General features: G+C 49.8%; 52 protein-coding genes and 3 tRNA genes (2 of these 55 running past the window's edge). 33 read left to right on the top strand and 22 right to left on the bottom strand.

Annotation, left to right across the window (positions count from 1 at the left end; translation table 11 throughout):
* From malQ to AC4QZR_RS13325, 3 genes are all read left to right on the top strand, one after another.
* A protein-coding gene (gene malQ, locus AC4QZR_RS13315) for a 4-alpha-glucanotransferase (protein WP_494481359.1) crosses the window boundary here: on the top strand, positions 1 to 657 show its end. Its footprint begins 852 nt before the window's first position; 657 of the gene's 1,509 nt are visible here — the last part of the coding sequence; the start codon falls outside the window, past its left edge; it ends in the stop codon at positions 655 to 657.
* A 66-nt stretch (positions 658 to 723) separates the two neighbouring features.
* Positions 724 to 975 (top strand): hypothetical protein, encoded by a 252-nt coding sequence (locus AC4QZR_RS13320; RefSeq protein ID WP_253406238.1) that lies wholly within the window; start codon positions 724 to 726, stop codon positions 973 to 975.
* A gap of 121 nt (positions 976 to 1,096) precedes the next feature.
* Positions 1,097 to 1,669, top strand: a complete 573-nt coding sequence (locus tag AC4QZR_RS13325) for a thioredoxin family protein (RefSeq protein ID WP_494481360.1) — start codon at positions 1,097 to 1,099, stop codon at positions 1,667 to 1,669.
* Here AC4QZR_RS13325 and AC4QZR_RS13330 read toward each other — a convergent pair.
* Entirely contained in the window at positions 1,635 to 2,486 is an 852-nt protein-coding gene (locus AC4QZR_RS13330; RefSeq protein ID WP_494481361.1) for a murein L,D-transpeptidase catalytic domain family protein, read from the bottom strand. The two genes, AC4QZR_RS13325 and AC4QZR_RS13330, sit on opposite strands and share 35 nt — an antisense overlap.
* 176 nt (positions 2,487 to 2,662) lie before the next feature.
* On the opposite strand from AC4QZR_RS13330, the gene AC4QZR_RS13335 reads away from it, so the two are divergent.
* Both AC4QZR_RS13335 and AC4QZR_RS13340 read left to right on the top strand, forming a co-directional pair.
* Entirely contained in the window at positions 2,663 to 4,015 is a 1,353-nt protein-coding gene (locus tag AC4QZR_RS13335; RefSeq protein ID WP_494481362.1) for a peptidoglycan DD-metalloendopeptidase family protein, read from the top strand.
* Between the two features lie 110 nt (positions 4,016 to 4,125).
* Positions 4,126 to 5,028, top strand: a complete 903-nt coding sequence (locus tag AC4QZR_RS13340; RefSeq protein ID WP_253406234.1) for a Ppx/GppA phosphatase family protein — start codon at positions 4,126 to 4,128, stop codon at positions 5,026 to 5,028.
* 518 nt (positions 5,029 to 5,546) lie between these two features.
* On the opposite strand, the gene ppk1 is transcribed toward AC4QZR_RS13340, so the two are convergent.
* Positions 5,547 to 7,652 carry a polyphosphate kinase 1 gene (ppk1, locus tag AC4QZR_RS13345; protein WP_494481363.1) on the bottom strand — a complete coding sequence of 702 codons (2,106 nt, stop codon included), beginning with the start codon at positions 7,650 to 7,652 and terminating at the stop codon, positions 5,547 to 5,549.
* Between the two features lie 746 nt (positions 7,653 to 8,398).
* On the opposite strand from ppk1, the gene AC4QZR_RS13350 reads away from it, so the two are divergent.
* Positions 8,399 to 8,860: a DUF302 domain-containing protein gene (locus AC4QZR_RS13350; RefSeq protein WP_494481364.1), complete on the top strand. Its 462-nt coding sequence runs from the start codon at positions 8,399 to 8,401 to the stop codon at positions 8,858 to 8,860.
* Positions 8,861 to 9,028: 168 nt separating this feature from the next.
* Positions 9,029 to 9,784, top strand: coding sequence for a CPBP family intramembrane glutamic endopeptidase (locus AC4QZR_RS13355; protein ID WP_494481365.1), 756 nt, complete (start codon positions 9,029 to 9,031; stop codon positions 9,782 to 9,784).
* Positions 9,785 to 10,005: 221 nt separating this feature from the next.
* Here AC4QZR_RS13355 and AC4QZR_RS13360 read toward each other — a convergent pair whose 3' ends face one another.
* Both AC4QZR_RS13360 and gyrB read right to left on the bottom strand, forming a co-directional pair.
* Positions 10,006 to 10,524, bottom strand: a complete 519-nt coding sequence (locus tag AC4QZR_RS13360) for a hypothetical protein (RefSeq protein ID WP_494481366.1) — start codon at positions 10,522 to 10,524, stop codon at positions 10,006 to 10,008.
* 205 nt (positions 10,525 to 10,729) lie between these two features.
* Complete coding sequence (gyrB, locus tag AC4QZR_RS13365; RefSeq protein WP_494481647.1) at positions 10,730 to 12,688, bottom strand: DNA topoisomerase (ATP-hydrolyzing) subunit B; 1,959 nt, start codon at positions 12,686 to 12,688, stop codon at positions 10,730 to 10,732.
* Between the two features lie 444 nt (positions 12,689 to 13,132).
* Between gyrB and AC4QZR_RS13370 the strand changes: the two genes are divergently transcribed.
* The 5 genes from AC4QZR_RS13370 (at position 13,133) to AC4QZR_RS13390 (ending at position 15,405) form a co-directional block, all read left to right on the top strand.
* Positions 13,133 to 13,462, top strand: coding sequence for a DMT family protein (locus AC4QZR_RS13370; RefSeq protein ID WP_494481367.1), 330 nt, complete (start codon positions 13,133 to 13,135; stop codon positions 13,460 to 13,462).
* Between the two features lie 143 nt (positions 13,463 to 13,605).
* Positions 13,606 to 13,803, top strand: coding sequence for a hypothetical protein (locus AC4QZR_RS13375; RefSeq protein ID WP_494481368.1), 198 nt, complete (start codon positions 13,606 to 13,608; stop codon positions 13,801 to 13,803).
* A gap of 31 nt (positions 13,804 to 13,834) precedes the next feature.
* Positions 13,835 to 14,323, top strand: a complete 489-nt coding sequence (locus AC4QZR_RS13380) for a hypothetical protein (protein WP_494481369.1) — start codon at positions 13,835 to 13,837, stop codon at positions 14,321 to 14,323.
* The gene (locus AC4QZR_RS13385; protein ID WP_494481370.1) at positions 14,310 to 14,996 is read left to right on the top strand and encodes an SCO family protein; all 687 of its coding nucleotides are present in this window, start codon (positions 14,310 to 14,312) and stop codon (positions 14,994 to 14,996) included. The genes AC4QZR_RS13380 and AC4QZR_RS13385 overlap by 14 nt, the downstream gene beginning before the upstream one ends.
* On the top strand, positions 14,980 to 15,405 hold the full coding sequence (locus AC4QZR_RS13390) for a c-type cytochrome (RefSeq protein WP_494481371.1): 426 nt from the start codon (positions 14,980 to 14,982) through the stop codon (positions 15,403 to 15,405). The genes AC4QZR_RS13385 and AC4QZR_RS13390 overlap by 17 nt, the downstream gene beginning before the upstream one ends.
* A 77-nt stretch (positions 15,406 to 15,482) precedes the next feature.
* Here the strand turns inward: AC4QZR_RS13390 and AC4QZR_RS13395 are convergent, their stop codons facing one another.
* The 8 genes from AC4QZR_RS13395 to AC4QZR_RS13430 all read right to left on the bottom strand — a co-directional run bounded on the left by AC4QZR_RS13395 (position 15,483) and on the right by AC4QZR_RS13430 (position 21,812).
* Positions 15,483 to 15,989 carry a cupin domain-containing protein gene (locus tag AC4QZR_RS13395; RefSeq protein WP_494481372.1) on the bottom strand — a complete coding sequence of 169 codons (507 nt, stop codon included), beginning with the start codon at positions 15,987 to 15,989 and terminating at the stop codon, positions 15,483 to 15,485.
* Positions 15,990 to 16,359: 370 nt separating this feature from the next.
* Positions 16,360 to 16,770: a hypothetical protein gene (locus AC4QZR_RS13400; protein WP_494481373.1), complete on the bottom strand. Its 411-nt coding sequence runs from the start codon at positions 16,768 to 16,770 to the stop codon at positions 16,360 to 16,362.
* A gap of 134 nt (positions 16,771 to 16,904) precedes the next feature.
* Positions 16,905 to 18,722 carry a site-specific DNA-methyltransferase gene (locus tag AC4QZR_RS13405; protein WP_494481374.1) on the bottom strand — a complete coding sequence of 606 codons (1,818 nt, stop codon included), beginning with the start codon at positions 18,720 to 18,722 and terminating at the stop codon, positions 16,905 to 16,907.
* Between the two features lie 296 nt (positions 18,723 to 19,018).
* The gene (gene arr / locus AC4QZR_RS13410) at positions 19,019 to 19,465 is read right to left on the bottom strand and encodes an NAD(+)--rifampin ADP-ribosyltransferase (RefSeq protein ID WP_494481375.1); all 447 of its coding nucleotides are present in this window, start codon (positions 19,463 to 19,465) and stop codon (positions 19,019 to 19,021) included.
* A 20-nt stretch (positions 19,466 to 19,485) separates the two neighbouring features.
* Positions 19,486 to 20,097, bottom strand: coding sequence for a class I SAM-dependent methyltransferase (locus AC4QZR_RS13415; RefSeq protein WP_494481376.1), 612 nt, complete (start codon positions 20,095 to 20,097; stop codon positions 19,486 to 19,488).
* 13 nt (positions 20,098 to 20,110) lie between these two features.
* Positions 20,111 to 20,761, bottom strand: coding sequence for a class I SAM-dependent methyltransferase (locus tag AC4QZR_RS13420; RefSeq protein ID WP_494481648.1), 651 nt, complete (start codon positions 20,759 to 20,761; stop codon positions 20,111 to 20,113).
* A gap of 85 nt (positions 20,762 to 20,846) precedes the next feature.
* Positions 20,847 to 21,332, bottom strand: coding sequence for a hypothetical protein (locus AC4QZR_RS13425; RefSeq protein WP_494481377.1), 486 nt, complete (start codon positions 21,330 to 21,332; stop codon positions 20,847 to 20,849).
* 90 nt (positions 21,333 to 21,422) lie between these two features.
* On the bottom strand, positions 21,423 to 21,812 hold the full coding sequence (locus AC4QZR_RS13430) for a hypothetical protein (protein WP_494481378.1): 390 nt from the start codon (positions 21,810 to 21,812) through the stop codon (positions 21,423 to 21,425).
* A gap of 421 nt (positions 21,813 to 22,233) precedes the next feature.
* Between AC4QZR_RS13430 and AC4QZR_RS13435 the strand changes: the two genes are divergently transcribed.
* Positions 22,234 to 27,669 (top strand): alpha-2-macroglobulin family protein, encoded by a 5,436-nt coding sequence (locus AC4QZR_RS13435; RefSeq protein ID WP_494481379.1) that lies wholly within the window; start codon positions 22,234 to 22,236, stop codon positions 27,667 to 27,669.
* 109 nt (positions 27,670 to 27,778) lie between these two features.
* Here AC4QZR_RS13435 and AC4QZR_RS13440 read toward each other — a convergent pair whose 3' ends face one another.
* Entirely contained in the window at positions 27,779 to 28,105 is a 327-nt protein-coding gene (locus AC4QZR_RS13440) for a GIY-YIG nuclease family protein (RefSeq protein ID WP_494481380.1), read from the bottom strand.
* A 37-nt stretch (positions 28,106 to 28,142) separates the two neighbouring features.
* Here AC4QZR_RS13440 and pbpC point away from each other — a divergent pair, with 37 nt between their 5' ends.
* Positions 28,143 to 30,491, top strand: a complete 2,349-nt coding sequence (pbpC, locus tag AC4QZR_RS13445; RefSeq protein ID WP_494481381.1) for a penicillin-binding protein 1C — start codon at positions 28,143 to 28,145, stop codon at positions 30,489 to 30,491.
* A 245-nt stretch (positions 30,492 to 30,736) separates the two neighbouring features.
* On the opposite strand, the gene AC4QZR_RS13450 is transcribed toward pbpC, so the two are convergent.
* From AC4QZR_RS13450 to AC4QZR_RS13460, 3 genes are all read right to left on the bottom strand, one after another.
* Positions 30,737 to 30,810, bottom strand: a tRNA-Arg gene (locus tag AC4QZR_RS13450).
* A gap of 71 nt (positions 30,811 to 30,881) precedes the next feature.
* Positions 30,882 to 30,955: transfer RNA gene (locus tag AC4QZR_RS13455), tRNA-Pro, on the bottom strand.
* A 114-nt stretch (positions 30,956 to 31,069) separates the two neighbouring features.
* A tRNA-Ser gene (locus AC4QZR_RS13460) sits at positions 31,070 to 31,156 on the bottom strand.
* Between the two features lie 197 nt (positions 31,157 to 31,353).
* Here AC4QZR_RS13460 and AC4QZR_RS13465 point away from each other — a divergent pair.
* The 4 genes from AC4QZR_RS13465 to AC4QZR_RS13480 are packed head-to-tail and all read left to right on the top strand — an operon-like array spanning position 31,354 to position 34,629.
* A complete protein-coding gene (locus AC4QZR_RS13465; RefSeq protein ID WP_494481382.1) occupies positions 31,354 to 32,448 on the top strand; it encodes a vWA domain-containing protein in 1,095 nt (364 codons plus the stop codon).
* A complete protein-coding gene (locus tag AC4QZR_RS13470; protein ID WP_494481383.1) occupies positions 32,445 to 33,410 on the top strand; it encodes an aerotolerance protein in 966 nt (321 codons plus the stop codon). Before AC4QZR_RS13465 ends, AC4QZR_RS13470 begins: the two co-directional genes overlap by 4 nt.
* Before the next feature lie 52 nt (positions 33,411 to 33,462).
* On the top strand, positions 33,463 to 34,071 hold the full coding sequence (locus tag AC4QZR_RS13475; protein WP_494481384.1) for a TetR/AcrR family transcriptional regulator: 609 nt from the start codon (positions 33,463 to 33,465) through the stop codon (positions 34,069 to 34,071).
* 51 nt (positions 34,072 to 34,122) lie between these two features.
* On the top strand, positions 34,123 to 34,629 hold the full coding sequence (locus AC4QZR_RS13480; protein ID WP_494481385.1) for an acyl-CoA thioesterase: 507 nt from the start codon (positions 34,123 to 34,125) through the stop codon (positions 34,627 to 34,629).
* Between the two features lie 169 nt (positions 34,630 to 34,798).
* On the opposite strand, the gene AC4QZR_RS13485 is transcribed toward AC4QZR_RS13480, so the two are convergent.
* From AC4QZR_RS13485 to AC4QZR_RS13495, 3 genes are read right to left on the bottom strand one after another with little or no spacing between them, the layout of a single operon-like run.
* The gene (locus AC4QZR_RS13485; protein WP_494481386.1) at positions 34,799 to 35,188 is read right to left on the bottom strand and encodes a VOC family protein; all 390 of its coding nucleotides are present in this window, start codon (positions 35,186 to 35,188) and stop codon (positions 34,799 to 34,801) included.
* A gap of 31 nt (positions 35,189 to 35,219) precedes the next feature.
* On the bottom strand, positions 35,220 to 35,657 hold the full coding sequence (locus AC4QZR_RS13490; protein WP_494481387.1) for an SRPBCC family protein: 438 nt from the start codon (positions 35,655 to 35,657) through the stop codon (positions 35,220 to 35,222).
* Positions 35,658 to 35,695: 38 nt separating this feature from the next.
* A complete protein-coding gene (locus AC4QZR_RS13495; RefSeq protein ID WP_220624703.1) occupies positions 35,696 to 36,037 on the bottom strand; it encodes a zinc ribbon domain-containing protein YjdM in 342 nt (113 codons plus the stop codon).
* A gap of 207 nt (positions 36,038 to 36,244) precedes the next feature.
* Between AC4QZR_RS13495 and AC4QZR_RS13500 the strand changes: the two genes are divergently transcribed.
* Together AC4QZR_RS13500 and AC4QZR_RS13505 are read left to right on the top strand one after the other, a co-directional pair.
* On the top strand, positions 36,245 to 36,703 hold the full coding sequence (locus AC4QZR_RS13500; protein WP_494481388.1) for a PaaI family thioesterase: 459 nt from the start codon (positions 36,245 to 36,247) through the stop codon (positions 36,701 to 36,703).
* A 324-nt stretch (positions 36,704 to 37,027) separates the two neighbouring features.
* The gene (locus AC4QZR_RS13505) at positions 37,028 to 37,642 is read left to right on the top strand and encodes a hypothetical protein (protein ID WP_494481389.1); all 615 of its coding nucleotides are present in this window, start codon (positions 37,028 to 37,030) and stop codon (positions 37,640 to 37,642) included.
* A gap of 73 nt (positions 37,643 to 37,715) precedes the next feature.
* On the opposite strand, the gene AC4QZR_RS13510 is transcribed toward AC4QZR_RS13505, so the two are convergent.
* On the bottom strand, positions 37,716 to 40,622 hold the full coding sequence (locus AC4QZR_RS13510) for an alpha/beta hydrolase family protein (protein ID WP_494481390.1): 2,907 nt from the start codon (positions 40,620 to 40,622) through the stop codon (positions 37,716 to 37,718).
* Positions 40,623 to 40,903: 281 nt separating this feature from the next.
* Between AC4QZR_RS13510 and AC4QZR_RS13515 the strand changes: the two genes are divergently transcribed.
* From AC4QZR_RS13515 to AC4QZR_RS13540, 6 genes are all read left to right on the top strand, one after another.
* The gene (locus AC4QZR_RS13515) at positions 40,904 to 42,088 is read left to right on the top strand and encodes an acetyl-CoA C-acyltransferase (protein ID WP_253403274.1); all 1,185 of its coding nucleotides are present in this window, start codon (positions 40,904 to 40,906) and stop codon (positions 42,086 to 42,088) included.
* A 123-nt stretch (positions 42,089 to 42,211) separates the two neighbouring features.
* Positions 42,212 to 42,742 (top strand): hypothetical protein, encoded by a 531-nt coding sequence (locus tag AC4QZR_RS13520; protein WP_494481391.1) that lies wholly within the window; start codon positions 42,212 to 42,214, stop codon positions 42,740 to 42,742.
* A 35-nt stretch (positions 42,743 to 42,777) separates the two neighbouring features.
* Positions 42,778 to 44,106, top strand: a complete 1,329-nt coding sequence (locus tag AC4QZR_RS13525; RefSeq protein ID WP_494481392.1) for a toxin-antitoxin system YwqK family antitoxin — start codon at positions 42,778 to 42,780, stop codon at positions 44,104 to 44,106.
* Positions 44,107 to 44,229: 123 nt separating this feature from the next.
* A complete protein-coding gene (locus tag AC4QZR_RS13530) occupies positions 44,230 to 45,504 on the top strand; it encodes an erythromycin esterase family protein (protein WP_494481393.1) in 1,275 nt (424 codons plus the stop codon).
* A gap of 68 nt (positions 45,505 to 45,572) precedes the next feature.
* A complete protein-coding gene (locus tag AC4QZR_RS13535) occupies positions 45,573 to 46,019 on the top strand; it encodes a GNAT family N-acetyltransferase (protein WP_494481394.1) in 447 nt (148 codons plus the stop codon).
* 92 nt (positions 46,020 to 46,111) lie between these two features.
* Positions 46,112 to 47,779 carry an alpha-amylase family protein gene (locus tag AC4QZR_RS13540; protein WP_494481395.1) on the top strand — a complete coding sequence of 556 codons (1,668 nt, stop codon included), beginning with the start codon at positions 46,112 to 46,114 and terminating at the stop codon, positions 47,777 to 47,779.
* 43 nt (positions 47,780 to 47,822) lie between these two features.
* Here AC4QZR_RS13540 and AC4QZR_RS13545 read toward each other — a convergent pair whose 3' ends face one another.
* Entirely contained in the window at positions 47,823 to 48,965 is a 1,143-nt protein-coding gene (locus tag AC4QZR_RS13545; protein WP_494481396.1) for a DEAD/DEAH box helicase, read from the bottom strand.
* Between the two features lie 54 nt (positions 48,966 to 49,019).
* Entirely contained in the window at positions 49,020 to 49,766 is a 747-nt protein-coding gene (locus AC4QZR_RS13550) for a DUF8692 domain-containing protein (RefSeq protein ID WP_494481397.1), read from the bottom strand.
* Between the two features lie 311 nt (positions 49,767 to 50,077).
* Between AC4QZR_RS13550 and bioB the strand changes: the two genes are divergently transcribed.
* The 7 genes from bioB to AC4QZR_RS13585 form a co-directional block, all read left to right on the top strand.
* Complete coding sequence (gene bioB, locus AC4QZR_RS13555; RefSeq protein ID WP_494481398.1) at positions 50,078 to 51,076, top strand: biotin synthase BioB; 999 nt, start codon at positions 50,078 to 50,080, stop codon at positions 51,074 to 51,076.
* Between the two features lie 59 nt (positions 51,077 to 51,135).
* Positions 51,136 to 52,302: an aminotransferase class I/II-fold pyridoxal phosphate-dependent enzyme gene (locus AC4QZR_RS13560; RefSeq protein WP_494481399.1), complete on the top strand. Its 1,167-nt coding sequence runs from the start codon at positions 51,136 to 51,138 to the stop codon at positions 52,300 to 52,302.
* A complete protein-coding gene (gene bioD / locus AC4QZR_RS13565) occupies positions 52,299 to 52,913 on the top strand; it encodes a dethiobiotin synthase (protein WP_494481400.1) in 615 nt (204 codons plus the stop codon). The genes AC4QZR_RS13560 and bioD overlap by 4 nt, the downstream gene beginning before the upstream one ends.
* Before the next feature lie 191 nt (positions 52,914 to 53,104).
* Complete coding sequence (locus AC4QZR_RS13570) at positions 53,105 to 53,674, top strand: HEAT-like fold family protein (protein ID WP_494481401.1); 570 nt, start codon at positions 53,105 to 53,107, stop codon at positions 53,672 to 53,674.
* A gap of 49 nt (positions 53,675 to 53,723) precedes the next feature.
* The gene (bioA, locus tag AC4QZR_RS13575; RefSeq protein ID WP_494481402.1) at positions 53,724 to 55,052 is read left to right on the top strand and encodes an adenosylmethionine--8-amino-7-oxononanoate transaminase; all 1,329 of its coding nucleotides are present in this window, start codon (positions 53,724 to 53,726) and stop codon (positions 55,050 to 55,052) included.
* Between the two features lie 74 nt (positions 55,053 to 55,126).
* Positions 55,127 to 56,326 (top strand): beta-ketoacyl synthase N-terminal-like domain-containing protein, encoded by a 1,200-nt coding sequence (locus AC4QZR_RS13580; protein ID WP_494481403.1) that lies wholly within the window; start codon positions 55,127 to 55,129, stop codon positions 56,324 to 56,326.
* Between the two features lie 457 nt (positions 56,327 to 56,783).
* Positions 56,784 to 57,671 carry the beginning of a T9SS type A sorting domain-containing protein gene (locus AC4QZR_RS13585; protein WP_494481404.1) on the top strand. It continues 3,366 nt past the right edge of the window, so the window shows 888 of its 4,254 coding nt (coding positions 1-888); its start codon is at positions 56,784 to 56,786; its stop codon lies off the right edge, out of view.

Below are 57,671 nucleotides of genomic sequence, written 5' to 3' on the forward strand. Positions count from 1 at the left end.
CAGCGCATTGCCCATAACCTGGAGCTGTTTGGTTTACTTCGACTCGACCATTTCAGAGCGTTTTCGGCCTATTGGGAAGTGCCGGCCGGTGAGGCAACCGCTATCAACGGCAAGTGGGTGAAGACGCCCGGCACCGAGTTGCTCACGGCGGTTAAAAAGAAATTTCCGGCTATGCCCATCATTGCCGAAGATCTGGGCGAGATCGATCAGCCGGTGCGCGACCTGATGGCAGCTTTTGATCTGCCAGGTATGCGTGTGCTGCTTTTTGCCTTCGGCGAAGACCTGCCGCACAGTTTGTATGCGCCCCATCACCATAGCCAAAATTCCATTGTGTACACGGGCACCCACGACAACAGCACTGTGCGGGCCTGGTACGAGCACGACGCCAGCCGCGACGACAAGAAACGCCTGAGCGACTACAGCGCACAGCGTCTGTCGAAGGAAAACGTGAGCGACGTGATGGCCAGACTGGCATATATGTCGGTGGCGCAACTGGTGGTGTTGCCGATACAGGATGTGCTGGGCCTGGGCAAAGAAGCGATCATGAACAAACCCTCCACCGCCAACGGCAACTGGCAATGGCGCCTGCAGCCGAGCCAATTTACTAAGACGGTGGCACACAGGTTGAAGCAGGAAGTGGAATTGTATGGAAGGTAGGTGAATATTCATTTTCCTATGTATATTGTTAGCGCAATATTGCGGATACTAACCTATACACTGAAGATGAACAAGAAACTTACCCTTAGCTTCGTATTTCTATTGATATGTGCCACGCCCTTGCTGGCGCAGATAGGCGATGCAACCGAAGTAACGCAAACAACCGTCATCGAAAAAGGTGTCGGATTGGGTTCAGTGATTGCCGTGGTGGCTTCCTGGTCACGCAACCAGTCCATCCTCTGGGCGATCCTACATGGGATCTTCAGCTGGTTCTATGTGATCTACTTTGCCATCACCAGAAGCTCAAGGGATCGATAAAAAAGAAACTCAACGGGCATCGGACACCTGTTGAGTTTCTTTTTTTATTCCTGCAAAAATCTTACATTGATTCAAATTCAGGTATAGCCTGGAAAATTCTCTCACCTAAATCTACAGCGTTATGCCATTAGCTTCCACAGCATTACCACTGGGCACTGTAGCACCCAACTTCGCCCTGCTCGACACGGTTTCCGATAAGATCGTATCGCTGCAAGATATCGCATCAAACAGAGCCACTGTGATCATGTTCCTCTGCAACCACTGTCCCTATGTGCAGCACATCCTAAGCGAACTGGTGCAGGTAGCCAACGAGTATCAGCAGAAAGGAGTGCGGTTTGTAGGTATCAGTGCAAATGATGCTACCAGTTCCCCACAGGACGGGCCGCATCAGATGCGTGAGCTGGCTAAGGAGAAAAACTTTCCGTTTCCATACCTGTACGACCAGACCCAGCAGGTAGCCCGCACGTACCAGGCCGTTTGTACACCCGAGTTCTATGTGTTTGACCGGAACATGCGCCTGGCCTACCATGGAAAGTTTGATGATGCGCAGCCTAAAAGCAACGTGCCTGTAACAGGACACCACCTGCGACAGGCACTGGATGCCCTGCTGGCCGGTCAGGCGGTAGTCGCTGACCAGAAGCCAGGTATAGGCTGTGGCATTAAATGGAAAACTCCGCAGGAGGCAGTGGATTAGGCTGCGTGCTGGCCATGTAGCCCGCCACGGCGTTGGCATTATCCAGGTAATGGGACGTATACTGCTCGTCTCCTGAGTGGATGTAGAGGGCAGTTTTTCCTGTAATGGCATCAATGATGCTCTCGTGCTCGCCAAGCGGTACCGCCGGGCAACCCAAACTGCGGCCCAGTCTGCCGTATTTATTCATGAAATCCTCAGTGGCGTACTCGGCTCCGTGCATCACCACGGCACGCTCGCGGGCGTTGGTATTGTACCCTTCGTCTAAACCATCAAGCCGCAACGACTTGCCATGTTTGCCGTGGTAGATGTTATCCGTCACATAAAAGCCTACACTGCTCATAAACGACTTGTGCTCGTTGGAGAATTCCTGCCCCCTTACCTCCCCGGAGTTGCGGCCATGCGCTACGTAGGTATTATGCAACACCTCCCGGCTATTGAGGTCGAGTACCCAGAGTCTTTTCTCGTTAGATGGTTTCGTAAAATCTACCACAGTCAGGATGCCTTTGTCGGACAGACGCCCTTCGTTGTACATGCCGTAGTACCCCATCAACGCGTTGTTGAACGCATCATAGCTTAGACCCGCAGCGCTCAGGTTCATCTGGGTATACAGGTCGAAGGAAACCTGCTCAAAGCGGATGACGGAAAGCGCGGTCACGTTCGCTTTTACTTTGTCTACAGAAACGTATTTACCAGCTCCAATGGAAGCCGACGGCGATAGTATAAGCGGGGCAAAGAGAGGCAACAGGCGTTTGCCCATTTTCCTGCTGCGTTTGCGCCACCGTTCTTTGATGCTTTTCTTTCTGACGTTCGTTCTCACAATCCGATCTCATTGGTATATCTGTTTTCTACGTACCTGCTCATGCACAGTTCAGAATTGCTCCAAAGGTCCAACATTGCTCCCAAATCATTCTATATCAAGCAGAAGGAATCAATCCGGGTATCATATTTGTATTGAAAGGGACACATCTCAGTAATCCGGAAACAAAAACAAACATGAACAGAAAGCCAACAAGCTATTCTCCTTACCTATACCTTATCTTGATCACCCTCTTCCTTTCCAGTTGCGGAAGCCGCGAAACGCTGCGTGGCGTATTCAAAAACCAGACACCCTACGAGGCCTATGTCTCCTCCCTGAAAACCGCCAAGCTTGATCAAACCGCTGTGGGGCAGGACTGGCTGGCAGCAGGCGAGGCGGCGCTGCAAAAGCCTACAACGATTACGCTGCCCTTCAAGGAAACCGGCTACTTTCCGGCTGATGAGCCACGCGCATTGGGCTACAAAGTAGAAGCCAGGCGTGGTGAAAAACTGGTGGTGAGCCTGGAGATGAAAGCCCGCCAAACCATGCAGGTGTTCATGGATCTGTTTGAGGCCGGCACGGACTTTACCACTATCCCGAAACGCGTCGCCTCTGCCGATACAGCCGTCACCACCCTGACCTATGTAGTAGACGAAGACATGGCCCACTTGCTACGGATTCAACCAGAGCTGCTGCGGGGCGGCACGTATACCATTACGATTCAGGCACAACCCACGCTGGCTTTTCCTATACCTGGCAAATCAAGTCGCCACATTGCCAGCATCTGGGGCGATCCGCGTGATGCAGGCGCCCGCAGCCACGAAGGCATCGATATCTTTGCACCGCGTGGTACACCTGTTGTCGCCTCCGCAAATGGTTTGGTGTCTCGGGTTGACGAGACGCCCCGCGGTGGAAAGGTGATCTGGCTTTCGGACAGGGATCGCGGGCAGAATCTGTATTATGCGCACCTCGACCAACAGTTGGTTTCGACCGGGCAAAGCGTCAGCGTGGGCGATACGCTGGGGCTAGTGGGCAATACGGGCAATGCCCGGGGTACCGGTCCGCACCTTCATTTTGGCGTCTACCGCTACGGCCATGGCGCCACCAACCCTTACCCGTACGTGCATCAATCGGCTACCCCTATACCTACCGTAAAAGTGGATCCCGCTCTCATCGGCAACTGGGTAAGGGTCTCGTCTAAAATGGCCAATGTCCGGACGCAGCCTTCGGCCAAAGCCGCGCTGCTTACCTCTCTCCCCAAAAACACGCCGCTGCGGGTGACGGGCGCTGCCAATAACTGGTACCGCGTCCGCCTGCCCGACCAGTCCGAAGCGTACATCATCAGTTCACTTGTGGAAGGTATAGCCAAGCCGATTGCCGTAAAAAAACTAAAACAGGAGCGTCCGTTGCTGGATGCTGCGCACCCGGAAGCCGGGCAAATGGACAGTCTGCCAGCGGGAGTCGCTATACCTGTGGTAGCCATTAACGGGCAGTTTGAGCTGGTGCGACAGCCGGATGGCAGACTCGGATGGCTGCAGTCTGCTGAGTAAAATTGTTTGCCGACCATCTTATTTTAGTGGTTCGGAGAATTTCTGCGTACAGCATTTATACCTATATTTGGCTTAAGAAAGCATGTTTTACGCTCTAAAACAGATCATATTTGAAGTTAGCTGCTATTGATATCGGTTCGAATGCTGTGAGATGCCAGATCTCCAGCGTTCTGAATCAGAATGGAAACGTTATTTTTAAACGAATAGAATACATCCGCTACGCCATCCGATTTGGCGAGGATGTTTTTAGCAACGGCTATATCAGCGAGTACAAAATTCAGAAATTCATTAAGCTCCTTCACGCTTTTCAACTGCTCCTCGACGTGCACGACGTGGACCATTACATGGTTTGCGCCACCTCCGCTATGCGTACCTCCGAGAATGCCCCCGAAATTCTGGACCGCGTGCACCAGGCGATCGGCATGAACATCCAGGTGATCGACGGGGAAGCAGAGGCTGACCTGATCAACAAAGTCATTGTGAACTTCCTGGACGAGCGCAATTACCTGCACATCGACGTAGGTGGCGGCAGCACAGAGTTTAACATTTATGTGAACCGCGAAAAGATGGCTTCCCATTCTTTTGAGCAGGGTTCTATTCGCCACATGCACGGGGTAGAGTCGCACGAACTTTGGAACACCATGCGCACCTGGATCGAAGAGAATGCCAGGAAACACCACCTTACCCGCGCTATCGGCACCGGCGGTAACATAAACAAGATTTTCGATATGTCAGGCAAGGCGGTAGGCAAACCCATTTTCCGCAAGCAGATCGAAGAGATCACCCAAGGTATAGCGGCCATGACCATGGAGCAACGCATCACCGAGCTCCTCCTCAACCCCGACCGCGCTGACGTCATTCTCCCCGCCGCTGAGATATACCTCTCTGCCATGAAGTGGGCGAAGCTGGAGAGTATGCTTGTGCCTGCTGTTGGTTTGAAAGACGGGATGATCCATGCTTTGTATGAACAGCATCATCAGGAGCGATTTGTGATTAGTCAGATTAGTCGGTAGTAGGGTGCCGTACGCTATGGCGCGAGCGTCCTCGCTCGTGTCTGCTATCGTTGGGCCTCTGGCCCAGGTATAGGTATAGCAATTAGCTTTGCTTTGTAGCTTCGCCTGTGCGGCGGGCACTCACTTTTTTCCTTGATGAAAAAAGTAATCAAAAAAATCAAGACGTTTTTAAACTCGCTGACCGCTCAAACACAAAATCGTCGTTTGTGCACCTGGCTAATGCTAGTTGTTTCATAGCTGAAGGGACAAGTTACTTTTGCTATACCTGTCAAGGAATATTTCTTGTGCGACAGGGCTTATACCTGAAGAATTGGTAGTAGCAGAAACTCCCCCTTCGAAGGGGGCAGGGGGATGTTAATCGTGCACAGCTCCTTCCCCTGTTTTTAGGGGAAGGCTGGGATGGGGTAAAGTTACACTCTGAGGAACTAGAGGAGGTAATTCATTCCTAAAAATCCTTTCTAATCCTCAAAATCCTGATTCAGAAAAAAAACCCCCTCCTGTTGTCAGGAGGGGCTGAATTATACTAGTTCTACTTCCTGCGCAGCATCTTCAAAAACCTTCTTGTAAAACAGCTTGTGCACGTCAATTATCTCTTCGTTGGCGGCTGGCTTTTTTCGGGAGTAGGTGCCGTCCTCGCGCATGATGTATGAGTTCTGGTTGTCGAGCAGGTTGTAGTACAGGATGTTGATTGCCTCTTTTTTCAGCTCTTCATTCACGATCAGGAAAAGTGCTTCGACGCGGCGGTCAAAGCTGCGCACCATGATGTCGGCACTGCCGCCGTATACCTTGGAGTCTCCGTTATTGTGGAAGTAGAAAATGCGGCTGTGCTCCAGGTACTCCCCTACAATCGACTTCACCGAAATATTCTCGCTCAGGTCTTCACGCCCCGGACGCAGGCAGCAGATGCCGCGCACGATCAGTTTTACCGGGACACCGGCCTTGGAGGCTTTGTAAAACTCATCGATTACCTCCTTGTCTTCCAGCGAGTTAATCTTGATCACGATGCCGCTTTTTAAACCTTTTTTTGCATTGCGGGCTTCATTGCGTATCAGCTCAATCAGTTGCGAGCGCATCGCTTTGGGAGAAGTAAGCAAGTACTTATATTCGTTCGGTCTGGAGTGCCCGGTGATGACATTGAAAAATTCTGACACGTCGTGCGCATACACATCGTTGGTGGTCAGCAGGCTGATGTCAGTATAGAGGCGCGCCGTTTGCTCGTTGTAGTTGCCGCTGCCGATGTGCACGTATCGCGTTACCTTCTCCCCTTCCTTCCGGATGATCATAAGCATTTTGGTGTGCGTCTTGTACTTGCTGATGCCGTAGATCACAAAGCAGCCTGCTTTTTCCAGACGCTCGCCTTCCCGCAGGTTTTTCTCCTCATCAAAACGTGCTTTGACCTCGAACAGCACCGATACGTGCTTGCCATTTTCAGCAGCCTTCAATAGAGCAGCCGTTACCCGTGACTGGTCGGCCAGGCGGTAAATCGTCTGCTTGATACCCAGCACATAAGGGTCTTCGGCGGCACGCTCCAGCAACTGCACTACAGGGTCCATGTTATTGTAAGGGTGATGCAACAGTACGTCATGCGCTTTCAGGTACTCAAACATATCCACCGACTCGGCGGGTAGACTGAGCGGAATAACCGGAGCGGGTTGCTTGAATCCTTTGTCCTTGAACTGCCGGTGGTTGATGATCTGCCACAGGCCGCGCAAATCGATCATGGTCGTGATCGTAAAAACATTGGCATTGTCGATGACCCAGCGCTCTTTCAGCACCTTCATCATAAACTGAGACGGGTTGCGCTCGATCTCCAGTCGCACCACGCGGCCTTTCTTGCGCGTCTTAAGTTTCGACTTGATCTCCTGCACAAAGTCTGCTTCAATGTCGTCCGACTCCTCCAGCGTGAAGTCCCCGTTGCGGGTAATGCGGAATAGATTTGCCGATACGATGTCCACGTTGCGGAACAGCTTTTTGATCTTCCAGCGAATGATTTCCTCGATTGGTACGAAAACAATCTTGTCCTTGCGGTTGATCTCGTAGAAGCGAGCCAGGTTCTGCGGAATCTGCACAAACGTGACGCGGTCCTGCGCCTTCTGCTCCTCGGTGGTGCGGGTAACCACACCAAAGGTCAGCAACTGGTTCATGAGCAGCGGGAAACCGTGGTAGTTATCAAACACCATGGGCGTGAGCAGCGGGTAGATCGTATTTTTGAAGTAGCTGTCTACCTTCTTCTGCTCGATTTCGGTCAGGTCGCCTACTTTCAGTATGTCAAAGCCATTCTTCTCAAACAGTTCGGCCAGTTCGTTATTGAACGTCAGGTACTGGTCGTTTACGAAGCGGTGGGCATAGTCGAGCAGTTTTTTGCGGAAAGGCATTTCGCGCAGGCCGGAATAGTCCAGACGCTCTTTGCCGTAGTCGATGTAATTGTACAAGCTGCCCACCCGGATCATGAAGAACTCATCGAGGTTGGAAGCCGTGATAGCCATAAACTTGAGCCGGTCAAAAATACTGCGGCTGGTGTCGCGGGCCTGATCGAGCACACGGTAGTTGAAGCGCAGCCAGCTCAGGTCGCGGCTAATGTATTTACTTCGTTTTATCTGGTCAGAAACCTTATTGATCAGCATGTTTTCGGATGTTAGGGAAGCCTCGTGTGTACCCGGAGAACAAAGGTTTCCGGACAGACGCAGGTATACGGGCTTTGCAAAAAGAACGCCCGAGTGCTAATATAAATTTTGTAAGTGAATTTGTCATGCCTTTTGCCGAAACCTTGCACAAATGTTTTTCAAAAGCATCTTCCGACACCAAAAACACCCAGCTATACCTTGGTCGCTTCCAAAACATCAAGCCCACTTTACCTGTACCTTCTGTACAAAGACATTAACTTTACGTCGCTAAACCGGGCTCAACTATGCCCTGTAACCTGCCACTTTACCTGAAAGGCAACCGTCAGTAGGTATAGCGTATTGGGTGCCGGCAAACCCAGACACGACGAGCCCTGGAGCAGACTGCTACTGCCAGGTATAACAAACGCCTACGTGAGCCAGCCCATTGGTCCCATTAGAGCGCTTTGGCTGGCGACGACGACTGAATCGCTGACTATACCTTACGGAAATACTTGCAGGACGAAGAAGACGGGCATAATTTTCAGCGCGTTGCTTTGCTGGTGGGGCACGAGTTGCGCATCGGCGTACCCGATTAAATCGGCAGCTAGGTGTACACGTATACTCCCTTACAAAACATATGACCCGATATACGAGCGTTGGGGCCTGGAATACCATACTTACAGAGGTTAGCTCTATGGCATCAACCTGAGCTCATTTCCATGTATCGGATTTCCTTGACGCCCGCGACGGGCTTAAAGTCAAAAAAGATGAAGCACTTTGCATTCGTAATTTTCCTTTTGTTCTGCACCTCTTGTGCAGGTATAGCGCAATCTTCCCAACCGGTGCAACTGGTCACAAAACCGAGCGACTACAGCATGGAAGAAACCCTGACTAAACTTCGAACGGCAATACAAGGTATGGGCATCAACCTGGTGGCAGAAGTAGACCATGCTAAAGCCGCTGCTGAAAAGGGCCTGGAACTCCGGCCAACGCATGTGCTTATCTTTGGCAATCCGCTGGTAGGCACCAACCTCATGCAAGCCGACCAGCGAACCGGCCTGGACCTGCCTTTGCGCCTGCTGGTTTGGGAAGACGAAAATGGCCAGGTATACCTGAGCTACCGACACCCCAACGAACTGAAACAGGATTTTGAATTAAGTGAGCAGCAGGCCGTGCTCAGTAAAATGGGGATGGTGTTTGAGAAGCTGAGTGAGGTCGTAAAGGAGTAATGCATTTCCTCTGAGTTTGCGCTAATGGACGATAAGACATGTTGTCTGTCAGGGTTGTAAAGCGCATACCTTGCCACCTAAAATTTACCCTTCCTCACATATTGTAAGTACCTACAATTTAAATTATTATTGCGGCTTGAGGGCTCCTAATGGCTCTTATCACAAGCGATGCTTAAACGTAGTCTACTCTCATTCCTGCTTGGGTTTCTACTCCTCTTTGCCATCTACCATTTTCCGGAATTTTTCTCTTCTTTTTGGATAATGGCTGTGTTCAAAATCGGGTTTTTAGTGGCTGCTTTTTTCTTGGCTAGGGCCCAGGGGTGGCAAGGGCTCGGGGGCTATGGTTTGGGGCTGAAATCTAAGTGGCTACATCAACTGGCTGCGGGGCTATTACTGGGTCTGGTATTCTTCGTGCTGTCATTCTATACCTCAATTTTCCTTGGGTATGAAAGTATAGTTTCCAGCACATCCATCGCGGCTTTTGCCAGTCAACTACCCATGCTCCTGCTCATGACCGCCGTTCCTTCTATTGCAGAAGACATATTAACGCGCGGATACCTTTACGCCCATCTGGAGAAGTACATGAAGCCGGCTTATTGGGTGTTACTTTCCGCCCTCGTCTATGTCTTCAATCACATTTGGCGGTTAGGTGATGGCGCGGCAGTCCTCTCCTATCTTACGTTACTAGGTCTGGTATTGTCCTATGCGGTCATCATTACCAAATCGCTCTGGCTTGCCTTCGGCATCCACTGGGGTGCTAATATCGCTTTCGAATCAACCAGAACCTTATTTACCACTACTTCGACTTCGGGTGATGCCAGCACCTGGATACTGGCGGGCTGCTGGGGGTTCTTGTTGTTGCTGTTGGTCTTAAGGCAGTCCTACAGGAAGCTTCGTGAAGTTAGGTATAGTCCTAGTGCCTGATATTTTGATAGCGGATATTGGGGCATTAAAACAGCAGCGGCTGCTTACGGAAGAAGGCAGCCGCTGCTGTATAAGCATGTCGAACGGCTTGGCTAGGCGAAGGGCGTGCTATTTGTTAAAAGTATATTCCGATCCAGCAAGACTGAACTATGAGAAAAGAACGACCGCTGAAAAGCTACAAGCACACCTTTTGCTTAGCTTTTGTTAGGTGCTTTCATTTTTTAATTCACTTTTTCTACCTCTTTTACAAAATCTTGATGGATATCAAATGATAAATTTAATATTCTTTCTAAATCCTCCAGATTTGTAAATACAGGCTTTTTAGGATAATCTATAAAAAGTGATTCTCCTATGGATAATTCACTAGTTATTGACTCCCAAACACCCCAACTTAGGTTTAAACGATTTCCATTAAGTTTAACGTCCCAAACAAATTGTATAAAGCCATTATAAGGAATAATGTTAAACTGTATTGCAATGCCTTTTATTGGAGTTAGGATTTTGTAAAAGTTTTCATTTGAGGAATACATTGCATTAAAACCTCTACTTTTTATAAAATCATAGATTTCTTCTTTGCAATTTTTGTTCATACTATTCTCAAAATTCCAGAACTCTTTACATATTGATATGTATCGTTCTACAAAGTCAATTTTTTTCAAAGCTGGAATTAGCTTTTCATCAATATCCATTCCTTGTATTTCTTTCTCTGAATTAGATTCGTTTTCAAGTACTGATTGCACCTAACTACCAGGTAGCAGGAGTACGTACTCCCACTACCTGCACTATGTGTGGAGGACTGCCGCTTGTAACGGAAGCTCCATCCTACACTCATAAACTCATCTTCTAATGTACACAATTCGCCCATACCTTTCCTAAAATACAAAAGAAAAAGCGGCTGCCCTCTTTCGAGAACAGCCGCTTTTAAAATATGATAGTCTAATAAGCTTAGACGTCTACACGGGCGTACTTGGCGTTGCGCTCGATGAAGTCGCGGCGAGGACCTACCTCGTCGCCCATCAGCATCGAGAACAGGTGGTCGGCCTCTGCGGCTGACTCGATCGTTACGCGCTTCAGGCTGCGTGTTTCCGGGTCCATGGTTGTGTTCCAGAGTTGCTCCGGGTTCATCTCACCAAGACCTTTGTAACGCTGAACACCTACGCTATCATCCTTGCCCTTGCCCAGATCGGCGATGGCTTCGATGCGGTCCTGCTCACTCCAGCAGTAGCGCTCCTCTTTGCCTTTCTTCACCAGGTATAGCGGTGGCAGGGCAATGTAAATGTATCCTCTCTCGATCAGCTCTCTCATGTAGCGGAAGAAGAAGGTCAGAATCAGCGTACGGATGTGCGATCCGTCCACGTCAGCATCCGTCATGATGATGATGCGGTGGTAGCGAAGCTTGTCCATGTTCAGCGCTTTCTCGCCTTCTGACGTTCCGAAGCTCACGCCCAGTGCCGTGATCATGTTCTTGATCTCTTCGCTCTCATAAATGCGGTGCTCCTGTGCTTTCTCCACGTTCAGGATCTTACCACGAAGCGGCAGAATAGCCTGGAACATACGGTTACGGCCCTGCTTGGCAGATCCACCCGCTGAGTCACCTTCCACCAGGTATATCTCGCAGTTCTCCGGGTTATTGTCAGAGCAGTCGGCCAGTTTACCTGGCAAACTGGTGCTGGAAAGCACGTTCTTGCGCTGCACCATTTCGCGGGCCTTGCGGGCTGCGTTACGGGCCTGCGCGGCCAGAATCACTTTCTGCACGATGATGCGGGCTTCCTTCGGATTCTCTTCCAGAAACTCGTTCAGCATTTCGCCTACAGCAGTATCTACAGCTCCACCCACGTCGGAGTTGCCGAGTTTGGTTTTGGTCTGTCCTTCAAACTGAGGCTCCTGCACTTTCACCGAAATAACGGCAGTCAGGCCTTCGCGGAAGTCATCACCGGCAATCTCGATCTTCACTTTGTCCAGCATACCTGATTTGTCGGCATAGGCCTTCAGGGTACGGGTAAGGGCGCGGCGGAAACCACCTACGTGCGTACCACCCTCAATGGTATTGATGTTGTTTACATACGAGAAGATGTTCTCAGAATACGACGTGTTGTACTGCAGCGCAATTTCTACTGGCACACCGTTTTTCTCGCTTTCGATGTAGATCGGCTCCGGAATCAGGTTCTCACGCGTCTCGTCCAGGTAAGCTACAAACTCCCTCAAACCGCCTTCTGAGTAGAACGATTCAGAAAGAGGCTGTCCGTCTTCGCCAAGTTCACGCAGGTCCGTTAGGTTAATGCGGATGCCCTTGTTCAGGAAAGAGAGTTCGCGCAGACGGCTGGCAATCGTATCGTACTTGTACTCTGTGGTCGTAAAGATCGAATCATCCGGCTTAAACTGCACGGTGGTACCGGTTTTGTCGGTCGTGCCGATCTCGCGCACCGGGTAGGCAGGAGCGCCAATGTTATAATGCTGCTCGAACACCTTGCCGTTGCGGTGCACGGTTACGTGCATGTCGGTCGAGAGTGCGTTCACACAGGATACACCCACGCCGTGCAGACCACCTGAAACCTTGTAGGTGTCTTTGTCAAACTTGCCACCGGCGTGCAGCACGGTCATTACCACCTCCAGGGCCGAGCGGCCTTCTTTCTGGTGGAAGTCGGTTGGTATACCACGGCCGTTGTCCGAAACCGTAACGGAGTTGTCTGTATTGATGGTCACATTGATGGTATCGCAATGACCGGCCAGGGCCTCGTCAATGGAGTTATCTACAACCTCCCATACCAGGTGGTGCAGGCCTTTGATACCAATGTCGCCGATGTACATGGCAGGACGCTTGCGTACGGCCTCGAGCCCTTCCAGTACCTGAATACTATCTGCTGAATAATTGTTATGCAATTGTTTTTCTTCTACTTCACTCATTTGTGTCATTGGGTAGATTGAATAGGTAAAATTACCAAATTATTTCGTTTTAACTATGCTTTCGGGACAGTATTTACACCGATTGCTGCGCACCCGCGGGGTAGTGTGTTACCCGAGCCGAACGTGCCTTCATTTAAACAAAATAAATACACCATTAGTGCCTGTTGTACAAACACTTATACCATAAAAATACAAAAAGACCACCTCTTGTGGAGGCAGTCTTTCTGCTTAGGTCGAATGCAAATTATATTGGCAAAATAGTGCAGGTACTTCTACCCGCTCAAGTTCTACTTCGCCCTTAGGAGCGGCACGAAGGCCGTCCCGGTTTTTTTCATAGCTCAGTCAGGCATTGCATCGTGTTGTAAACGAACATACTGTTCCGGCATTGCGAAGGTTGCTGAAAATTTTCGTTGCCATCCAGGTGTCTTATGTTAAATTTCGGATATGAAAACGATCATTCTCCTCATTATCTCCAACGTATTCATGACCTTCGCCTGGTACGGTCACCTCAAGTTCAAAGACACCGTGCTTTGGAAGGTTATTCTGGTCAGCTGGTTCATCGCCTTCTTCGAGTATTTGTTCCAGGTTCCGGCCAACCGCATCGGCCACGGACAGTTCACAGCCTTTCAGCTCAAAACAATTCAGGAGGTCATCACGCTCGTGGTGTTTGTGGCTTTCTCGGTGCTATACCTGAAAGAGGAGGTCAAGTGGAACTACATTGTCGGGTTCATCTTCATCCTGCTGGCCGTTTTCTTTGTGTTTAAGAAGTGGTAGTTGAATTGTCGATGGTTGAATTGTTATTTGTTTAAAAAGCTTATGGAAAGGTATAGTTTTCTTGGTCCTGAGTTGTTGCAAGAGGCTTTTCTTGATCCCATGCGGCCGGACGAGATCTGCTGGAAGGTAATAATGCCACCTATTTGCAGTTGTTCGAGGGCCTTAATCTGCAGCAGGAAGTGACCCTATACCTGGTGTATCAGTTGGCAGAACGGTTTGCCCTCCCCATGCCTGACGACTACGACTGGACTAAAGACGAAGCTGGTTATAAAGCAGGTATAGCATCCGAACTCGCCAGGTATGACTTGAGTCAGCTGTACTTCTGTTTACAATTGGACTAGAAGCTATACCTTTGCCGCTATACCTGTATCTTTGCAAAAGCTGCGCAGCACAGAAGTAGGCAGCGCTGATTTTAAGAAACCTATACCTATCATGAAAAAGTGGTTGCTATACCTGAGCCTGCCCTTCACCCTGATCGCGTGCCAAGGAGGCGCCAGTGAAGAAGACCGCCAGCAGACCCTGGAAACAGAGGTAATGGACCTGCACGACGAAGCAATGGCCGATATGAGCAAAATCTACCGCTTACGCCGCAACCTCACCAGCCTCCGCGACACCCTGCAGGCGCAGTCATCCGACACGGCCACCATCAGCCTGCTTACGCGCCGTATACAGGAACTGGAACAGGCCGATGAAGCCATGATGGAATGGATGCGCCAGTACAAAGCACCTGATACGCTGGCCTACCAGCAGGCCATGCTATACCTGCAGCAAGAACACGAGAAAATGGCCCGCGTGAAAACACTCATGGACAGCACCATTGCCAACGCCCAAAAAACCTATACCCAGCATGAACAAAAATAACTTCCGCCTATACCTATCCGCTGCCCTGCTTGGCCTTTCGGCAGTTGCCTGGCAGTCCTGCTCCTCTCCTGCCGAACAAGCCGGCGGCCTGCCCTACCTGGGCGAGCGCCAACTGGTGCAGCGCGAAGTGAATGGCCAGCAGGTAACCGACACCGTTTACCACCGAATACCTGACTTCGCTTTCATCAACCAGGATAGCCAGGTAGTGACCAGCCTCACCGTGCAGGACAAGGTATACGTCACCGATTTTTTCTTTACTACCTGCCCCACCATCTGCCCCAAAATGAAGAGCCAGATGCTGCGCATTTACGAGGCGTTTGAAGATGACCCGCGGGTGATGCTCCTCTCCCATACCATCGACCCGAAACACGACACAGTGGCCGTGCTGCGTGACTACGCCGACCGCCTGCAGGTGAACAGCGATAAGTGGCACTTTGTAACCGGCGAGAAAGACAGCATCTACAGCATTGCGCTGCAGTACATGGTGTCGGCGATGGAAGACGAAGAGGAGCCCGGCGGGTTTGTGCACAGCGGTGCCTTTGTGCTCGTGGACCAGAACCGCCATGTTCGCGGCATCTACGACGGAACCGACCCCGCTCAGGTCGACCGGTTGCTTCGCGATATACCGACTCTGCTGCCTAAAAAGAAAAAGAAGGATGCTGGTAAAAACTAAATTTCTGCTTTATGTGGCAGGTATAGCCGCCTTGCTCACACTGACCCGGTGCTTCTACTCAGATAAGCAAAACGAAGGGGAGCAGCTCTATATCCAGTATTGCGCCAACTGCCACATGGACGACGGTAGCGGCCTCCGCAACCTGATTCCGCCCCTGGCTGGCGCCGATTACCTGGAGAACCACCGCGATGACCTGGCCTGCATCATTCAGCACGGGCAAACGGGCAACATTGTCGTGAATGGTAAGAACTACAACCAGGGCATGCCGGGTTTTGAGCACCTAGATGCTGGGCAGATCACCAACATCCTCAATTACGTGCAAACCAACTTTGGCAACAACAATCCGCGCTTCTCTATACAGGAAGTGGAGAAGCAACTCTTTAAATGCCGGCACTTGTTGGAGCATTAAACTAAAAACCAGATTAACAGAAAAGGCGCTGCAGTTATGCTACAGCGCCTTTTTTATACCTTGAGGGTTGCGTAAGATTATCTTCCGAAGTCGTCCTGTACCCGCACAATATCGTCTTCGTTGGATGGATTGGCGGCATCGGTGTGCTGCCAAATCTCGGCCAGCACCCCCCAGCCGTCGAGGCCTACCAGGCGATGGCGCTCTCCCTGGCGCAGCGTAATCAGGTCGCCGGGGTTAAGTACTTTCAGCTCGCCTTCTTCGTCTGTGTCGCTGGTCACAACACCTACGGTTCCTTTCACCACTTTCCAGATCTCGGCGCGGCGGTGGTGGTACTGCCAGCTCAGTCGCTTGTGCGGTGCCACCAGCAATATTTTCGGGCTCAACTTACCCGATATCTTCAGCTGATCGACCGGCATGCTGTCGAAATAGGCATTGGCAAAGTCCTGTGCCTGCGTTTCGTCAATCACAAAAAATCCGCCCCAGGGACGGGTTTGATCTTGGTTGCTGATGTTAAATTGCTGTTGCTTCAGTTGCTGTTCTACTTCTGAGAAAAGGGCTGCTTTATCAGTTGTCTCGGATGTCATGTTCTGTTCGGTCTTTAAGGGTGATAGCATTATACGTGCAGGTATAGGCTAACGGAAGATTCTTGCCTCCTGTTGAGGCGTAGGGCAAATTTAGTAAAATTCTCCAGATACCAAGGTTGCACTGCGAGTAGGGCCTTTTTATGCTAGTATATCTTCCCTTGAGGGTATGGCCGTTTCATTTTGCTTTTTTTGTCATCCTGAAAGGATCTTCTAGGCCAGGAGCAAAAGTATTATCTCCCTGCCACTAAGTTTCTTTACAGAATGACAGTGATTTCTGTGCAAGTTTTCCTGGAATGAAACGGCCCTGCTTCAGAGGCGGTAACTTATACCTGACCTGGCAGATTTGGTTGGTGTTAAACTTCCTTACTCGCTAAACCACCCTGGAAGAAACACTCGAAATTTTATCCAAGACACCCCACTTTAACTCGTGGTTGGGCGTCCGGTAACCGTGGCCGGCATAGGCGTTTTTCGTGACCACAGGTGGTTTGCGAATTTCCCGGCCAGCGATCCAGCCGTAAAATCCTACCGACTTTAGCGCGAAATCCACCCAGCCCTCAATCACACAATCTTTTGAAGCCGGTTTCTGCTCGTGCGGATAACCGTGGGTCCAGTTGTCATTTGGTAGCCTGTCGGTTGATTTTTTCGCGACTTTTACATCTACTTTGGTGCTGGCTACCAAGAAATCAAACGCATCTGAATTACTATTTTCGTAACCCCCACGATCGACCTGGTAGGTATAGCTCCGCGGCTTGAGCCAATGTTCTAAGGCATATTCGCTCATACACCCCAGTACGCCTTTATCAAGGCACTCTTTCTCTGTACGTACGGGCCGTTGCGGACCATGTCTGCCCCACACTGTCGGGCTATTGCGAGGTTTGTGTCAAAATCGAAATCCTGCACGAGCACTGCTGTTCATCAGATTGATTTAAAATCAATACCGATGTCCTGCAAGGTTAGTCGTAAATTGGTCTTATCGATTTCGTTCAATTGGAACAGCGCGTCCGGACAGATAATGGCCTTGGGCTTCAGTTCGATCGCTTTTCTGAGGACCTCTTCGGAGACTGTATCCAATCCATACAGCAGTCCTTCCTGCACGACTTCATACAGCACCGTGTCTCCCACAGGCACCTCGTTTATACCTGTATCCAAAGGTATACCTGACTTTAGAAGCAGTTCCCAAAGCCTATATGCCCGGTATGCCCGATCCTTTTCTGACCGTGTAAAGCGCGTGAATTGCTTTGCACTTTCATCCCGGTTATCGTCTCCGCGCAATACGCTAAAGTTTGATGAACCGAGTTTAAAATACCTGAAACCTGTATCTAGCGCTGGAGTACCATCCTGTGTTTTCATTTTTTCATGCAGCAGGAGCAGGCGTTTTCGGGTAATTTCAGAAATGGTTCTGTAGCCCTGCTGGTAGGCTTTGGTGGCTGGGGCGATCTGCTCGTCAAGCTGCACGCAGACGTACTTCCGGTTGCCGCCATCCTGTTGGTTCATTTCGAGCACGGCCTGCGCAGTGGCTCCCGAACCGGCAAAAAAGTCCAGAAAGATGCCATCCGGATCGTCGGAGAAGCCCAGCAGGTACTTGATCAGACTAGGCGGCTTCGGAAAGTCAAACACCTTCGCCCCAAAGAGACTTTCGAGTTCGGCACTTGCATTTTCGTTTGTACCTACCCCGACTTTAGAATTGATCAGGTTTGGCGGCACCTCTTTATCGTATACCAGTTTTTCGTACGAAGGGCTCAGCTTGCTCGTAGGTATACTGATTTTGGTGCCCTTGCTTATCTCTTTGTCCAGTTTTGGCTGCGACCACTTGAATTTAGCCTTCAGCACAAAAGGCTTCACAAAAAGTCCGTTTTTCACCTCAGTATCGTTCAGCAGCTCGATGGCATAACTTTCGGTTCCGTAGCTGCCTTTCTGTAGCGGGCCGTCCTTCAAACGGGTAGTGACCACATCAGCCGGAAATGTGAGACTGCCTGGTTTATTCATCTGGTTGAGCAGCCCGTTGGAACTCGTGCTGTTTTTCCTGATTCCCTTAAATTTTTCGGAGTTCTTGTTTTTCTGGTAGCAGAGCACATACTCCACTACTTTTTTGCTCTTTCTAGACAGGTTGGCTGGGGTCTCGGATTTTGCCCACGAGAAGAAGTCAATGAAGTTCTCTTCCCCGAACACCTCGTCCATCACCAATTTCAGATTAGCCAGTTCGTTATCATCGATGCTCACGAAAATAATACCGTCTTCCCGGAGCAGGTTGCTGGCGAGGAACAACCTCGGTAGCATCATGCTGAGCCAATTGGAATGGCCGTTTTGCTTTCGGTTAGCCTGAGAATGGCCTGTTTTTTCTGCAAAGTTGTCGGAGTAAATGAAGCTGTCGGAGCCGGTGTTGTACGGTGGGTCGATGTAGATCCCTTTTACCTTTCCATGATAGGCTTTCTGCAGCACTTTCAGCACCTGGAGGTTGTCCCCTTCAATGAACACATGCTGCGTATGCTGCCAGTTAACGGACGCGCCGGGCACAGGTATAAGCGTGTCGGTAACAGGTATGTGGAGTTGTTTGTAGGCATCCGCTTTGCCAGACCAAGAAAGTTGGTATACCTCCGGACCTGTGTGCACCCGGTCACCCAGCAGTTCCATCAAATGCCCCATGTTCAGCTTGTTTTCGGTAAAGGCAGCCGGTATGATCTCCTTCAGCTTTTGAAGCAGTTTTTCCTGATTGTGTAAGGACTCGCTGTTCATGGTCAAAACTTCTGTTAATCTGTATTTTAAATAAACACACGTTGAAGCCCTACGAACTGTACTCTTTTGTAAGCAGAGTAGCGTCCGGGTTGTACTATGCCGTAGGCCCTATACCTTGTTCCGAGGAAAGTAAACTGAAACAGGATTAAGCCGCTATACCTTGGCGAAAGTTGAAGATAACGAATAAAGGAGATAAGGGAGGAAGAAAATTCTAGATTAAAGTGAAATCATAAAAAGCAAGTCCTGTTGCAATATAATATGACTTAAATAAGGAAGCAGAGGTATAATAAGCCGACTTAGTCCTCGATAGCCTCAATCCCCTGCTCCTTCAATCGTGCCAGGTGGTCTTTCATGGCCTGTAGTTGCTCCGGCGCATGTCCCTGCCATTCAGTCACCTCGCCGGTTACCCGTAGTGCATGTTTGGTCCGGTAAGATTTCGTTGGATTGCCGGGGAATTTCTTGTCTGTCAGATTGGGGTCATCTTCTATCGGACCTGCCGGTTCCACGATGTAAATTCTGCTAGCACCTTCGCCCACGGCCAGTTCAGCACCCCAGACAGCAGCATCCAGCGTAGCGGTCAGATAGACAAAGTTCGCCTTCTTGCGCTTACCATAGTTTGAGCTATAGCCAGGCGCAATCAGGTCGCCTTGTTTTAAATCGGCCTTGGTGCCATGATAGAATGGCTGTGAATTCAGATCGTTCGTGGTCTCAATAGGTTTAACCTCGCTGCTATTCTGTTCCATTGCCCTTATTGTGTATGTGCTCAACTGCTTTTTCTTGCTATAACCGATACGTGATTTAGCGGGTACTGGTCCAATTCCAGGTGTCTGCACTGGCAATTGCACCCGGCCAATATTTTTAGATTCGCGTCTATCCCAATGGAACTGTAACCGAACTTCTCGCCGAGCCAGGTATCTTCATGTGCTCCTTCTGCATCGCCAAAAGTATAAATCAGGATGCCCTGCGGATTTAAGTATCGGCAGAGCTTTTCGACTACGGGCTTCTGAAACTCAAGCGACAAATGAAAAATACTGTCCCAAGCGACAATCAGATCAAACTTGTCTTCTGTTTCCCATTCAGTGATATCGGCTTTTTCAAATCTTACTTCCGGATGATTTTGCCTAGCCAAAGCCAGCATGCCTTCCGAAACATCGATACCGGTCAAGTCGAAACCATTATCCAAAAGCCTTTTTACGATGCGCCCACCGGTACCGCATCCTACATCCAAAGCAGTTCTCTTTGCAGTGCAGTATTGTATAGCCCGCTCGATCATAGAGATGCCATAATCAGATCCCATCATATTGGCATTCCATTGCGCAGCAATTTTGTCGTAGCTTTTGGCTAGTTGTGAGGGGTTCATTCCTGTATAAGCCACGGGCATTTTATTTTTATTGTTTTCTGCAGGTTATTAGCCAGAACTTTTGTGAGCGTCTGTTTCCTATATTTTTGGCAGGTTCATCTATCTCTTTCGCTTCAATTAATCCATACCTGCCAAATTCATTTTCCACAGCATCTGAATCGTAAAAGAATAGCTCCACACCGTGCTTCGTTTCAAATCTATCCTTGCTTACTTCTTTTCCATCCCCATACATAGCATCATTTTTTGATACTGCCACAAAAACCATGTATCCATCAGGCCTCAGTTGGTTGTAACAATTTTGAATCAACTTAATCCGCTCTTCTGTACTTAACAGGTGGATCAAAGCGTAACAGAAAATCCCATCGTATACCTCCTGGTCAAACGGCATCGCACTAACAGAACCATGATGTACTTTCACATCATCTCCGTAGTGCTTTTGTACCAGTTCAATGGCCGTTTCTGAAATCTCTATCCCGGTTACCTTGAATCCGGCATCGATGAAGGGCTTTGCATTTCTACCGTAGCCAAAGCCTGGAATCAAGATTTTTTCAAGATGATGTTCTTTAAATAATTTCAGGGTTGCGAGGGCAGCATCCGCAGGCTCAAATCCCCACATCGTGTTTTTATCTTTAAAGCTAGACTGCCATAATATTTCCTGTAATTCAAAATAAGAGGATATTTTTCTTCAAATAGGATTAACGGATTTGTGCAACTGATAGGCGAAGCGGAGTAAAGTGCCTGTGCAGGGTTAGGTAATGTATTTTTTAATTTCCAGTCTTTATATCTTGAAACTTACCGTTCTTCCAAACTAATTTGAACTGTCCATCGAAAGCGGGGGGCATTTCATTTATATAAACCTTTGCAAAGTCGCCAGCATTGTAATAGATCAAAGACATGCCATTTTCAAATTGAAAACCTATTCCAGCAATAACTATAGATTCTTGCCAACCTTCAGTCGTCCCGAAAAGCAATTCGTCATAGTCCAGTATTTTCATATCTCGTAAATGGATGAATGGCTTTTTATCAGTTAAATCAATTTTGAACCAACCAGACTCTTTTTCTTCTTCTTTTATCTTCCATTTATATTCGACAGATTCTCCATCTGGAACCAAGTCAATTTCAAGAACGGTACCATCCGTGAATATTAGTTGTATGGGGCCAGCATCTTCTTCATTTTCTTTTCCGTCCATTAGAAAGTCAAATCTTAATAGCATTTCTAAAATTTTACTTCTGACTTCTTGAAGATTCATTTTTTTATATTTTGCCTGACGGACGGGTGTATGCAGAGCTTGAGGCGTTAGCGAGGGTTGAGGATGGATTGTGTTGGGCTAAGGTTTTCTTTAGTTACTGCTGATAATAGGTTTTAGCTTCTGTTTTTGAATCAGGTTATTAAGTTCGCCAAAAGTTGGTTGATTTATAAAGCTCTCTGTAATTTCTGGTCTGTAGATGCTGAACTTTACTGGCTGCTGTTCTTGATTTACCCAATTATACAATTCTTTAAGGCAACCATTATCGTCTACATAAATTCTATTTTCAAGTTTTTTTATAAATCCTGCTCTCTTACCATTACCTATAATCAAATCACCTGTTTCGGTTTTATAATAAACGTCCTGTAAGTCTCCATAATGATCTTCTATAGCCATCAATTGTAAGCTGTTATAAATTAAGAAAACAACTATAGACATCACTGCAATAGAAATCATTAATATAATTTTGATGCGTTTTCTCATAATCTAACTTTTGCCAATTACCACGAAAGCGTGAACATACCCTTATAGGCACTATGCGCAAAGGTATATGTTACCATACTTCAGCTCTAGGCTAACCATTTATCAACACTTCCACCCTTTATATTTTCCTCAGCTAATATATACCTTACTCCCTCAATAATCCAGGGGACTTGTGCATTTAATTCCTTCTCAGGCACAATGCCTTTCTCGTGAAGAGCAATAGCAGGTATAGCGCAGGAGCAAGTTGCTGCTCAGGTATAAGTGAGACAGAAAATCATTATATTGTCCGATGGAAAAAGGCACGCTTATACCTGCTTTTCAGGGAAAGATCTATACCTGCTTTAAGGTAAAAAAACCAGCATGCCGTCATCCCACATCGTAAATCATATACGGCGTGTTAACCGCTTTCCCAACCCCTACTATGAATATAAAACAAGTCCACCCCGCTCTGCTTCAACAACACCTCAGAATCAGTTTGCTGCTGTGCATACTTTGCTTTTTCAGCTGCCGCGGCAACAGCGACGAACTGCGCTTGAAAAGCAAGAACTTTGAGCAGGAAATAGCCCGGGAGCAGAACCTGGTGTTCACCTTCGATAAAGATTTAGTCGGTGACTCGCTCCTGAACCAGTGGGACACGATTCCATACCTGAACCTCACGCCAAAGGTGGCCGGAAAGTATAAGTGGACAGCGCCGAACGAACTGGTTTTTTCGCCGGACAAGCCTTTTGCCCCGACAACCAACTACAAAGCAGAACTAACCGAAAACCTTCTCCGCCACGCGGCGGAGAAGTATACTATACCTGCCGGGCAGGGGATCACCTTCCATACCCCCTACCTCAGGCTGCAACAGGTCAAAAGCTATTGGGTGGCAAACGAGAACAGCCCGAACCAACTGGAGGCCAGCCTGCAATTGGATTTTAATTACCCGGTGCTTTTCCAGGAATTGCGGGAGCATTTAAAAGTATACGCCGGCACCAAAGAACTGCCCATCGAATTAACCAGCGGCAACCGCGACAACATCACCATTCGCGTAAAGAATGTAGAGGGGCAGCAGGAGAAGGAGATTCCGCTGCGTTTGCATATTTCCCAAGGCCTGAGCGTGGCCGGCAGCACCAACCAAACCGACCAGACCATCGAGCGTGACATTTTGCTGCCCAGTCGCCAGCGCATGATGGTGACAGAAGTAACTACCGCTTTGGAAGAAGGTCAGGAGCGCATTTATATTCTCACCACACAACCTGTTACCAACAGCAACGTTGGCAACTTAATAGAGGTCAGTCCGCGCCGTGAGTATACCGTGGAGCGCCTGCAGAACGGCCTGGTGCTGAAGGGAAATTTCAACCAGAGCAGCACCTATACACTAACCCTCTCCGGCGACCTGGCAGGTATGGAAGGCAAACCGATGGGCCAGCCTTACCGGCACAGCGTTACTTTTGCCGACACACAGCCCGGCATCAGTTTCGCCAACGCCAAAAGCATTTACATCAGCAGCCAGGGTGCCCGCAACATTGCCCTTAACCTGAACCAGGTGCCGCGCATTAAAGTGAGCATCAGCAAGGTATACGAAAACAACATTCTGCACTACCTACGCGAGGGCAAAATGTACGACGGCTACTACGACGAAGCGACGGAAGAATACTACTCCAGTTCCTACTACGATGTGAACGAGAACAACGGCAACACGCTATTTGAGCGCGAGTACAGCACTGAAAGTCTGCGCAAGCAAGGCAGTTCATACCTGCTCAACCTCAACCTGCACGACCTCGATTTCGATAGTCAGTTTAAAGGTTTGTATGTGATCACCGTGGCCAGCACCGACAAAAACTGGCTGAAGGATTCCAAGATCGTGTCGGTTTCGGATATCGGTTTGATCGCCAAACAGGGCAAGGATGAAGTAGTGGTTTTTGCCAACTCTATCCGCGAGGCGACAACGATGGATGGGGTGGAAATTCACTTCATCAGCACGAACAATCAGGTGGTGCACAAAGCCACTACTGACAAAGATGGCGTAGCCCGTCTCAGCAACACCAGCCAGACAACGCCGGATTTTAAGATCGGGATGATCACGGCCCGCAAAGGAGATGACTTTAATTACATGCCTTACAGCCAGACGCAGGTGAATACTTCCCGTTTTGAGGTGGGCGGCAAACGCCTGAACGAACTCAACTACGATGCCTTTATCTACGGCGACCGCGACCTCTACCGCCCCGGCGACACCATCCATGTCAACACCGTGGTGCGTACACCGGATTGGAAAACAGTGGCCGGACTTCCCATCAAAGTAAAACTGCTGCTGCCCAACGGCAAAGAATACCGAAGCACCAAAGGTAAACTCAACAAGCAGGGCGCCAGCGAAACCAGCTTTATACTGAACGGGGCCGCTGTGACGGGTACCTATACCCTAGAAGTGTACTCGGGAAACGACGTGCTGCTCAACGCAAAGAAAATAGGTGTAGAAGAGTTTATGCCCGACCGCCTGAAAGTGACTGCAGCCCTGAACAAGGAAACTTACAACGCAGGCGAGAAACTTATCTTGAACCTAACTGCGCAAAACCTATTCGGTCCGCCGGCTGCCAACCGCAATTACGAAACACAGCTCAGCCTCAAAAAGAAAATTTTCGAAGCCAAACGCTATCCGGATTTTACCTTCGACATTCATACCTCTGGCTCCATCAACATCCAGACCAGCACTCGCCAGGGCCAGACTGATGCGCAGGGCAAAGGACAAGAGGTGTTTGAGTTGGAGAATTTCCAGGATATCGGCTTGCTGGACGGTTCACTCTATACCACGGTTTTTGATGAGACAGGTCGCCCGGTAAACCGCCTCAACAAATTTGACGTGAGCACGCAGCAGGCCTTTTTCGGTATCAAGAACTTCGATGAATACGTGAGCACCCGCCGCGCCATGAACATTCCGCTGATCGCGCTTAACCGTGCAGGTAGTCCCATTAATACCACAGCCCGCGTGCAACTGGTGCGCTATACCTACGAGTCGGTGATTGAGCGTCGCAGCGACGAATACAACTATAAATCGCAGCGCAAAGAGAACGTCATCGTTAGCCAGAACATCGCTATCCCTGCCACCGGAGCCACGTTCAATTTCACGCCTGTTTCTTCCGGTCAATACGAAATACGCGTAATGCGGCCGGGTGCCCACAACTATGTGGCGCAGGAATTCTATGCCTACGGTTGGGGCGATACTGAAAGCACTTCTTTTGCCGTGAACACGGAAGGCGAGGTAGACATTTCGCTGGATAAAGAAAAATACGAAGTAGGTGACGAGGCAAAAGTGCTGTTCAAATCGCCGTTTGCAGGCAAGATATTGGTGACCGTGGAGCAGAACAAAGTGCTCAGCTACTACTACCTCAAAACCGACAAAAAAGCCGCCTCGCTTACCCTGCCGATCAAGGACGAGCACCTGCCAACGGCCTACATCACGGCCATTGCGCTGCGCCAGGTAAAAGACAACCAAATGCCGCTGACCATTGCCCGAGGGTTTAAACCTTTAGCGGTTACAAAGCAAAGTACGCAGCTGGCTGTTGCTATACTTGCTCCTGAAACTTCCCGCTCCAGTAAGGTGCAGCAGGTTAAGGTGAAAACAGCTCCGAACGCAGAAGTTACGCTGGCCGTGGTAGACGAAGGCATCCTGCAGATAAAGGATTACCAGACACCCGACCCGCACGGATTCTTCTATCAGAAACGTGCACTGGAAGTTGCCAGCTATGACCTATACCCCTACCTGTTCCCGGAACTGGGTGCACGCTCCAGCACCGGTGGCGACGGGTATGATCTGGCAAAACGCATCAATCCGCTCACCAACAAACGGGTAAAACTGGTGTCGCTATGGAGCGGGCAGTTAAAAGCAAATGCCAGCGGCGAAGCGACTGTAAACGTACGTATACCTGAATTTTCGGGCGCAGTCCGCATTATGGCCGTGGCGTATAAGGACAATGCTTTCGGTTCTTCTGAAAAGATGATGCGTGTTTCGGATCCGGTGGTGATCAGCACGGCTCTCCCCCGTTTTGTGAGTCCGCGCGATACAATATTGGTACCGGTAACGCTAAGCAACACCACCACTACCAAAGCCACAGCGGCCAGCACCATTTCGGTGACAGGCCCTTTGCGTATAGTAGGCGAAACCAGGAAATCAGCAGGTATAAATCCGAACGCCGAGGCGCAGGTGACTTACAAACTAGTGGCTACACCTGCCATTGGTCAGGCTACGGTGAAAGTAGCGGTCAATGCCCTAAACGAGCAGTTCTCCAGCAACACCGACATCACGGTTCGCCCCATCGCCCAGCTGACTAAGGTAACTGAGGCCGGCAGTGTAAAAGATGGCGCCACGGCCAACATCAAGCTGGCTAACGATTTTATACCTTCGTCTGTGTCGGCTAAGCTCGTGCTGAGTCGTTCGCCGCTGGCGCAGTTCACCGACGACATTACCTTCCTGCTCCGCTACCCGCACGGTTGCCTGGAGCAGACCACTTCCACGGCTTTCCCGCTTTTATACTACACCGACCTGGCCCGTTCGCTGAACCAGGATCAGAAGAGCCGCACCTTCAACCCGAATTACCTGGTGCAGGAGGCCATCACTAAAATTGAGCTGATGCAGCAGTACGATGGCGGCTTTACCTACTGGCCCGGCGCCACCTACACCGACTGGTGGAGCAGCACTTATGCCACGAACTTCTTGCTGGAAGCCAAAAAAGCCGGGTTCCCGGTGACGCAGGAGGTGTTGGACAAAGCCCTGCGCTATCTGCAGCAGAAGGTCAAAGGCAAGGCCATGGAAGAATACCGCTATTACGATGCCAGTCGCCAGGTGCAGAGCAAGTACATCGCGGCCCGCGAAACCACCTACTCTCTGTACGTTCTAGGTATAGCCGGCAAGGTAGATTGGTCAACGATGAACTACTACAAAGCCAAACCCGAATTGCTGTCGATTGATGCAAGGTATATGCTGGCCAGTACTTACGCCCTGAACGGCAGTCGCGAGAGCTTTAACCAGATCCTACCCCGCTCCTTCTCCGGCGAAACTTCGGTGCGTGCCCTTGGGGGCAGTTTCTACTCCCCGATCCGCGACATGGCGATCTCGCTAAACAGTTTACTGGAAGCTGACCCGGATAATCCGCAGGTTGGAACGATGGCACGGCACTTATCGGATGAACTTCGCTCCAAACGCTGGTACAACACCCAGGAACGTGCTTTTGCGCTAATGGCTTTAGGCAAGCTTTCGAGCAGAAACCAGGGCGACCAGACAGCGCAGGTATACCAGAATGGCAAAGTGATCGGCACTTTCTCAGGCAAGGACCTCACGCTAACGAGCAACATCGGCAGCGGCCCGATCAGCATTCGGGGTAAGGGAACAGGCACTTTATACTATTTCTGGGAGTTGGAAGGCATCAGCCAGAGCGGGGATGTGAAGCGCGAAGACAATTACCTGCAAGTGCGCAAAACGTTTTTCGACCGCAACGGCCGGGAGATCACCAACAACACGTTTAAGCAAAACGACCTGGTGGTGGTGCGTGTGGAACTGCAGTCGCTGGATGGCAGAAGTATGCCGAACATCGCCATCACAGACATGCTACCCGCCGGTTTCGAAATCGAAAACCCACGCCTGATGACCGCCCGCGAGTTTGGCTGGATTGAAGCCCAGAAACCCGCCACCCCGGACCACATCGACATCCGTGACGACCGGATCAACCTTTACGCCACTGCTAAACCGGAGCCGCAGTATTTTTTCTATCAGGTGCGCGCGGTATCAAAGGGTACGTTCCAGTTAGGCCCTATTGGGGCTGATGCCATGTATAATGCGGAGTATCATAGTTATTCGGGGGGAGGGGTTGTTACTGTAAAATAGTATTGTCCTAGCAGTGTTGTCATTTCGAACGCAGAGAGAAATCTGAAATATTTTGAGGTCATGAAATGATCCAGATTTCTCTCTGCGTTCGAAATGACAAAGACGGAGGTTAATACTCCTGGACTTCTGTATTAAGTGGTATCCAATGTGGATTGGTGCTATTAATCAAAGCGTCTTTCTTATCCCGACTCCACTTCTTTAGCTCTTTTTCGCGTGTTATGGCGTGTTCAACTGAGCTGAAGCGTTCGTAATACATCAGGAGATGGCAGAAGTACTTTCCAGCAAATGTTGCAGGATTACCTGCATTTTCACAATGCTCTTCCACTCGACGGGCAATATCATTGGTTACGCCAATGTATAAAGTAGTTTTCTTCGGATTGGTTAAAATGTATACAAAGTAATTGTGAAATATCATCAGTAGTAATTCATTTTTCAAACTACAAAAAGTAATCCGAATAAATTCATAACCCAAAATGCCAACACAACAACCAAAGTATAACCCAAGCCAGCGGCTGCTAAAGTATAGCAAGCCCTTGCCCAGGTATACTTTATACTTTGTGCTGACACTTTGCCTTACCTTAGTTATACTCAACTACCTCTACCCGCTTAAAGTAAACATCTCTTACTCCCCCGTTATCACAGCTTCGGATGGGAGCGTGATCAATGCTTTTCTGAGCCGGGATGATAAGTGGCGGATGCAGCTGGAGCCGGACGAAATAAGCCCGGTGCTGAAACAGGCAGTATTGCTGAAGGAGGACAAATACTTCTATTATCACCCGGGCATTAATCCCTTCGCCATCACGCGGGCGCTTGCCAACAATATTTTTCAAAATAAAAAAACTTCCGGGGCATCTACCATTTCCATGCAGGTGGCCCGTCTGCTATACCCGCAGCGGCGCACTTATGCCAACAAGCTTTACGAGATGTTCAGGGCGCTGCAGCTGGAGTGGTATTACAGCAAAGACGAGATTCTGCAGCTATACCTGAACCTGGTGCCTTTTGGTGGGAACATCGAAGGTGTAAAGGCGGCTTCTGTTTTATACTTTCAACAGTCGCCCAGGCAGCTGAGCCTGGCGCAGGCGGTCACGCTGACGGTTATTCCGAACAAACCTTCCTCGCTGCGGATCGGTGAGCAGAACGAGCGAATTGTGGCCTTCCGGAATAAGTGGCTGCGCTATTACCTGGCACAACAGGCATTTCCCGCTGCAGAAATTGAGGACGCTTTGCTGGAGCCTCTGGAAGCGCGCCGGCAGGAAGCGCCGAAAGTAGCGCCGCACTTTGCTTACCGCATGTTCCGCAGGTATAAGAATCAGGCCATCATTAAAACCACGCTGAACCGGCAGGTACAGGAAAAAGTGGAGCAACTGGCCTACAACTACATGCAGCGGCTTCGCCACCTGAACATCCACAACGCGGCGGTACTGGTCATCAACAACCAAACAAGAGCGGTAGAGGCCTACCTGGGTTCTGCCGATTTTAACGATTTTGCGCACCACGGGCAGGTAGATGGCATTCGGGCAGTTCGCTCGCCGGGAAGTACTTTAAAGCCGTTCCTGTATGCCACCGCTTTCGACAAAGGCACGCTTACGCCTAAAACCGTCATCACCGATGTACCCGTGGACTATGCCGGGTATCGTCCGCAAAACTACTTTGGCAACTACAACGGCAACGTCACCATAGAACATGCCCTGGCCACTTCGCTCAACGTGCCCGCCGTGAAGGTGCTCGACCAGCTCGGCGTTTATACTTTTGTGCAGAAGCTGAAGCAGGCAGAATTTTCGCAGATGAAGCAGATGGGCCACCAGCTCGGACTTTCCCTGATTTTAGGAGGATGTGATGTAAAACTGGAAGAGCTAACCTTGCTTTACGCCGCTTTGGTCAACCAGGGAAAGTATAGCCCTGTCAAGTGGCTGCAACAGGATACCACGCAAGCGGAAACGCAGCTGCTTTCGCCAGCATCGGCTTACATGGTGGGCCAGATTCTGACGCAGCTCACCCGCCCCGATCTACCGCACAATGCTCACAACAGCCCGAACCTGCCTAAGATCGCCTGGAAAACCGGCACCTCTTATGGCCGCAAAGATGCCTGGAGCATTGGCTACAACAAAAAGTACACGGTGGGCGTGTGGGTCGGCAATTTCTCCGGCGAGGGCGTACCCGAACTCAACGGCACCGACTCAGCCACTCCCCTGCTTTTCGACATCTTCAACAGCATCGATTATAACTCCTCCGACGGATGGTTTCAGCAACCAAAGGGCATTGGTTTAAGAGCAGTATGCGCCGAAAGCGGCAATCCGGCCAACAGCTTCTGTCAAAACCAGGTGCTCGACACCTTTATACCTGGCATCTCCTACACGCAAAAGTGCAGTCATCTGAAAAGAATTGCTGTCTCCGCTGATAAAAAGTATAGCTATTGCACCAGTTGCCAGCCGGCGACAGGCTTTGTGCAACAGTTATATCCAAATCATGCTCCGGAGCTACTCACGTTTTACGATGCCGAGCGCATACCCTACCAGCAGATTCCGGCACACAACCCAACGTGTAGCCGCATCTTTAAAGAGCACGCTCCGGTTATCACCTCGCCAGCTGCAGGTATGGAGTACCTGCTAGAGCAGGAAGAGCGCCAGCAACTGATGCTGCACAGCAACACGCACAACGAAGTAAATCAGGTATACTGGTATATCAACGATCAATTCCTCAAGGCCACAGGGGTTAACGAGAAGGTATTTTTTGAGCCGCGAAAGGCCGGAAAGTATAAAATCTCCTGCACTGATGACCAGGGCCGGAATACGGACAGCTATATCACAGTGAGGTTCTTGTAGGTATACCGTTCAGGCGTACTCACAAGTAGAGCAGGCGTTCGCCTTTAATGTAAGCTTTGTTGTGGAGGTAAAAATGGGTTGTGATTATGGCTTTTTTGCGGTGTGTCCTATTTTGGTCCTGTAGTGTGTCCCCGATGCGCATAAAAGGAGTTAACAAACGGTAAAACAGAAAGGGGTAAGTCAAGCGAAAAAGCCCGAAAACAACAACGCCAGACCGTTTTTGACGATCTGGCGTTGTGTGAAAGTGATCCCGTTTGGATTCGAACCAAAGACCTACTGCTTAGAAGGCAGTTGCTCTATCCAGCTGAGCTACGAGACCAGCGTCCTTAGGAGAGCGTTAGCTCTACCCTTAAACAAAAAATTTCGGAATTGCTTCCGAAATTTTTTAAGTCGGGGTGGCAGGATTCGAACCTACGACCTCCACATCCCAAATGTGGCGCGATACCGGGCTACGCTACACCCCGAACTATGCTTCCAACTCCGGTCAGCGATTGTGTCGCTGTTAATGTTGAACGCGGTGCAAAAGTAAGCGAAGAATTTAAATTGTCAAAACATTTTCAATTTATTTTTTCCGCTTGCGGAGGAGGGGGGATTCGAACCCCCGGTACCGTTTCCAGTACGGCAGTTTAGCAAACTGCTGGTTTAAGCCACTCACCCACCCCTCCGGGTCTCACCCTGCTGATGAGATTGCAAACATACTACATTAAATTTGCTCACACAATAGCATACCCCAAAATTTTAGCAAACAAACCCGCCTGGCATACCTCTAAACTCCCTTTTCTAAAACTAACTACCTGATTCTATTCAGCTTTCTGATGCCAGAATTTTTTAAAATAATTTAACCTGACTCCCTCTTTGCACTATGCCACACGGCATCTGCTCCGCCACCTATACCTGTATCTGCTTTCCGCGCCACGCAAAAGCCCTGTACATTGGCATTCCTTTCTTATATTTGTCATCGGGCAATTGCCTGATTCTGCTCAACATGACCTGGTACCAAACGCTAACACTGCTCGAAATCCTATTCGGCATCCTCTTCCTGGGCCTGTACATCGGGTATCTGTGGCGGGTGCAGAAGGTATCGGCTTTTTTTGGGCAGCGCCCCCACGGCGTCTGGGTAAAGTTCGTGCTGCGACATGCCTACGTGGTCCTGCTCATCATTGCTATACTCGGTCCCTCCTTTGGGGCCATGAAAAAAGAGATCAAAACCATCGGCAAGGACATCTACATCGCCGTGGACCTTTCGGCCTCTATGGATGCCAACGATGTGCAACCCTCCCGCCTGGAACGGTCCAAACGTGATATCATAAGACTGATCAGCCGCTTCAACTCTGACCGTATAGGCCTGATCGTATTCGATTCGGAAGCTTATCTGCAAAGTCCCCTTACCTACGACCAGCAAGCCCTCACGCTCTATACCCAAACCTTGCGCACGGGTCTGCTGCCGCATGGTGGAACCAGTTTTATACCTGTACTGGAACTTGTGTCGCAAAAATTCGGACAGGCAGCTTCGCCGGAGGCAAGTGAACAAAAGGCCCGCATCCTGGTGCTCATCAGTGACGGGGAAGATTTCGGAGGCCGTACCTCTGACTGGGCTGACAGGCTACGCGAACAAAATATACGGGTATTTGCTCTGGGCATCGGCACCACAGACGGTACGCAGATTCCGGTTGGTGCTTCTTATAAAAAGGATCCGGAGGGCAATCCTGTCGTTACGCGTCTGCACCCCGAGGGACTGGAGCAACTGGCAGATGCGACTGAAGGCGAGTACTTCGAAGTAAACGGCCGTATCAGCGAAGTCAGCCGCCTCATCAACGCCATCAACAACATAGAAGGGGAGCTGCGCGAAAGCAAAACCATTGATGTAACCGCTAACAAATACATTTACCCACTGGCCCTGGCCCTGGTCCTCATCCTGCTTGATCTACTTATCACCGTTAAACTGATCAGGATATGAAGGCATTCGTGGCGGTTATACTGTTTATCGGGTTTCTGTCGGGGGGGCTGCGCTCTATCTCGCTCATGAACGAACACGCAGACCTGGCTGCGGCGGCTTATAAGCGCGGCGATTACATTGAAGCTGTGGCTTCCTACGAATATCTGCTCGAAGACCTCGATGTACAGGATGACCAGGTACGGCTTAACCTGGGGCATGCTTATTTCCGGATAGGTGAGCTACAGAAAGCGCAGCAGCAGTATACCTTGCTGGCCAACCATGCCACCCGCCACATCAAAGCGGTTTCGCTTCTACAGCTGGGTGCTATTTCCGCGCAAAGCAAAAAGTACAAGCAGGCCCTCTCCTACTTTCGCCAAACGCTGATCGTGGAGCCGGGCAATGAAGCGGCAAGGTATAATTTCGAGCTGATCCAGAAACTACTGGAAGAGCGCCCTGAACTGGCCCGGGCAGAAGAAGACGAAGACTTGCCTGCCGATCAGCAAGCAGCCCAAAACCAACCGAAACCGCAGCAACAGAAACCCGAAGAGGAAGAGCAGGTGGAGCAGCCCCGCAAAAACCCCGACAGCGAAGGCGACCAGGAGGCCGAAGTAGACAAACCCGAGCAAGATGACCAGGGGCAGCAGCAAGAGCAGGGAGGAGCGGGTCAGGAGCAGGATGGAAAGGAAAATGGCAAGTCGGCTGAGAAACCAGAGATCAGCGGTCAGGAACCCGGCGAGACGCAAGGCATGAACCCCGAGAGCAACTTCGACCCGAAACGGCCGGAGCGCAGCCGTAGCGCAGAACCGCTTTCTGATGCAGAACTACGGGCACAGACCAGAAATAACCGGCTGCAACAGCACAACATCAACCCCGAAAAGGCCCGCCTGATGCTGGAAGCCATGCGTAGCGCAGAACAACAGTATATCCAGCAGCTACCCAAAAAAGCGACCCGGAAACCTGACCCTACCAAACCGGATTGGTAAGCACTTATTTGGAAATTAAAAACCGATTGGTATATTTTGCGTATTCACTAGCATGATGGATACAGCCTTATCTAAATCGGAACGCACACGCCAGCTCATTATAGCGCAGTCAGCTCCCCTCTTCAACCAGAAGGGCTTTGCCGGCACGTCTATGCAGGACATTATGGCTGCCACCGGGCTGACGAAAGGAGGAATTTATGGTCACTTTGAGAGCAAAGAGGAAATTGCCCTGGCTGCTTTTGAACATGCTTCCGGCATCATCACCCGTATGATCGGAGAGCGAATAGCAAGTAAAGAAAGCGCTTCGGATAAGCTGCAAGCTATTCTGCAGTTTTATAGAACTTACCTTTTTTCGCCTCCTGTGCAAGGTGGTTGCCCTGTTTTGAACACGTCAGTTGAAGCTGATGATACCAATCCCCTGCTGCGGGCCAGTGTTGTCAAAGTGCTTAACCGGCTTCATAAGGCCGTCGCCAATATTGTACTGCAAGGTATAGCGAGTGGTGAGTTCAGACCGGAAGCGGACGCACAGAGGTTTTCTATTCTGTTTGTGAGCATGATTGAAGGCGGCGTGATGGTTTCAAAAGCCTACGGCGATAACAAATACCTCAACGTTGTCATTTCTCAGTTGGAGCACATGCTTGAGTCTGAATTATTAACCTGATTTTTTTTAACCTTAAATAAACCGATCGGTCTTTTTTAAAAGTCAATTTCTATGAAAAAAGAGTATGCCAAAGTATTGGAAAGTAAGGCCCTGATCCGCTTCGAGGACTGCGACCCATTTGGTCACCTGAACAATGGCCGCTACATCGATTACTACCTGAATGCCAGGGAGGATCAGCTGCGCGACAACTATGATCTGGACATTTATGCACTGGGGAAAACGACTGGCAAGGCCTGGGTGGTTGCCTCTAACCAGCTCGCTTACCTGCGTGAAGTGAAGTTTATGGAAACGGTGACGATCAGGACCTGTCTGCGTTGGTATAGCAGCTCTGATCTGATGATGGAAGGCCAGATGGTTGACCCGAAAACAGGTGCGATCATCTCGGTGATCTGGACGCGCTTTACTTACGTCGACATACGCAAAGGTCAGAAAGCAGAGCACAGTGAAGAGCTCACAACCCTGTTTAGCAGCGTGGCAATATTGGGGGAAGGAAAACCTGCAGAGTACTTCGAGGACCGCGTAAAAGAACTGCGAATGGCGCCTGTGCTACAGCCGTAAAACAAGGTATGCCGGCCAGGCAAAAAAGCTCGTCAACAATAATTCGTGACCTCGTCAAAACATAGTTTTGGAATAGGAGTATAAGGAACTCATAGCACAAAATATAACTATGAAAACGGGCAGCTAGTAATAGCTGCCTTTGTTTTTTTAGACTGCTGACGAGCCTGCTTTAAAGCCTGGCATTGGGGGTATGCGCTACCTCCAGCACAAAGCCATTCGGGTCAAGAAAATCGACGGTATAGTAACCTGCGCTGTAGTGCGGCATCTCTAGTGGACCCCGGATAATGTCAGCGTTTTGCAGGTGCAACCACGCTCCCACCGCATCTACCACCTCCGGGCTAATGGCATGGAAACAGATATGCCGCACACCCAGACTTTCATGAAGGGCGATTGGCATTTCTTTGAAATAGATTTCGTGCTGCCCGCTGCTAAAAGAAGTTTGGTTGAGAGCATACCAGCCAATCAAAGGGAATAATTCGCTATAGAACCGCACCGATTCCTCCAGGTTTTTCACCCAGAATTCGATATGGCTGATGCCGGGGCCGTAGTGGTTATTCATCTTTAGAGCTGCTTTGCTCAAGGTATAAGATCTAGCTGTTTTCCAGAATTTCCTTTAGCTTTTTCAAATCCTTGCCATTGGCTTTACGCATCATGGATGCCATAAAAGGAGCGAACGCTTTCGAGATCCCGGACGGCTGACCTGCATTGCGCAGGGTCATGTGTGTGCTGTCAGAATCGATCGCCTCCCAGGTATAGGTGGTTTCAATCGGGAATGGTCCTTCGGCCGTTCGCATCACCATTTTTTGCCCTGGAACATAGCTTACAATTTCGTAGGTATAGGCGAGTCTTCGACCCAGAAAGTGAGCGACGAAAGCGACCTGCGAACCAACTACCAGGGGCTTCGACTTCTTCCATTCCACCGACTTGATATTATCATACCACACCGGCGCATTATCCGGATCTGCAGCATAAGATGACACTTCGAAAAGTGGCTTGTTAATATCTATTTCGGTGAAGATCTCTACCATATAATTCTTACGCCTGCCCGCTTATTTTCGCCTACTGATTAAGCTTTTCTTACAAACTCAGACTTGAGCCCCATAGACCCGAAGCCATCTATTTTACAGTCGATGTTATGATCACCGTCAGTCAGGCGAATGTTCTTTACTTTTGTTCCCGCTTTCACTGGTTTAGGTGCTCCTTTTACCGGCAAATCTTTTATCACCACAACCGTGTCGCCGTCCTGGAGTTGGTTACCGTTTGCATCCACTACTTTCAAGCCTGCTTCTTGTTCCTCTTCAGCCGGATTCCATTCGTTGCCGCATTCCGGACAAGCGTAAAGTTCTTCGCCCATCGCATAGCCGTAAGGTGAACTACATTTAGGGCACTGTTTCAATTCTTCTGACATAATAGTATTTTTTTATTCCTGTTTTGCTTTCGTAAAATTGAGAGGGGAATGCCTGTTCCGTTTCACTGTTTTCACAATGCATTCACACAGCTATACCTCACCTAAAGCGAAGATACAAACATTCCATCACTCCTTGCCTTTTCTTTCTTCCATAAAAGGGCAATCGCCTGAACTGCATTGCGTATACTTGCGCAAATAGAACGCAGCATGTCTACTAAACCAGAAGCACATTACCGGAAATTGGAAAAACTATACCTGAGCGCCAATGTACAGCAGTTGTTTAGTGGCAGCGATATCGGGGTGGCGTATGGCAAGGCCGAGATTACGCTTCCGGTAGATCCAAAATACTTTCATGGGGCTCAGGCTATCCACGGGGCAACCTACTTCAAACTGCTCGATGACGCCGCCTACTTTGCTGTAGCCTCACTCGTAACGGATGTGTTTATCGTGACATCTTCGTTCCAGATCAATTTGCTGCGCCCGGTAAATTCCGGCACCCTGAGAGCCGTGGGCACGGTGCGATCTGTGGGCAAAAGTCTGTTTGTAGCAGAGGCTACCTTGTATAATGAACGCGGTAAGGAAGTAGCTTTCGGGACCGGACAGTTTATGCGGACTGCTCAGCCATGGGAGAACCTGGAACATTATGTATTGGTAACCGATAAGTAGAAACTACATCAACACCTTTTTTGATCGTTGCGGTCACCTCTCTTTCATTCACTCTCGTAGTGGCATCGGATCTCCATTCCCGCACGGTACACATGCCGGAATTCCTCTCTGCATTTCGCACTAATGAACTTTGCAATATAAATTTCATAATATATTCATAGTCTCACTTTGTAAGCTATTCCAATACACTGGATTTTCCATTCACGAGTTATTTATAGCCGTTCACATTAAATATCAGTGCTTTACCACCCTGTTTATAAACAATTTTGCAGTTCAGCAATTGTATACCGTATATATCTCACTTATAAAAAAACTAATAAAATTATGAAAAAATCTATCCAGAAAACCTCAGCCTTTGCAGCAATTGCTGCCATTCTTTTTTCTTTCAACTCCTGTGAGCAGGCTGATGTGGCACCAGATGCGGGATTGGCTGCCCAGGGTGTGGACGAAGCACATCAGACAAACTCTATGAACCTGAATAAAACGTACACGGTGCATCTAATGGAGCTGAACAATTCAGGCGTTAGTGGTACGGCGACAATAGATTTAAACGGAGATGTGATCGATGTGAATTTGGAGGCCTCCGGTCTGACACCTAGCATGGAGCACATGCAGCACATACACGGCTTTATGGACAACAATAAAAATGCGGTTTGTCCTCCTATGTCTGCTGATAAGGACGGCGATGGATTGATCAGCCTGGTGGAAGGTGTACCTTTTTACGGGCCGGTGCTGGTTGCCTTAACTCCTTACCCAACAGCTGACGCAGCTGGTATGGTCAACTTCATGAATGACTATGGTATTTCAAGAGTAGTTAGATCGCTACAGAATAACGTAATTGTGCTGCACGGCATGTATGTAGATGGTGTATATGACGCAACTATACCTGTGGCTTGTGGTCAGATCAAGGTGATGAACAGCGGCAAGGGAAATAAATAACCTACGGTATGTTTAAAACAAAAAGGGGAGCAGCCGGCTGGCTGCTCCCCTTTTTTATGATTGTTGGTCACATTTACTCCTTCGGAGCAGAAGAGACCTGCGGTTCCGTCAGTTCAAAACCATAGTCTTTGCCCTTGAGCAAAGTCGGCACGCCCTGGTCCATCCACTTCGGAGCCGGAGCGCCTTTCAGGTAGTGGTCGAAGAACTGCGACATACGTACCGACAAATCTTTGCGGTTTTTGCGCTGCACCAGGTTGTGGTCTTCGCCATTGTACACGAGCATCCACACCGGTTTCTCCAGACGGCGCAGCGCCATGAAGAATTCGATGCCCTGGTACCACGGCACAGCACCATCCTGGTCGTTGTGCATGATCAGCAAAGGTGTTTTTACGCGGTCGGCAAAGAAGAGCGGTGAGTTCTCGATAAACTGCATCGGCTTTTCCCACAGTGTACCGCCAATGCGGCTCTGCGTGCGTTCGTACTGGAACTGACGGCTCAGGCCTGTACCCCAGCGTATACCGCCATAAGCACTCGTCATGTTCGACACCGGCGCGCCGGCCATCGCAGCCTTAAACATGTTGGTGCGGGTCACCATGTAGGCGATCTGGTAACCGCCCCAACTCTGCCCCTGCAGCGCCATGTTCTTATCATCCACGAAGCCTTGTGCCACGACGCTCTGCACACCCGGTATGATGCAGTCCATGGCGCTCTCGCCCGGATAACCCTCGGTATACACAATATCCGGCACAAACACTAGGTAGTCGTTACTCACGAAGTACGGAATGTTGATGGTAGAAGCGCTTGGTGCAGGTATACGGTGGTTGTGCATGCCATCGGAGGAGCGCTCGTAGAAGTACACCATCATCGGATACTTTCGCTTCGGATCGAAATTCTCCGGCTTATACAGCAGTCCTTCCAAAGGTATACCATCCGTCGATTTCCAACTCACCAGTTCTACATTGCCCCACAGGTATTCGTTCATCTGCGGGTTGGCATCGCTCAGTTTCTCCACATTGGCAAAGCTCAGGTCGGAGGTATAGAGATCGTTGTACTCCCGGAAAGAGCCGCGGCGGAATGTGGTACGATCGCTGTTTTTAGCTTTCTTAAATGAGGTATAGCCGTGCGGGGTCATCACCAGTTTTTCCGGCTGTGCTGTTTTGCTCACATAATCGCGGAAGAAACCGGAGGACTTGTCAGTCAGGGTGAAGGCGCTCAGGTATAGCGTGGCATCGACAGGTATAAATTTCTCTTCGTTGTCGAGTTGTTCGTAGCGCAGACGCAGTTTGTTGGTACGGCCATACTTGTCGGTCAGGTTCTCAGGAGCTTTTTTGCCACTTGGGTCTAGCTTCCAGATGTCGAAGCGGTCGTACACCAGAAGAGCGTTGTCCTTTTCTACCCAGCCAGCCGCTCCGTAAGAACCTGGTAGGGCAGGCACGTCATTGTCCTCTTCATAAAATGGCAAACCGATGCGCTTGGTCAGGTTAATGTTAGCTCCGCCTTTGGTTGTCATGGCGTGCCAGCTGCTGTCGGTTGGCTCGTACCAATATACGTAAGCACCCTGTGGCGACAGGCGCGGCATCCCTCTTGTTTCTTTCAGGATCTGCTTGGCTGTTCCTTTTTTCAGATCGATCAGGTAGGCGTCTTTGCGGGTTGGGGTGTCATACCCGATAGTTACTTTGTACTTCTCATCGCTCACACCAAGTGCTACGTCTGCCTGGCCATAAGCGTCCAGGTATACATCAGGCATTTCGAGGGTGGCAAGCTGCTGCATTTTCTTTCCGCGCAGGTCATACATGGCCAGGAAAGAGCGCTTCTGGTCGCGGTTCAACTGTTTGAGCTGCATCGGCTGGATCAGCGGATCTTTGTAACCCCAAATGTCGAGGTTCACCTTTTCCTCCTCGAGCTTGGTAGTGTCTTTTTCGAAGTGGGTCGGGCGCGGGAAAGTGCCGAAGAACAAACGACGGCCATCTTCTGAGAAGCGCAGATTGCCATGCTCACTCACCATCCAGGCGGCAGGCATTCCTTTGGTTACTGTATCGGCCAGCGTAACCGCTTTGTTGTCTTTCTTGTTCCAGTGGTAGAGGTTAAAATAGCGCAGTTCCGCTCCTACCGTGTCCATGGACGCAACATAGGCCAGCTGCTCGCCTGCTTTGTCGGTGCTGATGCCTGTGTAAGTCACCTTGCCCGTGTCGATCGGCATCACTTTGAGGTCGGCTGTGCTGAAAGCGTAAACTCCGACCGTGTGCAAAGAGTCAAGTTCGTCTTTCACAAAATACAGCATGTTACCTTTTTCAGCGAACACGTAATCCACCACGCGGTTGAAGCGGTGCTCTTGTCCACTTTGCAGGTTACGCACAACCAGCTCTGTGCCTTCTGACTTCTTCTGCTTTAGCTTGGAGGCTGGTTTTGAGGCAGTTGCTTTTAAAGCCTCAGTTTTCGGAGTCTCAGGTATAGCAGGTTCTGTTTTGGCTTCTCCTTTTTTAACTGCTTCCTTTTTCGCCGGAACTGGTTTCTCCAATTGATAAGCTACCCAGTTGTTTCCCTCCTTTGGCAGCTTGTAGGATTTCACGCGTGGCACTTTCACCACACTCATGTTCTCCAGTGCCACGATCGCCAGGGAGTCCTTCGGCAGGTCATCGCCTTTTTTCTTCTTCAGCTTGAGCGCACGTACGGTGTTATATTCCGGCTTGATCTGGAACACGGCATAGCGACTATCGTTAGTAAACTCCGCTTTGGTGCCGCGGGCGAACTCCCGCATGGCCTTGCTGGCGTAGTTTCGGATGTAGAGGGCGCCATCGCCTTCCTGCGGATCGACGTTAAAAAGCACGTACTGGCCGTTGTTAGAGAGCTTGTCTCCGGCCACGCCTTTCCAGCTGTCGTATACGTCGTGGGTGAGTGGTTTTTTGGTGGCTTGCTGTTGTGCCTGCGCCTGACTGAGGCCGGCTCCGAACAACGCCATCAACAATAAGAATTTCTTCATTGTAAAAGGTTTGACTATCGGTTAGCGGTTTTGATTGGTTCTCTAAATGTACAAATTATTTTGCGCTTGCGCGCGTTATAGCTTTAGAGGTTGCTCTATCAAGAAGGTTTAAAGTCGCAAGGTTTCGCAGCAACATTTACATGCTGTGAATCCACTTTCCAAGGATCAACAATTTAACAATGAAGTCATTAAACCATTCATAGGTCATTTACCTAACGATTGTTTGGTTTTCCGCTCGAATCCTGATAATTTCACACTATAAAACTATTAGACACAATCTTATGCAAACGAAAGAAGTTTATATAATCTCGGCTGTGCGTACCCCGATCGGAAGCTTTGGCGGCGCTTTGGCCAGCCTTTCTGCCACAGAACTGGGAGCAGCCGCTATCAAAGGTGCGTTGGAGAGAGCCGGTGTTGATAAGAGCTTAGTACAGGAAGTGATCATGGGCAACGTGCTGTCGGCCAACGTGGGTCAGGCTCCTGCGCGTCAGGCGGCTGTAAAGGCGGGTCTGGGCTATGAAGTAGAGTGTACGACTGTGAACAAGGTATGCGCATCGGGTACAAAGGCGATCATGTTTGCGGCGCAGGCCATCATGCTGGGTCACAAAGACATCATTGTGGCAGGCGGTATGGAGAGCATGTCGAACGTGCCTTTCTATCTGGACAAAGCTCGCTTCGGTGCGAAGCTGGGTCACGGTCAGATGACGGATGGCTTGCTGAAAGATGGTCTATGGGATGTGTACAATGACTTCCACATGGGCAATGCCGCTGAGAACACGGCCCGCGAGATGAAGATCACCCGCGAGATGCAGGACGAGTACGCGATCAGCTCTTACAAGAAATCAGCCGCTGCCGCCGAGGCCGGTATGATGAAGGACGAGATCGTGCCGGTTGAAATTCCGCAACGTGGCAAAGACCCGATCGTAGTGTCAGAAGATGAGGAATATAAGAAAGTGAGCTTTGATAAAATAGCCGGCCTGCGCCCTGTGTTCGACAAGGCTGGTACTGTTACGGCTGCCAATGCCTCTACGCTGAACGACGGAGCCGCTGCGCTGTTGCTGATGAGCAAAGAGAAAGCAGAAGAACTGGGCGTGAAGCCGATCGCCAAGATCCGTGGCTTTGCGGACGCCGAGCAGGATCCGATCTGGTTCACGACGACACCATCACTGGCTATACCTAAGGCGCTGAAAAACGCCGGCGTATCGCCTGAGGAGGTAGATTTCTACGAGATCAACGAGGCCTTCTCGGTAGTATCGATTGCTAACAACCAGAAACTTGGTCTGGAAGGCGGTAATGTGAACGTGTTTGGTGGTGCCGTATCATTGGGTCACCCACTGGGTGCTTCCGGAGCCCGCATCGTGACGACGCTTTGTAACGTGCTCGACAAAAAAGGCGGCAAGATAGGCGTAACCGGTATCTGCAACGGCGGCGGCGGTGCTTCTGCCTTGGTGATCGAGAAAATGTAATCTCCGCTTTGCGGTATATTTTTTGCAGGAAGCCCTACGTTATTCGTAGGGCTTCTTTTTTGTACCTTGCCTGAATATTAAACTGTTTCCCATATTTTTAGTGTTTATCCATTTTAGACTGATATGTCATTAGAAACCGAATTGGCCAACTTCTGGGAGTGGGCCAACATGACGCCCGACACTTATAACAATGAAAGAGGATTGGGTGAGTGGGAAGCCGAGTATCCTGGCTGGGAAGCTTTGTACAAAGCATCCGACGAAGCGCTGGAGCAACTCAACCAAGAATTCAACCACGATCTGGCACAACAGCTGGTGTATGCGCTGGCCATCGACAACGAAGCGGGTGTGGTGCTAAAAATTGTAGAGGAGAAGCTAGCAGACCCGCTCCGTTTTGTACGGAAGGCCATCTTTTCTGATCAACCACAAGCCAAGTGGCAAATGGCCGAATTGCTTGGTCATGTGGAGGTCGAAGGCCGCGAGAAAATGTTGCTACAATTGATTGACGGCGAAGACAAGTATGTGGTCCGTCGTGCTTTGCTGAGCCTGAACAAAGTGAACCGTGCCAAGGCGATGGAACTAGCACAGCAATACGTAAGAGATGCTGACCCGTTTTTGAAGTTAGTAGCAAAAGAAATTACCAAAAAGAAGGTATAGCCTTCTACCCTATCACCAGAAAGATATTAGTACCCATGCCAAAATTGCCATTCATCCTATCCGCTGTTTTGTTGATCAGTTCTGTAGCTTTCGGGCAGGCGCAACGCAAAGTAGTCACCTACCACGACGAGTCCATGACGAGCGTAAAAGAGGTATACTACATGACGCCTGATTCAGCTATTGTGGGCTACTACAACCGCTATTACCCGACTGGTGAGCGGGAGGCGTTTGCCAAATTTGTGGAAGGCAAAAAGGATAGCGTGTTTACCGAGTACTACCAGAACGGACAGCCCCGCATGCAGGTAACCTATGTGCAGGATCAGAAGCAGGGACCTTTTAAAGCGTTTCATCCGGATGGGCGCTTACTGCAGGAAGGCAGCTACGACAAAGACCAGCAGAGCGACGTGTTCAGGACGTTTTACGCCGATGGCAAGGTGCGCAAAGAGACCAATTTTGTGAACGGTTTCCCGGAGGGACTGGTGCGCGAATTTTACCCGAACGGCAAGCTTAAATCGGAGATTACCTACCAGAACAGCCAACAGAACGGTCCGGCTAAAACTTACTTCGAAAACGGCAACCTGGAGACCGAGGCCACTTACCGCAACGGTATGCTGGAGGGTTCTTACAAAACGTATTTCGACAATGGTCAGCTGGAGACAGAAGTGATTAATGTGGCGGGTCAACGCAACGGCACGTTCAAGAGCTATTACCGCAGCGGCAAACTGAGCACCGAGGGAAGTTTCGCATCAGGCAAGATGCACGGACCGTCCAAAGCTTACTTCGAGAACGGCAACCTGCGTAGCATGATCACTTACCGCAACGGGCAGGTACAGGGGCTTTCGCAGGTATACTTCGAAGATGGCAAACTGAAAGAAGAAGGACAATACAGCAACAACGGTGATGACCGCAGGATCACAACCTACTACCCTTCCGGCAACATAAAAGCCGAGGAGCAATACAAAAACAAACTACGCACCGGAAACTGGAAAGCTTACTATGATGCACCCGGCAAAAAAGTAGAGGTAGCTGAAACCTACAACGCCGACAAACTGACGGGCGAGCGCATTGTTTACTATGAAAATGGCCAGGCCAAAGCGAAGTATACCTACGGCAAAGGCGACGGCAAAATCGTGAGCAGCCAGGAATTCTATGAAAGCGGCAAATTAAAGTCTGAGACGAGCTATAAAGATGGTCTGCGCTTCGGTCCTTATAAGCAGTACTTCGAAGACGGCAAAGTAGAAGTAACCGGTCAGCATCGCAACAACAAAGCCACCGGTACCTGGAAATACCACAACCCAGAAGGCAAGGTATACAAGACCCGCCTTTACCGAAATGGTGAGGTTGTGGAAGAGAAACAGAAGTAAGCTTTACGAAAGGTATAGGAAAATCCCCTGCTTGTCGAAGTGGGGGATTTTTTGTTTTCAGCGGTAAAGCAACTATTAAAATTTTTTTATATTTAGCTATACATTCAATTCAACCGCGCGTAGATGAAAAAGCACTTCCTGTTGTCCCTTTTGGTAATCCTTTCATGTCAGGCTTTCGGGCAAGAAGCAATCAGGAAATATGTACAGTCTAACGCTATACCTATTCAATCCATTGAAGCAAACTATGCCGACGACACTGACCTGGAGGAAATAGGGAAAGCGATAGGTGATGCCCGGATTGTGATGCTCGGTGAACAGGACCACGGCGACGGCGCCACCATGCAGGCAAAGTCACGGCTGGTGAAGTACCTACACGAGAAGAAGGGATTTACGGTGCTGGCTTTTGAAGGCGATTACTTTGGCCTGACGGAAGGTTGGGAACATGTGGAGAAAGATAAACCGAACATAAAGCGCCTGCTGCAACAAAATTTGCACGGGGCTTGGCCTTTTTGCCAGCAATGCTCCGATTTATTTTACGACTATATACCTGCTACTCACCAAACAGATAACCCGTTGCAAATAGCTGGCTTTGACAATCAGTTAGTATATAAATATACGATTGACAGTCTGTCTATACGAATTGACAGATACCTGAAGACTCAGAACATACCTTACCTGCAAGATGAAACATATTCCAGTTTTTTTAAACCAACGGTGCATGCCCTGACAAAGCCGCAGTTAAGGAAGCCTTTGATTGGAAACAAGCAGACGCTTATTCGTTTCCATGATACGGCAGAAAAAGTGCTTTCTCAACTTGATAAGGCTGAAAAGACATCTATGGATTACATGTTAATTAAAAACCTAAAAGAGCATGCAAAACAGCTTAGCATAGAGGACTATCATCCTTCAAATGTAATACGAGACAGGCAAATGGCAGATAATCTACGTTGGCTGGCAGACATAAAATACCCCGACGCCAAAATAATCGTTTGGGCAGCCAACGCGCATGTCATGAAGAATGCAAACACAGCATTGAAGTACAAACAGTATGCGCACGATTGGATGGGCACCGTTTTTACAAGTGACAGCCTCCGCAATGCACAAACCTATGTGCTGGGTTTCTCCTCAAAATACGGAGCGTATAAGCGGGTTGGCCAACCTAAAAGTACCCGCGTCCTGAAGCCTTTGAAAAACAGTTTTGAGACTTGGATGGATGATAAGCTTGCATATGCCTTTATCGACTTCAAACGCTTTAGGAAAGAAAATCCCTCTTTTTCTAAACACTTCCCGATGAAAGGGCATGGACAACAACACGATGTAGGAATATGGACCGAAATTTACGATGGTATTTTTTATATCCGAGACATGACACCTTGTGACAATCTAAGCGTCCAATGAATGCATCTATCTTTACTATAACGAATAGTTCGAAACCACTTGAAACTTCGGACCGAAACTAATCACCCATGCTCTTCCGCGAAGCCACAACCTCCGACATCCCCCAACTCCAGCACATCCGCCACTCGGTAAAGGAAAACATCCTCTCTGACCCGACGCTGGTAACCGATGAACTCTGTGCGCTATATCTGACGGAGCGTGGAAAAGGCTGGGTTTGTGAAGTAGAGGGACAGGTAGTGGGCTTTGCTATCGTCGACCTGCAAGACTATAATGTGTGGGCCTTGTTTCTGCTGCCGGAGTCTGAAGGACAAGGTATAGGAAAGCAACTGCACCGCATCATGCTCGACTGGTATTTTCAGCAAACAACAGAAACCATCTGGCTGGGTACAGATTCCGGTACCAGGGCCGAAGCTTTTTACCGAAAGCAAGGCTGGCGCGAAATAGGCATACACAGCCGTTCCGAGATCAAATTTGAGATGCGCTACGACGAGTGGCTGGCTCAGAAAAAGTCCTGAACAGTTCACCTCCTTTTAAGTCTACGTCCCGACTTTTGCCCGGCATCTCCCGTATAGACGAATCATTTTTAACCAACCAAAACCGATTCGCTATGCTGGAAGAGCTATGGTATAAAAACTCAATCATCTACAGTCTCGATCTCGAAACCTTTATGGACCTGAACGGCGACGGGGTGGGCGACTTCGAAGGACTTGCTCGTCGCCTGGATTACCTCAATGCTATGGGCATCGACTGCATCTGGCTCGCCCCTTTCCAGCCCTCTCCCAACAAAGACAACGGCTACGACATCTCCGACTATTACGGGGTGGACCCAAGGCACGGCTCCAGCGGTGAATTTGTGGAGTTCATGCATCAGGCCAAAAAGCGCGGCATCAAAGTGATCATCGACCTGGTTGTGAACCATACTTCTGACCAGCACCCTTGGTTTCAGGATGCCCGCAGCAGCGAAAACGCACCATACCGCGACTGGTATGTCTGGAATAAAAAGAAACCGTCTGACTGGAACGAAGGTATGGTATTTCCCGGCGTACAGGACTCTACCTGGTCCTACGACAAAAAAGCCAAATCCTGGTACTACCACCGCTTTCACCATTTCCAGCCCGATCTGAACTGGGATAATCCGGATGTACGCGCTGAGATAAAACGCATCATTGGTTTTTGGCTGGAGCTGGGCGTAGCTGGCTTCCGTGTGGATGCCGTTCCATTCATGATCGAATCGCCTGAGCCGAACACCAGCAAGCACGAGCTCAACTTCGATTACCTCCGTGAAATCCGCCGCTTTGTACAGTGGCGCCGGGGAGATGCCATCTTGCTGGGCGAGGCCAACGTGCTGCCTGAAGAAAACAAAAAGTATTTCGGCAAAGAAGGGAATGGCATTCACATGATGTTCAATTTTTATGTGAACCAGCATATGTTCTACGCACTGGCTACCACCGAAATTGATCCGCTGATCGAAGCACTTGAGGCCACCCGCACCAACTTCCCGAACGTGCAGTGGGCACACTTTCTGCGCAACCACGACGAACTGGACCTGGGCCGCCTCACCGACGAGCAACGCGAGAAGGTGTTCGCCCGGTTCGCGCCGGATGAAGATATGCTGCTCTACGAGCGGGGTATACGACGACGCCTATCTACCATGCTGGGCAACAGACAGCAAAGCGAGCTGGCCTACAGCCTGATGTTCTCGCTGCCCGGCACCCCCGTGATCCGCTATGGCGACGAAATCGGCATGGGTGACGACCAGAGCCTGAAGGAGCGCGATGCCGTGCGCACCCCCATGCAGTGGACTGACGACCACCAGGCTGGTTTCTCGAAAGCCGACAAGTTAGTACATCCTGTCATCGACAAAGGCCCTTACTCCTATCATCACGTAAACGTCGAGAACCAGCGCCGCGACCCAAACTCGCTTCTGAACTGGATGACTGCCCTAATCCGGCTTCGGCAAGAGTGCACGGAGATTGGCTGGGGTGAATGGCAAATCCTCAAGACAAACAAGCCGACGGTGCTCTGCATGCACTACAGCTGGCAAGGCAGCTCACTGATCATTTTGCACAACTTCGACGAGATGGTCCACGAAGTTGTACTCGACCCGAAACAGGAGAGAAAAGACAACCAGGAAAAAGAGCACAAGCTGATTGACCTGATGGTGAGCTATGAAAGCAAAGCTGATGCGAAAGGCAGGCACTACATCACTTTGGACGCATACGGCTACCGCTGGTTCCGTGCCGGCGACCTGAGTCATTTGCTGAAGAAGAGTTAAGTTTTATGGCGCGAGCATCCTCGCCCGCGCCATACCCCATACCTTACTGCCCCTGCAGGTCGATATCGTCTGTAGGCAGGATCTCCACTCGTACGCCCATTTTCTTCTGGATGATCTTGAAGTGGTGCGCATCCTCTGTCGTAATCAGCGAAATAGCTTCGCCGGAGGCCTCGGCGCGGCCCGTACGACCGATGCGGTGCACGTAGTCTTTCGGAGAGCGGGGCAGTTCGTAATTGATCACATAAGGCAAAAACTTGATGTCTATACCCCGGGAGGCAAGGTCGGTGGCTACCAATACGCGGAGTTTGCCCGCTTTGAACTGACGGAGTGCCTCTGTCCTGCCGCCCTGGCTCCTGTCGCCGTGAAAGGCTGCTGCTTCTATCCCATGCTTCTTGAGCTTGCCCACCACATTGTCGGCCGTCCGGATAGATGAAGCGAACACCAGCACTTGTTGCATGTCGTGTTGCCGGATGAGGTAGCGCAGCAAAGGTCCTTTCTTTTCAGGATCCACTTGATAGGCCACCTGCTTGATCAGTTCCGGCACGGAGGCTTCTTCCTGCACCATCACCCGCACAGGGTCTGACAGTAACCTGGCAATCAGGTCTTCTACATCCTGACTCAGGGTAGCCGAAAACAACAGATTTTGCCGCCTGGCTGGCAACATGGAAAGCAGCTTGTTCATCTCCTCCTGAAAACCCAGATGCAGCATCTTATCGGCCTCGTCCAGCACCAGCGTTTCCACTTCCGAAAGGTGCACCGCCTTCTGCTCGATCAGGTCGAGGAGGCGGCCAGGTGTAGCAACCAGCACATCGGTGCCGCTCAGCTTCATCATTTGGGGATTGATGGAGATGCCACCATACACTGCCAGCGTCTTCACTGGTCTGTCAAGCTCCTTACCGAAAGCCCGGAACACCTCTTCGATCTGCACCGCCAATTCGCGGGTAGGTACGAGCACCAGCGTGCGCACATAGCGGTTGCGGCCGGCTTGCTTCTTCTGGTACATCTCCAAAATAGGCAGCGCGAAACTGGCTGTTTTGCCGGAACCCGTTTGCGCTATACCTAGCAGGTCCTTCCCTTTCAGAATGGCAGGTATAGCCTGCGTCTGTATCGGATAGGGCGCGGTATAGCCCTGGGCTTGGATGGAACGAAGAAGTGGCGCCGAAAGGCCCAGTGCGGAAAATGACATAAATACAGGTATGAGTCGCGGGCAATTGCCCGTATACCTGCAAAGGTACGAATATTATGCTTCGCTGTCTTTGGGAGCGATCACGATCTGAGTGCCATACCTTGCCAGGTGGTCGAGTAAGGTATAGATGAAGAGTGCTACTCCAGACATTTCCATCAACTCCTCCAGGCAGTAGAGGATTCGGTTGTACAGGTGGTCGATCCCATAGCGCTTATACAGATAACCCTCAAAAAACTCCAGCCCCAGGGCACCGGTAACAAACAGTGCACCCGACAACAGAATCAGGTTACGGGTATAGGTAGGTAGCCGGAGCACAAAACGCAAGAAATAGGCTACCACAGCGAGCGTAAGCACACCGTATGGCACCACCCAGGCCCAGTGTAGCATACCTGACAAGTCAGTCGTTAGGCGAGGTCGCACAAAATCCGCCACCCGCTCGTGTACCTGCGTGTTCTCATCTATGGCCATAAACAGAAAGAGGCACCCCAGTACAAACCAATGACGGGTATAGTTTTCCTGAGCAAATCGTTTGTGTTGAATGTAAATCAGAAAAAGGAGCCCACTTGCGGCCAGTAACATTACCGAAGAGAAGAAGGCGGGGATGTTACTCTCTCCGTTGAAGGTAAAGTAATACATCAATATCCGCGTCAATCTGGAGTCGTACTGCAACACACTGTCCAGTACAATCCCGGCAATATCAGCGAGCAGCAGCACGAAAATAATTATGCCGAGCTTCCGAAGCACATTTTCAGGAGAAAGAAGCAAGGGTGTGGTGGTCGGGGAAGTAGAAGTTAGCAGCATAGGTCAGCACGTCAGAACAGGACTCCAAATTTTACAGATTAAGGTATACCTTAAAACGACTTCATCTGTTGTCGTGTCCGGGTTACTGGTCTTCGCAAGAAGCAAACATGCCTGATCATTTTGTTCAGCTATACCTGTGTTCCAACCCTAATCCGTCAAATGCGGCTTCCTAACAAATTAACAAACCATTTTATCCACAGAAATGATGCAGTAGCTTAAATAGTTAACAAGTTATCCACCGAACATACCCCCAGGCTTGATTTTTTATTCCTAAATCTTCAAATTATCTTCGTAATCCAAACCCAAGCATTATGACGCAAGACGGACTAAACGCAGCTATTCGAAACGACTGGACATTAGAGGAGATCAAAGCGATTTACAATAAACCAGTGTTGGAACTGATCGTGGAGGCAGCCAATGTGCACAAGCAGCACCAGGCAACCGGTGAGGTACAGGTATGTACTTTATTGTCAGTGAAAACCGGCGGCTGTCCGGAAGATTGCGCGTATTGTCCGCAGGCTGCCCGTTTCCATACGGATGTGGATGTACACAAACTGTTGAGTCAGGAGCAAGTGCTCACGGCAGCACAGCGTGCCAAAGACGGTGGTTCTACCCGTTTCTGCATGGGTGCGGCCTGGCGCGAGGTGCGCGACAACCGCGACTTCGACAAGGTGCTGGACATGGTAAAGGGCGTGAACGAAATGGGCCTGGAAGTTTGCTGTACCCTGGGTATGGTAAACGAATACCAGGCCGAGAAGCTAAAAGAAGCCGGTCTGTACGCCTACAACCACAACCTCGACACGTCAGAAGAAAATTACTCCAACATCATCACAACCCGCACTTACGACGACCGCCTCGACACGATTGAAAACGTGCGCAAAGCAGGTATATCGGTTTGTTCGGGCGGCATTATCGGTTTGGGCGAAACAGACGAAGATCGCATTGGTATGCTCCATACCTTGTCTACCCTGGTGCAACACCCGGAGTCAGTGCCGGTAAATGCGCTGGTGCCCGTGAAAGGCACGCCGCTGGAAAACCAGCCACTGGTTACGGTATGGGAAATGGTGCGCATGATCGCGACAGCCCGTATCCTGATGCCAAAAACGATGGTACGACTATCGGCTGGACGTGAGCGCATGAGCGTAACCGACCAGGCTCTTTGCTTCCTGGCCGGCGCCAATTCTATCTTCACAGGCGAAAAGCTTTTGACAACTCCAAACCCGGACTTCGACGCAGACAAAGCCATGTTCGAAATGCTGGGTCTTAAGCCACGCAAGTCTTTTAAAGAAGAAGTACAACACGTTTGCTAGTTTTTCTTTGACAAAAGACTATCTGATATAAGACAAAAGACTTTTTTGTAACTTGATTTTTGTCATTCAATCTTTTGTCAGGAATTCCTTTGTTTAATAGTCCATTAAAAAATAAACTACAGCAGAAGCTGGCGGAGCGGGCGGCACACGGGACATTGCGTTCGCTTAAAACTACCGCCGGACTCATTGACTTCTGCTCCAACGACTACCTCGGCCTTGCTCGCAATGAGAAATTGCGGGCGCTCATCCATAAGGAAGAGGAATGCTACAGACATTTGCCTTTGGGAGCAACGGGCTCCCGACTGCTATCCGGCAACCACGGCCTTTTCGAAGAGCTGGAAGGTATAGTCGCGTCTTACCACAAGGGAGAGGCAGCATTGCTTTTCAACTCGGGGTATACGGCCAATGTGGGGCTATTGTCTGCTTTGCCGCAGCGTGGCGACACGGTGTTTTATGACGAGGCCAGCCATGCCTCCATGAAAGACGGGCTGCGGTTGAGCTTTGCCAAAACCTACAGTTTCAGGCACAACAGCGTAGAGGACCTCCGGCAAAAACTGAAGCGCACGACCGGACAGGTATACGTGGTGGTAGAATCGGTTTACTCCATGGATGGCGACAAAGCACCTTTGCAAGAACTGACTCAGGTATGCAACGAGCAGGGGGCCGCTTTGATTGTGGACGAAGCCCATGCCGTAGGCTTGTATGGCGATAAAGGCGAAGGATTAACAGTGGCTCTTGGGCTGGAAAAACAAGTATTTGCGCAGGTCATCACCTATGGAAAAGCCATGGGCGCACATGGAGCAGCTGTGGTCGGTCCACAAGTGCTGCGCGACTTTTTGATCAATTATAGTAGAGCATTTATATACACAACGGGCCTGCCGACGCATGCGCTGGTAGCTCTGAAGTGTGCTTATACCCTGCTGCCCGAACTCGCGCCCGAGCGTGAGCGCGTGCAGCAACTCGCGACCCGACTGTACCAAAAACTGAACAAACTTAGCGGCATACGCTGCACCCCGGAAGACAGTGTGATCCTATCTGTTTTCCCGCAAGAGCCCCGGCAACTCAAGGCGCTGGCGGGTGCGCTGCAACAAGCTGGATTTGATGTGCGCCCCGTGTTGCCCCCAACTGTGCCTGCCGGTACAGAACGGCTCCGCGTGATCGTGCATGCCTATAATAGTGAAGAAGAAATTGACGGCCTCGTGCAGGCCATAGCGAAAGGTACATGAAAAGATATTTTGTAACAGGCATCGGAACGGACGTTGGCAAAACAGTTGCCGCAGCCATACTCACCGAAGCCTTACACGCCGATTACTGGAAACCCGTGCAGTCGGGCGGCCTCGATTTTACGGACACCGACATGGTCAAAAGCCTGGTGTCGAATGAGATTTCTGTGTTTTACCCCGAAGCTTATCGCCTGAAGATGGCCTCGTCTCCGCACAAAGCAGCGGCCGCCGAAGGTATAGAAATAGATGTGCACGGTCTGAAACTCCCCGAAACGCAGAATAACCTGATTGTGGAGGGTGCGGGAGGTTTGATGGTTCCACTGAACAAGCGCTACCTGGTGCTGGACCTAGTGCAGCAGTTGGGTCTGGAAGTGATCCTCGTCTCGAGAAACTACCTGGGCAGCATCAACCATACCTTGCTCACGGCCGAGGTGCTGCGTTACCGCAAAGTGCCGGTGGCAGGCATCATTTTTAACGGGGAAGAGAACCAGACTTCAGAAGACTTCATCATCAAGTATACCGGGCTGCGCCGTCTGCCCTCTATCCGGCAGGAAGCTGACTTTTGCCAAGAGGCTGTAGCTGAGTATGCTAAGAGCTTCACCCCTTACCTGTAAGTTCATATAACAAAGGATACACCTATACCTTGCCTATAGGTTAAACTCTACTAAAACGATTCCAGCTTCCGCTTAAAACCTGACATGGCACCAGGCAATTTCCTTGCTATTTGTGCTATGAAAAGCTATTCTCTATTCCTAAATTTGGTCAGGTGCTATACCTGATTTCGCAAATTTTTTGGACACGGCGCATGCATACAGAAGAACTTTTTGAGGTTTTGAGTCAGATACAGAGCAAAGCGCAGGTACAGCATTTGTCGGCTCAGGCGAATTCAGGCAAGCTGCCAGTCGCGGATTTGCTGCGTCTTTGTTACACGCAGCACAAACCAGCTGTTGCTTTTCGGGCTGCCTGGGTGCTGGAAGAAGTGGCCTATACCTACCCCGAACAGTTCGTGCCTCACCTGCCGGATTTTGTCAGCCGGTTGGCCGCTCAGCATAACCTGAGTTGCCAGCGGCATTTCACCAAAATACTGATGTGTTGCGCCAATCCCAAGGCAAGGCCCATCTACAGAACCGCCTGGAGTGCTATACCTGACCATGAAGCCGTCTTGAAAACCATGTTTGAGTGGTTGATCGATCCGCGCACACCTGTGGCAGTAAGGGTTAACTGCTTGGATGTACTGGCATACATGCAGGACGAGTTTCCGTGGATAAAGGACGAACTGAAAGCCCAGATTGAATTTCTGCTGAAAGACGGCTCCCCCGCCATGCTCAGCCGGGGTAAAAGACTGCTGAAGCGCTTTTTTCCACACAATCGGTAGGCAAATCCCCCGGTGTTTTATACTTTCGCACCAGAGCTATACCTGACTTATGCCCCTTTCCGATAACCTTGCCCGCCGCGACCAGCGGGTCATCTGGCACCCGTACACGCAGATGAAAACCGCCGCACTTCCTATACCTATTGTGCGGGGCGAAGGAGCTTTACTCTATGCAGAGGACGGAAAGACGTACATCGATGCAGTAGCTTCGTGGTGGGTAAACCTGCACGGGCATGCGCACCCCTACATCGCCCAAAAAGTTGCAGAGCAATTACAGACCTTGGAACACGTCATTTTTGCCGGATTCACGCATCCCGCTGCGGTAACTTTTGCCGAACGCTTAATAAAGATCTTACCCCAGGGCCAGAGCCGCATCTTTTACTCCGACAATGGCTCCACCGCTGTAGAGGTCGCGCTAAAAATGGCCATACAATATTGGCAGAATACAGGTATACCGAAGCAAAAAATCATCGCCTTCCGTAACAGCTACCACGGCGACACCTTTGGTGCCATGGCCGTGAGTGCCCGCAGCGCCTTTACAGCCCCCTTTTGGTCATATTTGTTCGAGGTGGAATTCGTTGATGTGCCTATAACTGGGCAGGAAGAAGAAACCGTAAAACAGCTGGAGAATTTTGCCCGAGGTGGCGACGTAGCAGCATTTATTTACGAACCATTGGTACTTGGTACGGCAGGTATGGTGATGTATCAGCCGGAGGTCCTTGACCAGTTGCTCACCATCTGCCAGCAGCACGACATCCTGACTATTGCCGATGAGGTGATGACAGGTTTTAGTCGTACCGGCCGCACTTTTGCCAGCGATTATTTGCAGCATAAACCGGATATGGTTACGCTTTCAAAAGGGCTCACCGGCGGCACCATGGCGCTAGGTGCCACTTCCTGTAACGAAAAGATCTACGAAGCCTTCCTGAGCGATGACAAGCGCAAAACCCTGTTTCACGGGCACAGCTACACCGGCAACCCCGTTGCCTGCGCCGCAGGTCTGGCCAGTATGGATTTGCTGCTACAGGAAGAAACGCAGCAACACATCGACCGCATCAGCAAGCGCCACGCAGCTTTTGCCGAGCAGTTAAGGTCAATGGATAAAGTAGTGGATGTAAGGCAGCGAGGCACCATTCTGGCAGTGGAGTTCGAAGCCGACGGCACTTCCTACTTCAACAAACTGGGCGATACACTTTACAGCTTTGCCCTGGAACAAGGTGTGATTCTGCGTCCGCTCGGCAACATTATCTATGTGATTCCTCCCTACTGCATTACCGATGCACAGCTTGACCAGGTATACCTGACCATCCAAGGTATGCGCGAACTGATCACCGGCGCACGTTACTTTGAGCCGTCATCTCAGACTACTTTGCATGATTAATCCTGTCTGACTTCCATAGTCCCGGTCAACACCTGAGGAAATTTCGTCTGAAACCCTTTACCTTTGCGATTGATTTGGAAGCTGAAAGAGAACATATCGTGATCAGGGGCTGCGGGGCAATCTCTGCATTAGGTATAGATGCGCAATCTGCGGCACAAGCCTATCTTTCCGGCAGGCCTTCTTTTTCTGTTATAAAACACCTGCAGCAGCCAACCCCTGTAGCCACCCTCTCAGAAGCAGGCGAAGAGGCATTACGAAAACTCCAGACAGACAACCCCAGCTATCGTCAACTGGACCGTTCTGTGCTCATGGCCATCTACGCTGCCCGTCAGGCAGCAGATCAGGCGGGTTGGTTGAATGCTTCTTCAGTACCACAGCAAGACCTGGCTGTGAATATCGGCTCCTCCAGAGGGGCTACCGGCTTATTTGAGCAGCATTTTGAGGCTTTTCAGCAAGAGCGACTCTCGGCTTCTGCCTCGCCTACCACTACATTGGGAAACTTGTCCAGCTGGGTAGGCCACGCCGTGAATGCAAGAGGAGCGCAGATCAGCCACTCCATCACTTGCAGTACGGCGCTAATGGCTGTCGCGAACGGGGTTGCCTGGCTGCGGGCAGGTATGGCCAACCGCTTTCTGGCTGGCGGCACCGAAGCACCCCTCACCGATTTCACGATTGCCCAAATGAAAGCGATCGGAATTTACTCTTCCAAGCACGACCAGCCTTTCCCTTGCCAACCCTATGGCACCTCCGGCGAGAATACCTTTGTGCTGGGCGAAGGTGCAGCCGTTCTGGCCCTCGAGAAAGCAACTCCCTCTCAGCTTATCAGGGGCGATGTGGTGATCGAAACAGTTGGTTTCGGTTTTGAGCCAATCAAAAGCAAAACAGGCATATCTGCTGAAGGACTCAATTTTCAACAATCCATGCAGCATGCCTTAACACAGCTCCCCCGACACCAGCAAATGATTGATGCCATCATTACCCATTCACCAGGCACCAGAGCCGGAGATACGGCTGAATTAAATGCAATTAAAGCAATCTTCAAAAATAATCCCCTCGCTATCACCACAAATAAACACCTGCTTGGTCATACATTAGGCGCCTCCGGTGCCCTCAGCTTGCAGTATGCACTGCATCTACTTGATCAACAACAAATTACTCTACCTGATTACCCTTTATCATTCCCAACTTCACCCTTTGCAGACATGCGACGCCTTATGATAAATGCGGCAGGTTTCGGCGGAAATGCTGCCAGCATTATCCTTTGTATAGTTTAGAAATATATTATAAAATTACAATTTATAAACCTGTTTTAATCCAATCCATAGACATCTTCTATATAGTACAATTATTGTACATTTCCACTACATCTTCCTTTAGACCCCATTTCTAAAATTGCATAGTTTCAACGCTATTACGTAGCCTCTGCTTTTTTTATAGTTTACTCTTCTCTTATCCTCCTCTGTGAAATCGAGCATAACACAGGAAACAAACCAAATTTTGCCTACACTAAAATTAAGGTATAGTAATATAGGAACTTATTAATACAATTTACCACTGCCTTACTTTCCGATTCCAGTCCAATTGCACACTAAAGTTTTATAGCACAGGCACGTATAACTCAATACAATCTAAAAGTGCGAATAGGGCATGACCTGCCTGATTCACATTAACTTTTATTGTATTAATTACCTTTTAACTAAATACTTGCCATAACAAACTTTTACCCAGACTATGAAAAAATTTATACAAGTCTCGTTTCTACAGAGTAGCCTGTTGGTTGCTATTTTACTCGTAGTTACGATCGCAAGCGCTTTTGCGCAAACGCCTGGCATGATTGTACAGTCAGCCAGAAACGGTGGGGAGGTTATATTAGATCCAAACGGTGACGACTATATATCGACAACAGCCACCGGATTCTCAGGCACCAATGATATTGGAGAAGGGATCAGTGAAATTCCCTACCGGGCATTGCCTACGCTGGCATCAGAGCCTTTGGGGGATGTTAAAAACGGAACAGCCGGTAGCCACACCGACTTTGCCTCTCCTTCTCCCCTACAGGTGTATTTTGATGGCAGAAACCTCATGTTCAGACTGAGGGTGGGCGGTATCTCATCAGCTGCGCGAGGGTACAGCATTCTCATCGACTCAGACAATACTTTTGCAGGCACTGGCGCAAATCCGGGTTTTGAGTATGAAGTGGTGCTCTTCTCAAACTCTGAGGTGAGGCTCATCGGTCACACTGGCACTTCATCACGAACACTCTTTAGTGGCGCAGTCACTCAGTTCTCGCAACGAGCGCAGGCAGCTTCTGTTGGCGGCGGCGACGCGGATTACTTCTATGATTTCTATGTCCCGATTATCGCTTTTGGCAATGGGATCACTTCCAGCACCCCCCTGCGCATGGTAGCCAGTACCCTCAATCTTGGGCGCAGCGCACTTTCAGATCTAAGCCTAGTAGCTGACGTAGCGGGAGTAGATTTCAGAACCTATAACCAGGAAGCGCTTGCAGCCTGGCGTGATATTATTGGCGTCACGCCTCCTGTAACGCTCAACAACCTGGTAGCAAACGAAATTGCTCAGATTATAACGTTTGCACCGGTTATCAATTTCCCAATAACT

The sequence above is a fragment of the Pontibacter sp. YIM B11418 genome (assembly GCF_059278805.1).

Bases quoted from the DNA above. Each gene is read 5' to 3' on its own strand.
- arr (WP_494481375.1), bottom strand. From the start codon at position 19,465: ATGGAACAGAATAGCAGCGAGGTTAAACCTATTGAGACCACGAACGAT.
- AC4QZR_RS13545 (WP_494481396.1), bottom strand. From the start codon at position 48,965: ATGTCATTTTCCGCACTGGGCCTTTCGGCGCCACTTCTTCGTTCCATC.
- AC4QZR_RS13470 (WP_494481383.1), top strand. From the start codon at position 32,445: ATGAAGGCATTCGTGGCGGTTATACTGTTTATCGGGTTTCTGTCGGGG.
- AC4QZR_RS13525 (WP_494481392.1), top strand. From the start codon at position 42,778: ATGCCAAAATTGCCATTCATCCTATCCGCTGTTTTGTTGATCAGTTCT.
- AC4QZR_RS13475 (WP_494481384.1), top strand. From the start codon at position 33,463: ATGATGGATACAGCCTTATCTAAATCGGAACGCACACGCCAGCTCATT.
- AC4QZR_RS13435 (WP_494481379.1), top strand. From the start codon at position 22,234: ATGAATATAAAACAAGTCCACCCCGCTCTGCTTCAACAACACCTCAGA.
- AC4QZR_RS13325 (WP_494481360.1), top strand. From the start codon at position 1,097: ATGCCATTAGCTTCCACAGCATTACCACTGGGCACTGTAGCACCCAAC.
- AC4QZR_RS13495 (WP_220624703.1), bottom strand. From the start codon at position 36,037: ATGTCAGAAGAATTGAAACAGTGCCCTAAATGTAGTTCACCTTACGGC.
- AC4QZR_RS13430 (WP_494481378.1), bottom strand. From the start codon at position 21,812: ATGAGAAAACGCATCAAAATTATATTAATGATTTCTATTGCAGTGATG.
- AC4QZR_RS13485 (WP_494481386.1), bottom strand. From the start codon at position 35,188: ATGAATAACCACTACGGCCCCGGCATCAGCCATATCGAATTCTGGGTG.
- bioA (WP_494481402.1), top strand. From the start codon at position 53,724: ATGCCCCTTTCCGATAACCTTGCCCGCCGCGACCAGCGGGTCATCTGG.
- bioB (WP_494481398.1), top strand. From the start codon at position 50,078: ATGACGCAAGACGGACTAAACGCAGCTATTCGAAACGACTGGACATTA.
- AC4QZR_RS13570 (WP_494481401.1), top strand. From the start codon at position 53,105: ATGCATACAGAAGAACTTTTTGAGGTTTTGAGTCAGATACAGAGCAAA.
- AC4QZR_RS13540 (WP_494481395.1), top strand. From the start codon at position 46,112: ATGCTGGAAGAGCTATGGTATAAAAACTCAATCATCTACAGTCTCGAT.
- pbpC (WP_494481381.1), top strand. From the start codon at position 28,143: ATGCCAACACAACAACCAAAGTATAACCCAAGCCAGCGGCTGCTAAAG.
- AC4QZR_RS13335 (WP_494481362.1), top strand. From the start codon at position 2,663: ATGAACAGAAAGCCAACAAGCTATTCTCCTTACCTATACCTTATCTTG.
- gyrB (WP_494481647.1), bottom strand. From the start codon at position 12,688: ATGAGTGAAGTAGAAGAAAAACAATTGCATAACAATTATTCAGCAGAT.
- AC4QZR_RS13370 (WP_494481367.1), top strand. From the start codon at position 13,133: ATGAAAACGATCATTCTCCTCATTATCTCCAACGTATTCATGACCTTC.
- AC4QZR_RS13395 (WP_494481372.1), bottom strand. From the start codon at position 15,989: ATGACATCCGAGACAACTGATAAAGCAGCCCTTTTCTCAGAAGTAGAA.
- AC4QZR_RS13515 (WP_253403274.1), top strand. From the start codon at position 40,904: ATGCAAACGAAAGAAGTTTATATAATCTCGGCTGTGCGTACCCCGATC.
- AC4QZR_RS13465 (WP_494481382.1), top strand. From the start codon at position 31,354: ATGCCACACGGCATCTGCTCCGCCACCTATACCTGTATCTGCTTTCCG.
- AC4QZR_RS13400 (WP_494481373.1), bottom strand. From the start codon at position 16,770: ATGAGCGAATATGCCTTAGAACATTGGCTCAAGCCGCGGAGCTATACC.
- AC4QZR_RS13550 (WP_494481397.1), bottom strand. From the start codon at position 49,766: ATGCTGCTAACTTCTACTTCCCCGACCACCACACCCTTGCTTCTTTCT.
- AC4QZR_RS13510 (WP_494481390.1), bottom strand. From the start codon at position 40,622: ATGAAGAAATTCTTATTGTTGATGGCGTTGTTCGGAGCCGGCCTCAGT.
- AC4QZR_RS13530 (WP_494481393.1), top strand. From the start codon at position 44,230: ATGAAAAAGCACTTCCTGTTGTCCCTTTTGGTAATCCTTTCATGTCAG.
- AC4QZR_RS13405 (WP_494481374.1), bottom strand. From the start codon at position 18,722: ATGAACAGCGAGTCCTTACACAATCAGGAAAAACTGCTTCAAAAGCTG.
- AC4QZR_RS13385 (WP_494481370.1), top strand. From the start codon at position 14,310: ATGAACAAAAATAACTTCCGCCTATACCTATCCGCTGCCCTGCTTGGC.
- AC4QZR_RS13500 (WP_494481388.1), top strand. From the start codon at position 36,245: ATGTCTACTAAACCAGAAGCACATTACCGGAAATTGGAAAAACTATAC.
- AC4QZR_RS13520 (WP_494481391.1), top strand. From the start codon at position 42,212: ATGTCATTAGAAACCGAATTGGCCAACTTCTGGGAGTGGGCCAACATG.
- bioD (WP_494481400.1), top strand. From the start codon at position 52,299: ATGAAAAGATATTTTGTAACAGGCATCGGAACGGACGTTGGCAAAACA.
- AC4QZR_RS13505 (WP_494481389.1), top strand. From the start codon at position 37,028: ATGAAAAAATCTATCCAGAAAACCTCAGCCTTTGCAGCAATTGCTGCC.
- AC4QZR_RS13425 (WP_494481377.1), bottom strand. From the start codon at position 21,332: ATGAATCTTCAAGAAGTCAGAAGTAAAATTTTAGAAATGCTATTAAGA.
- AC4QZR_RS13320 (WP_253406238.1), top strand. From the start codon at position 724: ATGAACAAGAAACTTACCCTTAGCTTCGTATTTCTATTGATATGTGCC.
- AC4QZR_RS13480 (WP_494481385.1), top strand. From the start codon at position 34,123: ATGAAAAAAGAGTATGCCAAAGTATTGGAAAGTAAGGCCCTGATCCGC.
- AC4QZR_RS13350 (WP_494481364.1), top strand. From the start codon at position 8,399: ATGAAGCACTTTGCATTCGTAATTTTCCTTTTGTTCTGCACCTCTTGT.
- AC4QZR_RS13535 (WP_494481394.1), top strand. From the start codon at position 45,573: ATGCTCTTCCGCGAAGCCACAACCTCCGACATCCCCCAACTCCAGCAC.
- AC4QZR_RS13355 (WP_494481365.1), top strand. From the start codon at position 9,029: ATGCTTAAACGTAGTCTACTCTCATTCCTGCTTGGGTTTCTACTCCTC.
- AC4QZR_RS13490 (WP_494481387.1), bottom strand. From the start codon at position 35,657: ATGGTAGAGATCTTCACCGAAATAGATATTAACAAGCCACTTTTCGAA.
- AC4QZR_RS13390 (WP_494481371.1), top strand. From the start codon at position 14,980: ATGCTGGTAAAAACTAAATTTCTGCTTTATGTGGCAGGTATAGCCGCC.
- ppk1 (WP_494481363.1), bottom strand. From the start codon at position 7,652: ATGCTGATCAATAAGGTTTCTGACCAGATAAAACGAAGTAAATACATT.